Source organism: Bryocella sp., from assembly GCF_058498515.1.
Genome location: NZ_JBMHYI010000041.1, coordinates 1 through 57,671 on the forward strand (window position 1 = coordinate 1; position 57,671 = coordinate 57,671).

Annotated in this window: 32 protein-coding genes and 2 pseudogenes (1 of these 34 running past the window's edge); 19 read left to right on the forward strand and 15 right to left on the reverse strand. The window is 59.8% G+C overall.

Annotation, left to right across the window (positions count from 1 at the left end; translation table 11 throughout):
- A pseudogene (locus tag AC5E6W_RS10580) lies at window positions 1-113 on the forward strand (IS30 family transposase); the annotation flags it as partial.
- A 200-nt stretch (window positions 114-313) separates the two neighbouring features.
- Here AC5E6W_RS10580 and AC5E6W_RS10585 read toward each other — a convergent pair.
- Together AC5E6W_RS10585 and AC5E6W_RS10590 are read right to left on the reverse strand one after the other, a co-directional pair.
- A pseudogene (locus AC5E6W_RS10585) lies at window positions 314-1,759 on the reverse strand (L,D-transpeptidase scaffold domain-containing protein); the annotation flags it as partial.
- Between the two features lie 22 nt (window positions 1,760-1,781).
- Window positions 1,782-2,705, reverse strand: coding sequence for a universal stress protein (locus AC5E6W_RS10590; protein ID WP_491752261.1), 924 nt, complete (start codon window positions 2,703-2,705; stop codon window positions 1,782-1,784).
- A gap of 265 nt (window positions 2,706-2,970) precedes the next feature.
- Here AC5E6W_RS10590 and AC5E6W_RS10595 point away from each other — a divergent pair, with 265 nt between their 5' ends.
- Complete coding sequence (locus AC5E6W_RS10595; protein ID WP_491752262.1) at window positions 2,971-4,722, forward strand: HAD family hydrolase; 1,752 nt, start codon at window positions 2,971-2,973, stop codon at window positions 4,720-4,722.
- Between the two features lie 49 nt (window positions 4,723-4,771).
- On the opposite strand, the gene mgtA is transcribed toward AC5E6W_RS10595, so the two are convergent.
- Window positions 4,772-7,306, reverse strand: coding sequence for a magnesium-translocating P-type ATPase (gene mgtA / locus AC5E6W_RS10600; RefSeq protein WP_491752263.1), 2,535 nt, complete (start codon window positions 7,304-7,306; stop codon window positions 4,772-4,774).
- Window positions 7,307-7,362: 56 nt separating this feature from the next.
- Window positions 7,363-8,250, reverse strand: a complete 888-nt coding sequence (locus AC5E6W_RS10605; protein WP_491752264.1) for a universal stress protein — start codon at window positions 8,248-8,250, stop codon at window positions 7,363-7,365.
- Between the two features lie 381 nt (window positions 8,251-8,631).
- On the opposite strand from AC5E6W_RS10605, the gene AC5E6W_RS10610 reads away from it, so the two are divergent.
- A complete protein-coding gene (locus AC5E6W_RS10610; RefSeq protein WP_491752265.1) occupies window positions 8,632-8,838 on the forward strand; it encodes a hypothetical protein in 207 nt (68 codons plus the stop codon).
- Between the two features lie 56 nt (window positions 8,839-8,894).
- Here the strand turns inward: AC5E6W_RS10610 and AC5E6W_RS10615 are convergent, their stop codons facing one another.
- The 6 genes from AC5E6W_RS10615 to AC5E6W_RS10640 all read right to left on the reverse strand — a co-directional run bounded on the left by AC5E6W_RS10615 (window position 8,895) and on the right by AC5E6W_RS10640 (window position 14,992).
- Window positions 8,895-9,560: a right-handed parallel beta-helix repeat-containing protein gene (locus AC5E6W_RS10615; protein WP_491752266.1), complete on the reverse strand. Its 666-nt coding sequence runs from the start codon at window positions 9,558-9,560 to the stop codon at window positions 8,895-8,897.
- Between the two features lie 47 nt (window positions 9,561-9,607).
- Window positions 9,608-10,048: a hypothetical protein gene (locus tag AC5E6W_RS10620; RefSeq protein WP_491752267.1), complete on the reverse strand. Its 441-nt coding sequence runs from the start codon at window positions 10,046-10,048 to the stop codon at window positions 9,608-9,610.
- Between the two features lie 1,347 nt (window positions 10,049-11,395).
- The gene (locus tag AC5E6W_RS10625) at window positions 11,396-12,094 is read right to left on the reverse strand and encodes a hypothetical protein (protein ID WP_491752268.1); all 699 of its coding nucleotides are present in this window, start codon (window positions 12,092-12,094) and stop codon (window positions 11,396-11,398) included.
- Window positions 12,095-12,594: 500 nt separating this feature from the next.
- Window positions 12,595-13,545 (reverse strand): putative glycoside hydrolase, encoded by a 951-nt coding sequence (locus AC5E6W_RS10630; RefSeq protein ID WP_491752492.1) that lies wholly within the window; start codon window positions 13,543-13,545, stop codon window positions 12,595-12,597.
- A 312-nt stretch (window positions 13,546-13,857) separates the two neighbouring features.
- The gene (locus AC5E6W_RS10635) at window positions 13,858-14,841 is read right to left on the reverse strand and encodes a polysaccharide deacetylase family protein (RefSeq protein ID WP_491752269.1); all 984 of its coding nucleotides are present in this window, start codon (window positions 14,839-14,841) and stop codon (window positions 13,858-13,860) included.
- Window positions 14,792-14,992 (reverse strand): oleate hydratase, encoded by a 201-nt coding sequence (locus AC5E6W_RS10640; RefSeq protein WP_491752270.1) that lies wholly within the window; start codon window positions 14,990-14,992, stop codon window positions 14,792-14,794. The genes AC5E6W_RS10635 and AC5E6W_RS10640 overlap by 50 nt, the downstream gene beginning before the upstream one ends.
- On the opposite strand from AC5E6W_RS10640, the gene AC5E6W_RS10645 reads away from it, so the two are divergent.
- From AC5E6W_RS10645 to AC5E6W_RS10665, 5 genes are all read left to right on the forward strand, one after another.
- Window positions 14,952-17,192, forward strand: coding sequence for a CRTAC1 family protein (locus tag AC5E6W_RS10645; RefSeq protein WP_491752271.1), 2,241 nt, complete (start codon window positions 14,952-14,954; stop codon window positions 17,190-17,192). The two genes, AC5E6W_RS10640 and AC5E6W_RS10645, sit on opposite strands and share 41 nt — an antisense overlap.
- Entirely contained in the window at window positions 17,192-18,913 is a 1,722-nt protein-coding gene (locus AC5E6W_RS10650; protein ID WP_491752272.1) for a CRTAC1 family protein, read from the forward strand. Before AC5E6W_RS10645 ends, AC5E6W_RS10650 begins: the two co-directional genes overlap by 1 nt.
- A gap of 78 nt (window positions 18,914-18,991) precedes the next feature.
- Complete coding sequence (locus AC5E6W_RS10655; RefSeq protein WP_491752273.1) at window positions 18,992-19,408, forward strand: MGMT family protein; 417 nt, start codon at window positions 18,992-18,994, stop codon at window positions 19,406-19,408.
- 150 nt (window positions 19,409-19,558) lie between these two features.
- The gene (locus AC5E6W_RS10660) at window positions 19,559-20,431 is read left to right on the forward strand and encodes a sugar phosphate isomerase/epimerase family protein (protein ID WP_491752274.1); all 873 of its coding nucleotides are present in this window, start codon (window positions 19,559-19,561) and stop codon (window positions 20,429-20,431) included.
- 321 nt (window positions 20,432-20,752) lie between these two features.
- On the forward strand, window positions 20,753-24,082 hold the full coding sequence (locus AC5E6W_RS10665; RefSeq protein ID WP_491752493.1) for an outer membrane beta-barrel protein: 3,330 nt from the start codon (window positions 20,753-20,755) through the stop codon (window positions 24,080-24,082).
- A 39-nt stretch (window positions 24,083-24,121) separates the two neighbouring features.
- On the opposite strand, the gene AC5E6W_RS10670 is transcribed toward AC5E6W_RS10665, so the two are convergent.
- The gene (locus tag AC5E6W_RS10670; protein WP_491752275.1) at window positions 24,122-24,688 is read right to left on the reverse strand and encodes a YceI family protein; all 567 of its coding nucleotides are present in this window, start codon (window positions 24,686-24,688) and stop codon (window positions 24,122-24,124) included.
- Between the two features lie 273 nt (window positions 24,689-24,961).
- Between AC5E6W_RS10670 and AC5E6W_RS10675 the strand changes: the two genes are divergently transcribed.
- The 11 genes from AC5E6W_RS10675 to AC5E6W_RS10725 all read left to right on the forward strand — a co-directional run bounded on the left by AC5E6W_RS10675 (window position 24,962) and on the right by AC5E6W_RS10725 (window position 50,590).
- Window positions 24,962-25,666 (forward strand): response regulator transcription factor, encoded by a 705-nt coding sequence (locus AC5E6W_RS10675; protein ID WP_491752276.1) that lies wholly within the window; start codon window positions 24,962-24,964, stop codon window positions 25,664-25,666.
- Window positions 25,644-27,110, forward strand: coding sequence for an ATP-binding protein (locus AC5E6W_RS10680; protein WP_491752277.1), 1,467 nt, complete (start codon window positions 25,644-25,646; stop codon window positions 27,108-27,110). The genes AC5E6W_RS10675 and AC5E6W_RS10680 overlap by 23 nt, the downstream gene beginning before the upstream one ends.
- Window positions 27,111-27,348: 238 nt before the next feature.
- Complete coding sequence (locus AC5E6W_RS10685; protein ID WP_491752278.1) at window positions 27,349-38,673, forward strand: pectinesterase family protein; 11,325 nt, start codon at window positions 27,349-27,351, stop codon at window positions 38,671-38,673.
- A gap of 1,351 nt (window positions 38,674-40,024) precedes the next feature.
- Window positions 40,025-42,808 (forward strand): TonB-dependent receptor, encoded by a 2,784-nt coding sequence (locus tag AC5E6W_RS10690; RefSeq protein ID WP_491752279.1) that lies wholly within the window; start codon window positions 40,025-40,027, stop codon window positions 42,806-42,808.
- A gap of 138 nt (window positions 42,809-42,946) precedes the next feature.
- Window positions 42,947-44,002, forward strand: a complete 1,056-nt coding sequence (locus AC5E6W_RS10695) for an NAD(P)-dependent alcohol dehydrogenase (RefSeq protein ID WP_491752280.1) — start codon at window positions 42,947-42,949, stop codon at window positions 44,000-44,002.
- 3 nt (window positions 44,003-44,005) lie between these two features.
- Window positions 44,006-45,028, forward strand: coding sequence for an AraC family transcriptional regulator (locus AC5E6W_RS10700; protein WP_491752281.1), 1,023 nt, complete (start codon window positions 44,006-44,008; stop codon window positions 45,026-45,028).
- 30 nt (window positions 45,029-45,058) lie between these two features.
- Window positions 45,059-46,054: an aldo/keto reductase gene (locus AC5E6W_RS10705; RefSeq protein ID WP_491752282.1), complete on the forward strand. Its 996-nt coding sequence runs from the start codon at window positions 45,059-45,061 to the stop codon at window positions 46,052-46,054.
- A gap of 169 nt (window positions 46,055-46,223) precedes the next feature.
- On the forward strand, window positions 46,224-46,877 hold the full coding sequence (locus AC5E6W_RS10710) for a (2Fe-2S)-binding protein (RefSeq protein WP_491752283.1): 654 nt from the start codon (window positions 46,224-46,226) through the stop codon (window positions 46,875-46,877).
- A 12-nt stretch (window positions 46,878-46,889) separates the two neighbouring features.
- Complete coding sequence (locus AC5E6W_RS10715; protein ID WP_491752284.1) at window positions 46,890-47,894, forward strand: FAD binding domain-containing protein; 1,005 nt, start codon at window positions 46,890-46,892, stop codon at window positions 47,892-47,894.
- A gap of 13 nt (window positions 47,895-47,907) precedes the next feature.
- Complete coding sequence (locus tag AC5E6W_RS10720) at window positions 47,908-50,169, forward strand: xanthine dehydrogenase family protein molybdopterin-binding subunit (RefSeq protein WP_491752285.1); 2,262 nt, start codon at window positions 47,908-47,910, stop codon at window positions 50,167-50,169.
- Window positions 50,170-50,194: 25 nt separating this feature from the next.
- Window positions 50,195-50,590, forward strand: coding sequence for a (R)-mandelonitrile lyase (locus AC5E6W_RS10725; RefSeq protein ID WP_491752286.1), 396 nt, complete (start codon window positions 50,195-50,197; stop codon window positions 50,588-50,590).
- 9 nt (window positions 50,591-50,599) lie between these two features.
- Here the strand turns inward: AC5E6W_RS10725 and dinB are convergent, their stop codons facing one another.
- From dinB to hrpB, 4 genes are all read right to left on the reverse strand, one after another.
- The gene (dinB, locus tag AC5E6W_RS10730; RefSeq protein ID WP_491752287.1) at window positions 50,600-51,763 is read right to left on the reverse strand and encodes a DNA polymerase IV; all 1,164 of its coding nucleotides are present in this window, start codon (window positions 51,761-51,763) and stop codon (window positions 50,600-50,602) included.
- Window positions 51,764-51,854: 91 nt separating this feature from the next.
- Window positions 51,855-53,687, reverse strand: coding sequence for a glycoside hydrolase family 35 protein (locus AC5E6W_RS10735; RefSeq protein ID WP_491752288.1), 1,833 nt, complete (start codon window positions 53,685-53,687; stop codon window positions 51,855-51,857).
- 28 nt (window positions 53,688-53,715) lie between these two features.
- Window positions 53,716-56,031, reverse strand: a complete 2,316-nt coding sequence (locus tag AC5E6W_RS10740; RefSeq protein ID WP_491752289.1) for a GH92 family glycosyl hydrolase — start codon at window positions 56,029-56,031, stop codon at window positions 53,716-53,718.
- Window positions 56,032-56,158: 127 nt separating this feature from the next.
- Window positions 56,159-57,671, reverse strand: partial view of an ATP-dependent helicase HrpB gene (gene hrpB, locus AC5E6W_RS10745; RefSeq protein WP_491752290.1) — the 3' portion only. It continues 812 nt past the right edge of the window; only the last 1,513 of its 2,325 coding nucleotides appear in the window; its start codon lies off the right edge, out of view; the stop codon is at window positions 56,159-56,161.

Sequence of the window (57,671 nt, forward strand, 5' to 3'; positions counted from 1 at the left end):
CCAGAAAAACACTCGGCTGGAAAGCCCCAGCAGAACTCTTCCTCCCAGATGGACAATTCGACTTCGTACACTTCTGGGCTAACATCACCAACAACGTTGCACTTGGTTCCTGAATCCGCCCTCCACCATCTTCTGCGGCGAATCCGGTTCCGTAAACAACGAGCACAGGGATTGGGTGTGTCAGAGCTAATGTCATCGTGTGTAGATCGGCAACGCCGGTCTCGATGCGATCCCTCGACCATCCGCCCTCCTTGCGAAGCACCCAGAAAGCCATCGCGATGGGGTCTTCAAGCCGTATGCAGCCATGGCTGAAAGCCCGTCGATCCTGGCTGAAGAGAGACATCTCCGGAGTTCCGTGCATGTAAACGTCATAGCCGTTCGGAAAGACAAACTTGATGGCACCCAGAGCATTCTTCTGTCCAGATACCTGTCGAATTCGAAGTGCGCCGCTCTTGAAGGCGGCGATAGTGATGGATTCTCCTCGGACGATATTGCCGTGATGGTCGACAGCCTCGTAGTCATGTGCGGCAAGGTAGTCGCGAGACCGCTCGATGTGCGGGATCAGCTCTCGATCCTGAATGTCCCGAGGAACGTTCCAGTATGGGTGAAAGATGATCTGCGTCAACCGTGCCTGCAGCACAGGCGTCTTGCGATGCTCGGGGCGCCCGACGATCACCGGCATCGACAGGACGACATTGAGGTGCTCGTCATAGGCTCGTACCCGAAACTCCGGGATATTCACGACGATGGGTGGCTCTTGAAACGAATGAGGAACCCAGCGCCAGCGTTCCAGGGTGAGACTCAGCTGTTCGATGCGTTTGGCTATAGGAACATTGAGCTGCCGCAGCGTGCGCGCATCGACGATGCCAGTTGGCGCAAGACCATGGCGACCTTGAAAGCGTCGTAGCGCACCGTGAAGGAGCGCATCGTCCGCTCGCGTGGATGCATCCGTAGAGGACAGATCACCGAGCTGCTGCAAACGAAGGCGCAGCGCGGAGAGGGATGCCTCGTCTGGAGCGTGGGAAGCCATCTTGGCGGGGACGATAACATCGGATCCCTGATCCGCGAGGGCGAGGTAGCAGCGAAGCGCCCCTTCGGTTCTGAGATAGCCGGGAGCGTTGGGCTCTAATTGTTGAACTGCAAGAGGCACGTCAGGTGCTGTCGCCACAGACTTCCAAACGTCGTCGGCGAGCGTCGCCGTTTCTGGAATGAGTAAATTGTTGGCGCGTTGGCCAGGAACAGCAGTTCTCCCCGCGATCAGGTCGGTGAGGAGCATTGTGACCGCAGACGTGAGGTCGATATCGAACTGGGCGAGATCGTGCGCCGTCTCATTACATTGAATATCAAGCGCGCAAGCTCTGGCCCCCCAGCGAGGTGATCCGTAGTCATCGGGTCGCAGTCCCTTCTCTGCAACGTGATCGAGAAGGTTCATGACTGAGCGGGCCTGGGACGTCGTCTGACCATTGCGAGTCCAGGCCAGAGCGAACCCACAAGGTTCGTAGAATGTTTGCAGTCTGGCAGAGTGCTCCTCTTGAATGAGCCTGGGGAGAAGGGCACTTGCCTGCTGTGAAATTGGATCCAGCGGGACAATTGGAACGGGACAGCTTGATTGACCTGCTGCAGATGCGGATAGAACGCTTAATACCAGCAGCACCAGCGCAAGCTGCCGCAGGACGATCTTCGAATGGCCGAGGGAGTGCACGAGGACGCCCAATCTTCTGGCGCTCCTGGCACCAGCGGTACGAAGGCAAGCCCGCATGGAGAAAACGCGCCTGGCGTAATTACAGATGACGCCGAATGGCGAGTACGGGGCACGGCGCGCGACGGATGATGTGCGAGAGCGTCGACCACGGCGCGTGATCGCGAAGGATCGAACTATCCCCAAATCCCGTTACGATGAGACTCGCTTTGATCGAGGTCGCGACTGCAGGTACAAGATCTGATGCGCTACCGTGCTCGACACGCAGTGTGGCGGCGGTGTAGCTGGAGAGGTCGGAGGGAAGTAGTCGATCAAGTTCGCGTTGAGCCGTTTCATTGACAAGCTCTGGAGCTACCCGATGACTCCGCGTGCCTTCTTCGACCACGTGAAGCATGGTGAGTGGCGAGTGAAACCGTTCCGCCAGGGACGATGCAAACTGTGCTGCGCGTAGCCCCGTAGTCTCGAGATTCGTTGCGAAGAGGATGTTATGGAACGGAGCCTGTGCGACCGCACACGACGGACCTACGATGAGGACTGGACAACGCACACTGCTGAGGATTGACTCTGCCACGGACCCAAGGGCAAGCCGCTCTAGGCCACCGAAGCCGCGGGAGCCAGTGACGACGAGATCGATAGCTTCATCTTCTACCACCTCTTCGATCAAGCCGAGTATCGGGGAATAGGCGACGAGCTGGCTATGAGGGATCGACTGCAACGCAGGCGTAGATCGTATGAGGTCGGCCATATTCGACTGAGCGGCTTCGAGCTCAATACCGATCGGGACTAAAGGAATAGGTTCGAGTCCAGTCCCATAGATGACCTGGGAAGCAGCATGGACGAGAAATATCTTGGAGCCATAACATTCGGCGATCGCAATTGCTTCCTCGAGGGCCCGGCGGGATGCAGCGGAGAAGTCGACTGCCACAAGAATGTGCTCAAAGAGACGCTCTGTGGTTTCGAGATGAATGGAAGCGGGAAAGACGGAGGCGGTGGATGACTTCGACATGGGAGGCTCCTCTTGGTGCAATCGGAACACAAGACCCTGACATTCTTGACAATATGCCCCCGAGATGACGGATACCGTGATGGATGTCACATCCAGCGGGTATGGGGGCGTCCCAAATAAGTTGTGGGCGGCGTTGGTCCGCATATAGCTTATGGCGTGCGAGTTTCCACCCAGCGTCACTGGGCATTGCGTGCGGCAGCCGCTCGCGGTGCAGGTTTCAATGATCTTGGTTTAGATGGCAAGGTGGAGATGAGGGGACGCGACCATGAAGTTTCTAGCGCTGGCTCTCGACTATGACGGAACCATCGCCGCAGGGGAGGTCTTGAATCCCGCTGTTCGTGATGCGATCGCGGACCTTCGCTCTAATAACGTCATCGTGCTCATTGTCACAGGGCGGATCGTCGAGGATCTACGGCGCGTGGCGGGAGATTTGCACTTTGTCGACGGCGTTGTCGGTGAGAATGGAGCCGTCGTCGAATTCTCGGACAGTGGTTATTCCCGGTGCTTTGCTCCAGTCCCACCTCCGGCATTCCTCCGGGCTCTCAGTCAGGAAGGTGTGGTATTCAAGGCCGGAAGAGCGATTGTGGAAGCAAGCGCTGATGAAGCTCCGCGCATCCTCGCCATTGTGCAGCGGCTTGAACTTCCTTTGGTGCTGCATTTCAATCGCGGGCGTCTGATGGTGCTCCCGCAAGCGATCAGTAAGGCCACAGGACTTCGCGAGGCTCTGAAGATCCTGAGGCTTTCGCCGCACAATGCCGTTGCCATTGGGGACGGCGAAAATGATCATGAGCTGCTGCAAGCAGGAGAGATCGGTGTCGCTGTCGAGTGGGGGAGTGAGTTCCTGAAGCAGAATGCAGACTATATCCTTCCTGGCAGTGGGCCCGCGGATGTTGCGACTTATATCCGATCTCTTGGGCTGAGCAAACGCATTCCCCCGCCGGTAAAGCCCCGGCGCACTCTTCTCCTTGGGCACACAGACGCTGGGCAACCAGCAACGATTGCGGTTCGAAGCCAGAACATTCTTATCGCCGGGGATACGAAGTCAGGGAAGTCCTGGGTTGCGGGTCTGCTATGCGAGCAGACAATCCTCTATGGATACTCTCTGCTCATCATCGATCCGGAAGGAGACTATACGTCGTTGGAGGCGTTGCCGGGAGTGATGGTCTGTGGCGGAAAAGACCCGCTTCCGCGTCCACGTGAACTGCTTCGCTCGCTACGCCACGCGGATGTAAGCATCGTGATCGATCTTTCTCACACGCCGTATGTCGAGAAGCTCGAGTACGTGAGAGCTCTTCTTCCTGGCCTTGCCGCGCTTCGCCGGCGCACTGGCCTTCCTCATCGCATCGTCGTCGACGAGGCCCACTATTTCCTTCATGATCAGGATGTGCATGACCTTCTGGATCTGGAACTCGGCTCTTATACCCTCGTTACATATCGCGCATCGCAATTGCACAAGGATCTGCTGGCGAAGGCGGAACTGCTCATCGCGACACGCGAGTCCAATCCCCAGGAGGTTGCTGCGTTGTGTGCGCTATGCGGGCAAAGTGAGCACGACGAGAAGTGGATCCGTCTGCTTGGAGCGCTCCTCACTGGCGAAGCCGTTATGATGCCACGGCAGCTAGGAGACGGTGAGGCGCCTGAGCGCCTGCGCCTCGCCCCTCGGCTCACACCTCATATCCGACATGCGGCCAAGTACGTGGATATTCCCGTCCCCGGCAAAGAGGAATTCATCTTCTGGAGCGGCGATCACTTGTCGGGTGAACGTGCTCGCACCCTGCGCCAATTTACTGCGATTCTCGAGCATCGTGGATTGCAGGAGCTCGATGGGCATCTTCAACGCGGCGACTTCTCCGCCTGGATTGCGAACGTCTTCGGCGACTTCGTCCTGGCGGGAGTTGTGCGTGGCATCGAGCACGACTACCGCGAAGGGGGAGCGCTCGACACGATCCCTCGACTCAGCGACGCGATACGGTCTCGCTATGAGTTTGTAGATCCGATGGGTGACGCTCGTGCGTGATGGTTGGTCTCCACAAGGGGCCGCTCATGCTTGGATACGAGTGCCTCGGTTACTGGAGCGCCGTAGTCTGCGGTTTGGCTGGTATCGGGATGATCCACTGCTTCGCCAGCTCCACGATTACAAGATAGAGGACCGTCGCCCCAACCATAAAGGCGAGATAGCGCGCCGGTAAGGGAGTGAACTCCAGCCGCGGTCCGATTCGGGAGTAGGGAAGCCACAGTCCGATGGCAACAGCCAGGACAATTGTCACCAGAAGAGGAGTGCTCGGCCGGCTTCGGAACGGCGAACGCGAGGTGCGAATCACCAGAAGCACTAAAGTCTGTGTGGCAAGCGATTCTACGAACCAGCCCGTGCGAAATTCGGGCGGGCTCGCACGGAAGACATGCAGCAGAACATAAAACGTGAGGAAGTCAAAGAGCGAACTGATCGGGCCCACGAGGAACATGAAGCGCTGGATGAGTGCAATGTCCCACTTCTGCGGTTTGGAGAAATACTCCGGGTCGACGCGGTCAGTCGGGATCGTGAGCTGGGAGAGATCGTAGAGAAAGTTATTGAGTAGCACCTGCGTAGGAAGCATCGGAAGGAACGGGAGCGCTACCGCGGCGACTCCCATGCTAAGCACGTTGCCGAAGTTGGAACTTGTCCCCATCAGGAGATACTTGATTACGTTACCGAAGGCGCGACGACCCTCGAGGATGCCATCGTGGATTACGGCGAGTCCTGGTTGCAGCAGCACGACGTCCGCTGCGTTCTGCGCGACGTCGACCGCTCCCGGGGCCGCGATGCCTGCGTCCGCAGCATGCAACGCGGGTGCATCATTGATGCCGTCGCCCATGAAGCCCACGACGTGGCCACGGCGGCGGAGCGCGAGCAGGATACGCAGCTTTTGTGGTGGTGAGACACGGGCAAAGACGCTTACCCTCTCGGCAACCTGGGTCAGAGCGGTATCGCTCATATTTTCCAAATCGGCGCCAAGGACGATCTCGCTCACTGACAGCCCGGCGCCTGTGCAGATATGAGCGGCTACGAGCTCGTTGTCCCCTGTGATGATCTTGACGGTGACGCCGTCCCGTTGAAGGCTGCTGATCGTGGCGGCGGCATCCGGCAGGATGGTGTCTGCGAAGGCCAGAAATCCGACCAGGATGAGGTCGCGCTCGTCGGAGACCTCATACCGTGATCGCAACGGCAGATCCCTCGTCGCCACGGCGAGAACGCGATGTCCGGACCTGCTCTGCGCTTCGCAGAAGTCCTTGCTTGCCTGAAGCGCAGCCGCGGTAAACGGTGCGACCGCGTCGCCAAGGCGGACTTCGGCGATCAAGGGGAAGATGCCTTCCGGCGATCCATTGCAGATCAGGAGGGCTCCGCCGTTCCCTGTAACTACCACAGACAGACGGCGTCTCTCAAAGTCGAAGGGGACTTCGTCGAGTTTCGTTGCGGCGCTGGATTGAGTTGTCCGGGCGAGGATGGCAGTGTCGAGAGGGCTACGAAGACCGGCCTGGAGGCGGCTGTTGACCGCGGCCAGTGCGAGCGGAACTGTCGACGGGGTGCCATCGGGCGCGGCGCTGAACTCCAGGGACATGATGCCAGCGGTAAGAGTTCCGGTCTTATCCGAACAGAGTATATCGATGCTCCCCAGATTCTGGATCGCGGGAAGATGCTTGACGACAACGTGCTTGCGCGCCATGGCCAACGCTCCGCGCGACAGCGTGACAGACGTGATCATCGGCAGGAACTCAGGCGTCAGACCCACTGCAAGCGCGACGGCGAAGAGGAGCGATTGCAGCGGTGGTCGATGTAATGCCAGGCTTGCGACCAGCACCAGGAGGACGAGAAGAAAGACAATACGGGCGATCATGTAGGAGAAGCGCCGCAGCCCTGCGTCAAACGCGGTCTCTGGTGGCTTGGCCGCGAGTTTAGCTACGACATCCCCAAATGCAGTACGCACGCCAGTAGCAACGACTACGGCAGTTGCGGTCCCACTCGCGATGGAAGTCCCCAGGAAGACCATGTTCGACGCGTCAGCAGAAGTCGATACAGAGTCGCCAGTGACCATCTTTTCGGTGGCCCCAGACTCGCCGGTGAGCATTGCCTGGAAGACGGCGAGGTCCCGCGAGGCGACGAGACATGCGTCTGCCGGGAGCATGTCGCCTGCTGCGAGCCGGATCAAATCCCCAGGAACCAACTTCGAGCGAGGAATATCGCTCCAGACGCCATCGCGTTCGACAGAGGCCACCGCCGCAATCGTTGCTCTGAGGCGTTTGATGGTGATGCGAGCATGAAATCCCTGCGCAACGTCGATCCCTCCGCCGAGCAGGACGATCGCTGCAATCAGACAAGCGTCAAAGCGCTCCCCGATTGCGAGCGAGATTCCGGCTGCGATCAGTAGAACAATGGAAAGAGGGTTGAACAACACGAGGAATTGTCGGATCCAAGCCGATTCGCCTTCGCCCAACGAAGTCTCGTTCGGTCCGTATTGCCGTAGTCTGGCCGCGGCTTCTTCCGATGTCAGGCCGGCCACCGGGGATTGAACTTTGCCAGTTTCCCCCATCGACATCGAAGAACCTCTTTGAGAGATGCTGGCCATGGCTTTCCAAGAGCCGTTGCTATACCTGACGCCAAGCCCGCTTGCGACTATGCGACCTAGGCAACTGTGAGAACAGGGCAATGAACCTTAGCAAGGAGTGTGCCGAGGACACCACCGCTCGAATTGCTGAGCCAGAAAGCTGGTTTCGGCGCCGCCAAGACAACGAGATCCGCGTTGATCCGAAGGGCCAGATCGAGAAGCTCTTCACCGGTATTACTAGACTCAAGAAAATACTTGGGGTCGCACCATGCGTTCGATTGTTCGGGCAGGAGCGGATCCATCGCGGACCTGAAGTCCTGTTGCCGCTGGAGACGAGTGGTGTGGTCGCCCTGGTCATGCTCATCGAGGTAGCAGCATGTCAACTCGCATCCGCTGTCTTCCGCGAACCTGCGAGCATAGGTTGCGGCTCGGCTGGTGTCCAGGGAGAAGTCTGTTGCGTAGAGGATGTGACCGAAAACGAGCTCGTCTTTTTCCAGCCGAGGGACACACGGGCCTACGGTGAATACAGGGGCCAGCGAATGCCGGATGATCCCGTCCGCGGTTGACCTCAGGACTGCCCGTTCCAATCCTCTTGGCGGCCTTGTTCCGACGATGACAAGGTCCGCAAATCGGGCCTGTGCGAGCCTTGCAATCTCCTTTGCAGGGGAATGTCCTTCCACCATGAGCATCCTCGACTGAACTCCAACTTTGTCGAACGCCTCTTTCATTTGGCTTAGCCGCATCATGCAGTTGTGCTCACGGTCGGCGGGCAAGAAGCCGATGATTGCTTCCTCATAGGAGCTGACAATCGACGGATCGAAAATATGGGTGATCTCAACCGCGGCTCCGAATCCCCTTGCAATTCCTTGCGCGTAACGTTCCGCGCGTAGTGATGATTCGGCGAAGTTCGTAGCGAAAAGAATGGATTGGATCAATAGAGCGGCGGGTTGCTGTGTCAACGGCATGAAGAACCTCCATATCCCGGTAACTTTCGGGGAACGGGAACGAAGTTATGCGAAAGGCCAATCAGCGTTTTCGTTAGGCCGCCTTCGGCGTTTCTCTCCCTGTTAGAGAAGGGGTGCCGCATTCCCGAAAAGCCTGAACTCTGTTGAAAGCGCCACTGTTCACCGTGCTTGCATTGAGCAACGATCCGCAGATCATTGTCTCGATCAGGCGGAATCCGAAGCCGGCTGCTGTCACGAGGATTCGTAATGAGATGGCCAGTCTGATCGACAGCAGGGGAGACCGACGCGGCACATGCCTCGCACAGCCAGAAGTATTCGATATCGTGCCTCCGACGACTGAGAGAGTAGAGGCACCCGCTGCTAAGAGGGAGGGATCCTGAGTTGCACCGAGCCCTGCTCGAAGTAGATGATGTTATTTTGCAAGCCGAAGGAGATATGGTCCGGTTCGAACGTTGTCCTCATGAGTTCGTGTTCAGTGTTGAATGCGAAGATGTTATTCCGCAGCAAATTGTCATTGCCGGAATTTTGATGAAAGCCTGCGCTCTTGCAGCGGTAAACAACATTGTTTTGCACGAGAATGTGGCTTGAGCCCTCGTCCACTTAGATCCCCAGCCTCCATAGGTAAAGGAATTGACATCGTGGATTCAGTTGTTCTGGATTACGGTGCCTGGCTGCACTCCAAGTGTATAGATGCCTCCCATATCGCTTGTCAGGCCTTGACCAATGTCGTAGATGTCGTTGTACGCGATCAGATTTTGGCTGGAGAGACTCGGGCCGTAGCCCCAGGTCCACCCTGTGGAGATGGCTGTCTGGTAAGAGTCTGGGATGTCATTGTGTAGCACCCGGTTGCGCGCGGACTGCATCAGAACGACGCCCATGCGGGCGGCATACACCCGCCCAATGTGCTCAATCACGTTGTCGCTGATGAGGGTTTCGTAACTCTGCTCGGCATCGTCTGGGCGAATGGCTGCCTCGCCGATGCGAATGCCACCGGCACCGAGGTCGGAGAACTTATTCGCAACAATCTCATTGTGCTTCGAACCCCTTCCCAGGTCCACTCCATAACCTCCGAGATGGGCAAAGAGACAGTGGTCGATGTGAATGCCGACGGCACATACTCTTGAGAACGCAGCATCGGCTGCGATCGCACCCTGGCCGTCAAAGAGCCCTGACGGGCCAATGATCCAATCCGTATGCTCGAAGCTCAGCCCACGGAAGGTAATATCGTTCACGAACTTACCGGACTCCGGCATCCCTTTGAGGATAATCAGCCGCTCGAGGCCGGGTGCAATCACCTTCACCTCTTCCATGTTCTGCCCAGGTAACGGAATGTAAGAGAGCTTGTGGGTGGCGCGGTCTAGATGCCATTGCCCCAGTCGATGCAGTGCAGTGGCGACATTTGCGATTTAGTAGCGCGCATCCTTCTCCTGCGCGTAGCCTTCCTTCGGGCCAGGACAACAAGATGGTTCTGTTCATTGACGCTGATGATTGGAGAGCGGAAGTCGTTCCACCCGATGTAGCCGACAAGTTGGGCGTCCTCGAGTCCCGCCCATTGCGATTGGATATCGGTTCCGCGATAGTGCAGTCGAAGCTGCTGGAACCGTGTTCCGGTTCCATCAAAGCGGAAGAAGCCCGTGTCAGGAATGCGAGTCCGTTCGGCGCGCTGGCCATCGGCAAATAAATCGTGGAAGTCTGAGCCGTGTGCGTCTGCAATCCAGGAATCACCGTCGGCCTTGCTCCACGCGGTGATAAGCCAGCACCGCTGATGACCGGATGTTAGCCTTTGGCTGCTTGCCATGCAGTACTGCTATCCTCCGGTTCAAGGACGAGGGTATCGGGAAGGTAATAGGTTCCGTCGTGGACCGTCACAGTGATGGCCCCTATAACTCCCGCGGCACGCTGCGCCCGAGCGGCATGCGCGCTTGAGTGAATGTGGAGATGGGGCCAGTTGGCGAGATCGAAATCTGCTGAGCAGATGCGGTCATGGCCAATAAGGCCGAAAGCATGCAAGACGGGACAGGCAGAAGTTTCCAGGGGCGGAGCGTATCGATTTCTATGACTTTATCGCAACTATGGTTCGGTTGTTGTGGCGGATCGCAATATTTTCTATGAAGGCGCTGTCTGTTTGCCAGTTCTCCTCCTCGATCGGTCTTGAACCCGCCACAGTAAGGAAGCGGGATTCGATGCTGAACCTCATTGCGCCGGCCGACGAGCCCGGGATGAGCTAACAACCCAGTTGTCGAACTGGTCTTTGGCGAAAGCTGGACAAGCGAAATAGGGAGTCAAACACAACGGTCCTTCAACGAAGAAGGACTGTTCGGAGGAGCCAAGTCCGACTGAGGACAATGGGGTTCCTGCGCAAGAGATCGCTGTACTTCGATCGTGCAATGTGGCCTGGAAGCTGCGAATTCAACCGCAGGCTGAGCTAGCAGTCTGCCGGAGCCCGTTACGCTTCATCGAAGCCGACCTTCGCGGCGCGCGCCGAGCGCGGGTCTCCTGCCTCGGACGATTGCTTGGCCCGCTTCCTAAAGTTACTCTTAAGCGCGAGTTCGATCACGAGGGTGCTGAATCCAGAGCGCGAATCTAGAGGTGGCTCTCATGTGGAGAAAAGCGCGGGAGGACAGTCTCCGATTGGATGGGCCAAGAATCCTAGAGGCCCCGTGAATCAAACGGAACGGTGAAGACGGCCGTGTTGTACCGTTTGACGTGCTCCGTTTCGGTCCTGCTCTCTCCGAGGAGCATCGGCAGAGCAGATAAGCTATTGGTTGCCGATCCTTTGAGTTTTACCGATGCACTCCGGTTCTCACGAGTTCGATGCCGTGGAGGTTTACGCCACGTTTTCACGGCGGCAACGCGGGTTCGAATCCATCAGGGACGCCAATAAAACAAAGCATTTAGCTTTTGGTCGCAAGCGTGGCTCGAGCCTACCGCGTTCGTGACATTTGGACCCTGTGCCCGGCGCGCGGAAGCATGACGGACCATGCAGCCCCCTCTTGTATTCAGGCGCGGGACGACGCCGGGGCATGGCTCTGAATCCCCGGATCATAAAGACAGTGGGTATACCCCTATAACGAGCGAGCTGCCGCTATGGCGGAGAGATGCCATTGTCTCAGGGTTTCGTACAAGAGGACGAAAGACCGGCTGGTTAGCGTGGTATCGATGGCTCGGTGTGCCTCGCGTCGTCAGGGGATTCCGTGCGGGGGCAGGCGGTGAGTAATTGTTGGTGCGCGGCTGCCTGCACGTCGTAACGGTGATCTAGGAGTCCGGATGCGACAACGCATCCGATTCCAAGGGGCTGGAGAATGCTGAGCCCGAGCAGGTAGGGCTTGTTCTTCACAAAAGATTCGGTGACGCCGTATAGCTTCCCACTGCGACGGAGGTTGCTGTTGATTTGCGGCAGATTGAACAGTGCGAAACCAACCTCGGGATGACGCTCCGCATATCCGTGGAGACTCGATCCGATCTGTTTTGGTGTCGTGATGCCCGCGTCGAACAGAATGTTGCGATGAATTGCCCCCGGAAAGAGAACGTTCAGCACGGATCGAGCAAAATCCGGACAGTTGGAGAGGAAAAGATTGAAATGGCTGCGGTTGTGATGTTGGTTCAACCAGGCGACCACTTTCTCATCCTGTTCATCGGTTGTCCTCAAACGAATGGCAATGATTTGTCTACGGTACGTTGCTCCAACGAGCTGTTGCCAGCCGTTGGCCGAGGGGTGGCGCGCGAAGGAGTCTTGATGCGTTGTACGGTACGCCTCGCGAAGAGTCTCTAGACCATCTCTCGAGATCTCGTTGGGAATCTCTTCTGGAAGGTCGACCGCATACAGATAGGGGACTGGGTGCATCGCGAGCCATCGTACCTAGCGACGTAGTGATAGCGACTGATGACGACTCCAGACTTCCCAGGGCGGCACTTGCGAACGCTGGCATGGTTGTCCGAGCAGAGGTGATCGAAGTAGAGAGCAACGTGTCCGGTTGCGGTGACGCGCCCAAGGAAGTTGATAGGCTCCTCGATGAGGACGACTACATCAGCGTGTGACTTCGTAGCTCCAAGCAGCGGAATTAGAGCCAGGAGAAGGACGAGCCAAGACAAAGTTCGCTGGCCTGTTGCTTGTGGCGGGCACTCAGCTATCTCGCACGGCTTGGAGCATCCCCGCAGACCTAAGAAGTGCGCCGTGGAGATCTGCATCCTCGACATCCGATCCAAGATATGTACCATCATGAGCGGCATGCCGCTCTCGAGCAGGCCTCTATCTGCTCATTCGCGTTAGAGTGCCGATAGAAGGAATGGCAAAGCGAACCATGGCAGCACAGAGTGCTCATTCGAGTGCATGTGGGATAACCACTATTTTCCATCTGTCCAGACACCTTGATATTGGTTTCTCGCATTCCACAAGGACCAGCCATCAGCGCCCGCGTCCTGCGAGGCTCGGATCTGTGCATCCACTTCAGTGGGACCGAAGGCGCGGTGGCCGGGCAGGTAGTCTCGGAAGGCCTGCAGCCAAGGGCGAAACTTCTTCGGGCTTACGCCTGTTCTTCGAATCGCCTCCTGCAACGTCAGCACGATGGTCTCGTAGATGTCCTGGGTAGAGGCGACGGGATCCCGATGGCCTGGAATGCCATATTGGAAGCCAGAGGGATAGAGCATTGGGCAGACGTAGTCTACGATCTTTGTGATCGGCTCAAGCTGCTGGCCGATGCCTGTGTCGTTGGTGTTCCACGACACATAGCCGAAGACGTCAACGGAAAGGAACACGTTGTAGGGAATCAGCGCCTGATGCGCTTCGCTGAGAAAGCGGGAGATGGCTCGAATGCGATTGGCTTCATCGGTGGCTTCACTCAGGCGCAGCTTATTGGGGGAGTCAGGGAAGCGCACATAGTCGAACTGCACTTCATCGAAGCCTGCCTGGGCGGCTTCGACAGCAATAGCGATGTTGTAGGTGCGCACTTCCGCCTTGAATGGATCCGTCCACGAGAGATGCTCGCGGTCGCGGTACAGAGCCCCGTTCGACAGGTGGACCCCGAGATCGGGCCTTGCTGTGGCGAGCGGATTGTCTTTGAACGTCACAATGCGGGCGATCATATAGATTCCCTGATCGTGACCGGACCTCACGAGATCGGGCAATGAGCTAATGGTGGTGAGTTTGCGCGCGCCGATGCAGGCTGCCAAGGGGAGCCGGCTGGGATAGTCGAGGAGGCCGTGGTCGGTCTTGATGTTGATGACAAGCGCGTTCGCTTTACCCTCACGGATGAGCCGCAGTGCAGGGTCGCGGAGCGCACGGGAAGCGACCCATATTCAGTGAGAAACAGTGCCCTCACGGTGAGCGGGGTCAACGGTAGCTGGCCATGGCGTATGTTTGCTTCAGAAGGGCTATACATCGCTGCGCGGTACCCAGGAGCTCGTAGGAGGATCGTCTGCGCATGCTCTGGTACGGAGAAACTGGCAGCGCTGTCCGGAGAAAGAACGCTGCCGTTTACGGTAACGATGGGGTCCGCAACCGGCGCCTTGTGAACAGAGTCGACAACCGTTATGCGCAGATTCTCGCAGAAAGCGGGCACGGGATTCAACAGACCAAGACCAGTGGCGATGAAGGAGAGGAGTGCGAGTTTAGTTATCGAATTCATGGGACGAACTTTCCCGCGAGTGTGTCGGAGCGTCGCGTAGCAGCGCAGCAAAAGCAGAACCGCGCGCCGAGTTGGATACGGGGATTCGGTGGATCGAAAAGGGAGCATCCCCGACCTGTGCCAACCCTCCCGCAAAGCCGAAGGCAGCCCGGTAGCCATCTTTCTTTGCCAAAGAACTGAGGGTGTCGTCGACGATTCCATAGGGCCATGCGAGAAGGCTCACCTGCGTCCCCAACTCTTTGTCGAGGATTTCGCGAGAGCGGATCAACTGGAAATCGACGAAGGCAGCGTATTCGGTATCGGTGCGATGAGCCCTCTCCTTCCGGAAGTCGGGATGCCAATAGGTGTGTGATTCGATCTCTACCAGACCCGAGGCTTGCATCTGTCGGAGCTGCTCCCAGGTCATATTCGATTTGCTCCTGGATATGGCGGAGGGATAGATGAAGAGGGTCACGGGAATGTGCCGCCGCAGGATGATCGGGAATGCCACGGTAAACACGGAGCGATGCCCGTCGTCGATCGTGATGGCGGCGACGCGGCCTGTCGGTGGCGATCGTTTGCCGAGAACGATGTCGGCCACTTCATTTACGAAAATGAGTTTGTAACCCTCCTGTGTGAGGACGTCGAGTTGTGACTCGAACGCAACTGTGGTCACAGTAGTGGCCGCGGGCATAGCTGGATCGAAGCGATGATAGACGAGCACCGGGATGCCAGGCGCCGCTGGGCCCTGGCCATGAAGCGCAGTTGCGGCTGAAAGCAAGAGGACCAGGACTACCAGGCTGGAAAGGAGGTTCAGGGAGCGCTGTCCAACACGGGCATGCCTGGTGGCGCTGGTCGAGAGCGAGAGATTCTGCCGTGCCGTTTCACTTAAGGTCGTGGAGTTCCTTGAACGCTCGATAGAGGACTTGCGGATCGTTTCACCCCTTGAAGACTGCAGGTAGTTCGCGCTTGAGCCCAAGGAGGACATAGGCCGAATACTCCACGGTGAAGACGACATCATCCGGCTGCTCACAGAACTGGCCCGTGAATGCGAGGTTCTCCCATCCCGCGAGCCTGGTGGGGACCTCCCGCGAAACCGTGACTCGCGCTATGGGGAAGCTCCAGCGGGATGGCATCATCGTGATTCAAGGTGCGACCATCATATCGTCGCAGTCGGAAAGCTGGAACGCCTATCGCTCTGAGAAGGGGAAAGTGGGGAAGATGAGCTCCGCATCCTCGAGGAGTGGTATGCGAAGCAAGGGATCCAGTCCGTGGTGTCGTTCTATGCCAGGTCGGTATCAGGTGCATGGTATCGCGTCGTGGGAGTCAGACCTCGGCGCGCGTGGCGTGCCCAGCCTCGGGTATTGTGGATGCGATGCGGAACGTCGCGATAGACCGCCGCCATATGCTGCGCGACGGCGACGGGAAGCTAACGGAGGATGCCCGGAGATGAGAGACAAGATCTGGACAAGGCGCGGATTCGTCACCTCGCTATCGCAGACCGCGCTGGTGTTGTCGCTGGAGGACGTGCTGAAGCTGGCCGCGCCTGCACAACAGGCGGCTCCGCAGATCGGCGCCCGACCGGAGTACACGGCAAGACCGCGTGGCGCGAAGATGCTGCCTTCACCTGTGACCGGGGCGCCGCTCGGCTTCAGCTTCGTCGATGTCGCGAAGCAGAGTGGGCTGAATGCAAAGACCATCTATGGCGATGAGCATCGAAACCGCTATCTGCTCGAGACCACGGGCTGTGGTGTTGCCTTCTATGACTTCGATCATGATGACTGGATTGACCTGTTTCTAGTCAACGGTACGACGCTGGCAGGTTTCCCCAAGGGACAGGAGCCCATCAGCCGGCTCTTCAAGAACAATCGTGATGGCACGTTCACGGACATCACCGTGAAGAGCGGCATGACGCGCAGCGGATGGGGCCAGGGATGCTGCGTGGGCGACTACGATAACGATGGCCGGGATGACCTCTTCGTCAGCTACTACGGCCAGAACATCCTGTACAAGAATCACGGGGACGGCACGTTTACCGATATGACTGCGAAGGCTGGACTGGCGCAGTCGCGTATGCGATGGAATTCGGGCTGTGCGTTCCTTGACTATGACAAGGATGGTCATCTCGATCTCTTTGTCGCGAACTATATCGACTTCGATATCAAGACGGCTCCGTTGCCTGAAGCTGCGGGTTGCGCCTACAAGGGGATGCAGGTCGCCTGCGGTCCGCCGGGGCTCGATGGTGGAAAAAATATCCTGTATCACAACAATGGGGACGGAACTTTCACGGATGTTAGCCAGAAGGCCGGCATGTGGGACACGATCGGCACGTACGGCTTGAGCGTCACGGTGGCGGATCTGGATAACGATGGCTGGCCTGATATCTATGTCGCAAATGACTCGACGGCCGCGACCTACTATCAGAACCAAAAAGACGGTACGTTTAAGGATGTGGCGGTCGAGTCGGGTATCGCGTACTCGCCCGACGGCAAGCCGCAGGCGGGCATGGGCGTTTCGGTGGGAGATTTCAATCGCGATGGTCTCCTTGACATCGTGAAGACGAACTTCGCCGGCGATACGGACTCTCTGTATATGAATCTTGGTGATGGGACCTTCGAGGACCACACCTATCTCTCCGGTCTCGGCATCAATACACGGTACCTCGGCTGGGGTGTGGGCTTTATCGATGTCGACAACGATGGCTGGCTGGACATCTTCATCTCGAATGGCCACGTATATCCGGAGGTCGATGGTTCGCACCTGGATGCACCCTATGCCGAACATAAGTATCTTTATCGCAATCTGCGCAATGGGCAGTTCGAAGAGGTGACTAACCAAGCTGGGCCGGGCATCACGGCTGCTGTGCCTGCGCGCGGCTGCGCTTTCGGCGACTATAACAACGATGGCGCCATGGATGCCGTCGTGAACTGCGTCAATGCGCCACCGCAATTACTGCGAAACGATGCGAGTATCCAACGCAACTGGATCAAGATTCGTCTCGTCGGAACGAAGTCGAATCGCACGGGCATCGGAGCACGCATCATCGTGACTGCGCAGACCGCTCCGCAGGAGAAGAGCGGTGTGGGCAAGCAGCCGCTGAAGCAGCTTGATGAAGTCCGCAGTGGAGGAAGCTATTACTCGCAGAATGACCTGCGTATGCACTTTGGCCTCGACCAGGCGATGAAGGCGGACCTCGTCGAGATCGTGTGGCCTTCGGGTGCGAGGGACTCGCTAAAAGACCTTCCCGCGAATCACCTCTACGTCATCGAAGAGGGTGGAAAGATCCTGAAGACGTTGGCGATGGGGAGCAATACTTCGAAGGAAGAGAAGAGCTCTTGATGCGGTCGCGGTCCATGATGAAGGGCGTTGTGCTGCTCATGATCCTGGCGGATTTCTCGTCCAGGGCACAACAGCCTTATGCTGTGAGCGCCGAACATCCGACGCCGGCGTGGTTTGTCGATGTCGCGGCCAAGGCCGGCATTACGGTTCGCAACGTGAATGGCGATCCGGAGAACAAGAAGTACATTGTGGAGTCCACGGGCTCGGGGGTCGCGATCCTGGACTATGACCGCGACGGCTGGATGGACATCTTCCTGATCAATGGGCAAGAGCTGCATCCGGAGCGGCAGAAAGGTGAGCCGCCAACCAGCCACCTCTTCCACAACAACCACGATGGTACGTTTACCGACGTGACGGCGAAGGCTGGCCTCGTTTCCACAGCGTGGGGGCAGGGCGCGTGCGTGGGTGACTACGACAATGATGGCTTCGACGACATTTACGTGACGGACTATGGCAAGAACCGGCTCTTCCACAATGAGGGCAACGGCACGTTCAAGGAGGTCGCCGAGACGGCGGGTGTTGCAGGAACGGGGAAGGAGTGGGGCACTGGTTGCGCGTTCGTCGACTATGACCGTGATGGCAAGTTGGATCTTGTGGTCGCAAACTACGTGCACTTCGATTTGTCCAGGACACCGGCGCCGGGTTCCGACGCCGGCTGCACCTGGAAGGGAGCGCCGGTGATGTGTGGGCCGCGGGGACTTGCTCACGCACCCAACCTTCTCTTTCACAACGAAGGCAATGGGAAGTTCAAGGACGTAAGTGTGGCGTCAGGCATCGAGAAGACGGAAGGGCATTACTGCTTCTCTGTCACCACACTGGATTACAACGAAGACGGCTGGCCGGACATATATGTCGCGTGCGATTCCACGCCGTCCATCCTCTACCGGAACAACAAGGACGGCACGTTCACGGATGTGGCTGGAGATGTGGGAGCGGCTTTCAACGAGGATGGCCGCGAGCAGGCAGGGATGGGATCCACCGCTGCGGACTACAACGGCGATGGCCATCTCGATCTCTTCAAGACCAATTTCTCAGATGACACCGCGACGCTTTACAAGGCGAATGGCGATGCAACGTTCACTGACGCTACCAGCGAGGCCGGGCTCGCAATCCATGTCGATGCGCTGGGATGGGGTTCGATGTTTGCGGACGTGGATAACGATGGCCGGCCGGATTTGCTGGTGGCGAATGGTCACGTGTATCCGGAAGTCGACTCGGCCAGGCTCGGCGCGACCTTCAAAGAGCCACGATTTCTCTACTGGAACCAAGGCAATGGCAGGTTCAAGGATCTCTCCAGAAGCTCAGGGCCCGGGCTGACGGAACCCTTGAGCGGGCGTGGGCTGGCGATCGCGGATTTGTGGAACGACGGCCGGCTCTCGGCCGTGGTGAACAACCTGAGCGACCGCCCAATGCTGCTAGTCAATGAGGCGAAGAACACTCATCATTGGCTGGGAGTGAAGCTGGTTGGCACGCAGTCGAACCGGGATGGCATAGGTGCGCGTGTGGTGGCGCATGTGGGCTCCCGCAACCTTGTCGATGAGGTTCGGAGCGGCTCGAGTTACAACAGCTCGAGCGATCTGCGGCTGCACTTCGGCCTGGGCGATGCTACTGACCTCAAGAGCATCGAGGTACGCTGGCCTAATGGCGAGTTGGAAGTGTTCCAAGCTTCCGGAATAGATCGCATCATTGAGTTCGTAGAGGGGAAAGGGAAGAAGCCATGAGAGATTGCTCAATCTGATTCCGGAGCGCTACTGTGAGGCGTCGACTCTGCAGCGGCAACTCGTGGCATCCTGCTGTGTATGAAGAAGAAATCTTCCAGGCCGATTCCATCGATAAAGAGTCGACCCGTGATGGATCCTTCCGCCCGCCGGCGATTGCTTCGCGACGGCGCACGCGCGAATGAGGCTCGCGACCGGGCTTTTCGACAGGTTGTGCTGAGCATTCCGCCGGGAAAGGTGAGTACCTACGGACATATCGCGGCGGCGGCGGGGTATCCGATGTATCACCGGGCGGTGGCTCGTCTGCTGCGCACGGATCCGCCGGATTCGCTTCCGTGGCATCGCGTATTGGGTGCGGGTGGCCAGATCAAGCTGCCAGGGGAGGCGGCAAAAGAGCAGCGCGCGCGGCTGCGGATGGAGGGCGTGCGCTTCCACGGTGATCGCGTTGACATGGAGGCGTGCGAACACGTGTTGAGCAGCTGGGAGGTCCTTGATTGAAAGCCCGGTCGGGCTCTCAATCGATTTTGTTGCAACTTTACACAAAATTCGCTCGAGTTGGCCTTCAGGTCTCGACAGGGCACCCGAGGGCGTGATGATATGGCTGCTGCATCGCGAAGCGCGATGCAGGTCACGTTGAGGAGAGGTCCGATGAAGCATGAGGTTTCGCGCAGAAATATCCTGCGTGGTGGAGTGCTGCTAACCGGTTCGATGATGCTTCCTAAGGTGAACGCGGTGGCCGCGCCGCTGAAGGCCGGCAGTGTGCCGCCGTTTCAGCTGGGGCTGGCGAGCTATACCTTTCGCAACTTCGATCGTTCACAGTTGATCGGGTTCATGAAGCAGCTAGGCCTCACCGCCTTGAACGCCAAGGATGCGAAGAACCATCTGCCGATGGACGCCGCGGCAGAGGCTGCCGCGGTCGCGGATTATAACGCTGCTGGCATCGCGCTGCACGCTGTGGGGACGGTCTCATTCTCAAAGCCAGACGAGGCGGATATTCGATCGAAGTTTGACTATGCCAAGCGTGCTGGGGTGAAGGTCATCGTTGCAGGAGATCCCGACACGAAGTCACTGCCGATCATGGAGCGCTTCGTGAAGGAGTACGACATCCGCATCGCGATCCACAACCACGGTCCGGAAGATGCGAAGTACTTTCCTTCGCCGTTGGACGTGTTGAAGGCCATCAAGGGCATGGACCCGCGCATGGGTTGCTGCATCGACGTGGGGCACTGCGAACGTGCTGGTACCGACCCTGTGGCGGCGATTCATGCGGTGGGACCGCGGTTGTTCAACATGCATGTGAAGGACCTCACGGATTTCAAGTCAAGGGAGAGCCAGGTTGCGGTAGGTGAAGGCAAGATTCCTTTTCGAGCGATCTTTGAGGCCCTTACCGCTACTGGTTATAAGGGGTTCGTTGACCTCGAATACGAGATCCATGGCGACGATCCGATGCCCGGAGTGATCGAGAGCTTCGCCTACATGCGGGGCGTGCTCAACGGCATGGGGTATCAAAAGGCGAGTTGATGTTGGACGGAGCCTTGCGCTGAAATCGGCAGGAGCGGGTGGATGCCTCAACAGGGCAATCCACCCGTTTCTTCGTTTGGGTGGGTCGATCGAGAAACTGCGCACAGCAGGAGGAACTGAATTTGGTTAGCGGCCTGTTCACATCTTCCTCCGATATATAGAGGACAATGAAGGAGAGCCGTTCATCCTTCGCAGTCTTCCGATTGAGAGGTGCCGGTTTCAACAACTCGACTTGGGAGGCTTTGTATGCGCCAAGTCCTTGCAGATGTGTGTTTCCATCGTGAGAGACTGAGGGTGCGCCGGTGGTGCGTCGTTGTAGTGATGCTGGTTGTATCGGGAATGCTCTGGGGCACGAGCGCTTGCGCGCAGGCCACCGGGGCGGTTGCGGGCATCGTTACAGATCCTCAGGGACGTGTGGTTGCGGGAGCTACGGTTGAGCTCACCAATGCAGCCACGGGACAGTTGCGGAGCACGATCAGTGCTTCCAGCGGGGAATACCAATTTCCATTGGTAGCTCCAGGAAGCTACACCGTGCAGGTCGCGGCGAAGGGCTTTAAGAGCGTCGTGGAGAAGAACGTGCCGGTGCTGGTCAACGGCACCTCGCGCGAGGATGCGCAGCTTGCCGTAGGCGCGGCATCCGAGAGTGTCACGATTACGAGCGCGGCGCCGCTGGTAGAGACTTCCAATGCCACTACAGGCATCGTCGTCGGGCAGCAGGATGTCATCGATCTCCCGCTTAACGGACGCAATTTTGCACAGCTGGGTACGCTGATCCCAGGCGTGGTTGCCGCGCCTTCGGGACTCGGCGGAGCGAGCGGTAACGCGACTCCGGGCGGCTTTGGCGATACAACCGGCAGCTTCAACGTCAACGGCCAGCGAAATCAGTCGAACAACTTCCTGCTTGACGGGGCGCAGAACAACGACTCGTTCAACTCGGGCTTCGTCATGCGACCTCCTCCGGACGCGATCCAGGAGTTCAAGATCATGACCCACTCTTATGAGGCGCAGTACGGTCGCAACTCCGGCTCGGTGGTGAACGTTGTGACCAGGGCTGGTACCAACGAGTACCACGGCGCGCTCTGGGACTTCAATCGCGAAGGATCGCTGGCGGCGAAGAACTACTTTACGCCGGTGACCTCACCTAAGCCGGAGTATTTGCAGAACCAGTTTGGCGTCGCCGGCGGCGGCCATATCCTTCGCGATAAGTGGTTCTTCTACGGCTACTACGAGGGGTATCGCGTGAAGGACGCGACGGCCAACACACTTAGCGTACCGGTGCTGAGCGCGGCAGAGCGAGCAGGTAACTTCGCTGAGGTGTTGGATCCTTCCGCTGTTGGAGCCTGCGCGCCTGCGGGCGCGGTTCCGGGGTTGGGCCGTATTTTCGATCCAACGACTGGCGCGCAGTATTGTTACGGCGGCCAGCCCAACGTGATCGACCCAGGCAGTGAGAGCGCTATCAGTTCCTACCTGCTGAGGAATTACATTCGAGCTCCAAATTCGAAGAGCAACCTTTACGTCGAGGATCCGCCCAATATCGACAACCGCGATATATATGGCATTCGTACTGACTACAAGTGGCGTGCACATGCTTTGCTCGGACGCTACCTGTATGCGCACCAGAACTTGTACGGTCCGCTGACGCCTTCGAGCTTTCCCGTCACAGGGAGTCGGCAGATCATGAGCTTGTTTGACGCCATGGGGTCGGACACGTGGGTGCTCAACGCGCACATGATCAACGTCGCCCGCTACGCTCGTCAGTGGGTGGACGGTGTCCCAAATACGACCAGCGGCATCGTTCCTTCGACCGCCGGCTATCAATACCTGCCGACAAATCAGCAGGCGTTGGGTTTGCCCAACGTGACGCTCAACGGCTATTTCACGCACGGCGATCTGCAGCAACCGTTTGCTTCGCGCAAGAACTACGTCGATTCGATCGACGATGACTTCACGTGGGTAAAGGGCCGGCATCAGCTTCAGTTTGGCGGCGAAGTGAGGCGCGATGCGATCGATCTTCTCTATATCAACCGGCCTAATGGAGCCTTCACGTTCACCGGGAACTTCACTGGCAACACTCTCGCGGATTTCTTCCTCGGCTACCCGTATATGTTCCAGCAGGGCTCGGGCGACCCAGCTTTGAATGGATCATCGTGGACGTATGCGGCCTATGCTCAGGACCAGTTTCGTGTAAGTCGCCACTTCACGCTCGATGTTGGCGTTCGCTACGAAGTGAATCTGCCATATACGGAGGCGAATAATCATCTCGCGGCGTTGCATCCTGGGCAGCAGTCCACGGTGCAGCCGACGGCGCCTGCAGGTCTTGTTTACCCGGGCGATGCCGACACGCCGCGCGCGACCTATTACGCGGACACAAACAACATCGCACCGCGCCTCGGGATCATCTTCGATCCCGTGGGTGATGCGAAGACGACCTTCCGCGCGGCGTGGGGCGTCTTCTATGACACCGTGCCGGGGCAGGGAGATTTCTTCCAGAACGGTACCCTCGCTCCGCCATTCCAGCCTCTGCAGGAGATCGATTTCTATCCACGCCCTCTTGCATCGGCCTCAAGCAGCTACTTTTCAAACCCATATGCCGGAGTGCTCGCAGGGCCGGCAGGCTTTCCTTCGGGACTCACCTTTATCGGCTGGAGCCTCCCGCATTCCTTCCAGACGGCGCAGGTGTTTCAGTACAACCTTGGCATTCAGCATCAGGTGACCGACGCGATGGGCTTCGAGATTGCGTATGTGGGATCTCGTGGGAACCATCTGCCGATCTTCATTGAGGTGAACCCAACGCGTGTCGTCGCGGCAACAGCGGGTGCTTCAGCTTATGCGGCGGGTCCGCGCGCGGTCTTCGCGGCGTTTGGTCTCACGAGGCCAACGTTCTCCGCGGCGGGTTCCTGGTATGACTCGCTGCAGGCTAGTTACCAACTGAGGCCGTGGCACCATGCGCATGCGACAGCAGCTTACACGTGGAGCCACTCCATCGACGATCTATCGGGACTGAATGTCGGCAGCGATTCGAGGCCAGTGCTTCCTGTCACTATCGGCGATCAGGCTTCGATTGATGCGGCGATGGCGCGCGAGCGCGGCAACTCGCTCTTCGATGCGCGGCAGCGGTTCGTATTGAGCTTTGGCTATGAGTTTCCGCGGATGAGGAATTCGAGCCTCGTGGAACGGCTGATCGTCGGCGGGTGGCAGATCAATGGGATCTTCCAGGCACAATCGGGCAATCCGTTCACGGCGGTGAACTCGTCGGCAACTGCGCAGTCGCTAACGTTTCGTCCCAACATGAGTTGCAATCCAAACAACGGTCCGCACGGCATAGGCAGTGCGAGCCCGTTTCTGAACAAGGCATGTCTTGCTTTGCCGACAACGGCAAACGGGCTCATCGACAACAGCCAGTCCGGCAATGAGCCACGTAATGTGTTGCTCGGTCCCCGCTGGAACAGCACCGACGCCTCGCTGTTCAAGATCTTCCACGCGGGCGAGACGCAGAGCATAGAGTTTCGCTTCGAGGTCTTCGACCTTTTCAACGAGGCGCACTTTGCACAGCCCAACCCAACGTTCGGCTCGTCGACCTTCGGGACGATTACTTCAACCGTCGGCAGCGATCAACGAATCCTTCAAATGGCATTGAAGTACAGCTTCTGAACAACCTAGTGACCTGATCTATCTGACCACGCTGATCGGCTACTGAAGGGAGCCGATCAGCGTGAGGTCTATCGTTACCTCCTTCGCGACTTTGAAGAACATGATGCTGGGGTCCTTCAGGCCCCACCGCACGTAGGGCACTGCGAAGTTGGTGTGGGCCGTCATCTTGCTGCCTTCGATGTGGATCTGCATGGGGACGGTGAGCGGGTGGGCCACCCCATGCAGCGTAAAGGTGCCGCTGACCTGGATCGTCGAGTCTCCGGAGACTGCCAGGGCGCCGGTGTATGAGGTGGGCGCAAAGGTGATTTCATTGAACTTGCTGGCTTCGAGGACCTCATTGGTCATCCTCTTGTCGCGAAGATCGCTACCTGTCTTGCCACTCCCGGCGTTGACGACGACGCCACCTTCCATGGCACCGGAAGCGAAGTCGAAGGGCACAGAGCCGCTCCGGACGTGGAAGGCGCCTTCCGTGGTGTGTCCAGTACCGGAGAGCTCCATCTTCACCTGGCTGGCATCCGGGTTTATGACGAAGGTCCGGTGCTGGGCGAGTGCAGACGGAATAAGCAGGAAAATGAAGGCTGTGATTCCGAAGGGGGCGGATTTCATGGCGTTCCTTTCTATGTGTCAGGTCGCCTTCGTACTACGGGTAGGACGATGTCTCTAGGCTATCGTTGCTGAGGGGCTGCTGACCCGACGATGAACTTTATGTCATAACGCCGGGGCTGGCTAGATGACAGCAAAAGCGGGCTTCGTGTTGTGCGATAAGCGGAAGTAGGTCGACCAGGAGCACGAGGGCTTGCCAGGTCTGCTGGCGCCGCGTGACTGAGCAAACCGCAGCCGGCAGAGCGCTCGACGGTAGTCGCGTCACGGAACAAATGCGTGCGACTGCACTACTATGGGTTCATGCGGGTCCTGCTGATTGAGGATGAGGCCGAGATACAAGACTTCCTGTCACGATCACTGACGGAAGCCGGGTATGAGCTTGATGTTGCGCCCGATGCCGCGACTGGCGAGAGATTGGCACTCACTCAACCACACGATGCCTTGATCGTCGACCTCGGTCTTCCAGACATGGATGGCATCGCATTGATCCTTCGACTTCGTCATATCGGTGTCACATCGCCAGTGCTCATTCTCTCCGCCCGCCGCTCCGTCGATGATCGCGTGCTCGGGCTTGAGCAGGGCGGCGACGACTACCTTGTTAAGCCGTTCGCGCTGGCCGAGCTTCTTGCGCGCCTGCGCAACCTGCTGCGGCGCAATGTTCAACCGCCAGCGGAGGTGACGCGCCTACGGGTTCGCGATCTTGAGATGGACCTGCTGCGCCGCGATGTGACCCTGGGGGGACAGCCCTTGGAGCTTACGCAGCAGGAGTTCTCTCTGCTGGAATACCTTTGCCGCAACGCTGGTCGCGTGGTCACGCGCTCGATGATTCTCGAAGAAGTGTGGCACATGAAGTTTCAGCCGGAGACCAACGTCGTCGACGTCCACATCTACCGCCTGCGGGGTAAGCTGGACACCCCGGGGCGCGAACCGATGATCAGGACGTTGCGAGGAGTGGGGTATGTCTTCCGGGACAAGGACTGAGCGCTTCCATACTGCGGCATGGCGCATCTCGATGTGGGCGGGCGCGGCCTTCGCTTGTGGGACCTTCCTCGTTTTCATCTGGCTGCATCGCTTCGTCGCTGCCGATATCCAGCGCCGCAGCGATGCCTGGCTGACCGGCGAGGTGCAGGTCCTCAGCGATGTTGCCGAGCAGACACCTCGTGACCGCCGTTACTCCGCAGTAGTCAGCGAGGTTGCGGAACTTGCCAGCCGTGAGGTTCCCAACCGGCTGCGATCGTCAAGCCCATCCAACGATTCGGTGTTCTTTCTGCAGGCCGGCCAGCAAGGGAATCTTCAGCTCTGGGTGGGGTCTGGTGAAGGCGGTATCTTCCTCAACGCGATCCGCTCTGCCCGGTGGCAGCCGAATGTTCCCGCCGACATCGAAGTTCCCGGCAACGGCGTGCCTTTCCGCGTTGCCAGCGTGACGACTGACGACGGTGGGCATATCTATCTCGGGCTATCGGAGCGCGATGAGTTACACGTGTTGCGTAGCCTTCGCATACGCTTCATCGCTATTGGCGCGATCATTGTTGGTTTTGGATTTCTCATTGTTTTCGCAGCGACCCGGCGTATGCTACGGCAGGTCCAGCGCATCACCGCGGCTGCTTCACGCATCGGCCAGTCGGATATTCGTACGCGCGTTCCGGTTTCAGGGCGCCATGACGAGATCGGGTTGCTTTCGAAGACGCTCAACGGCATGCTTGACCGCATTGAAAGTTCGATGCATCAACTTCACACCATCACCGACTCCCTGGCGCATGATCTGCGCAGTCCGTTGACGGCAGTGCGTGGCAAGCTCGAGCTCGCGCTTAGCTCCGAACCTGACACCGAAGCTGGGGAGCAGATCGTGGCCGCGATCGAGGAACTCGACAGGCTCAGCCGGGTTCTGACCACATCTCTTGACGTCGCGGAAGCCGATGCAAACGCCCTCCGCCTTCGCTGTGAACGGATTGAACTGGTAGCCGTGGTCCAGGACCTTGTGGAACTCTACGAGCCGTCGATGGCCGAGCGGGACCTTCACATCGGCGTGCTCCGAGATGCCCCTGTGTATGCGCTGGCGGACTCCGCGCTGTTGCATCGGTTGATCGCGAACCTGCTGGACAACGAGATGAAGCACATTCCCGCAGGCAGCAACGTGACGGTGCAGGTGCGAGAACTTGACGGTCACGCCACGATGATCTGGGAGGACGATGGTCCTGGCTTCGGCGAGGAGGTCCGCTCGCAGCTCTTCGAGGCGCGTGCAAAGGGAACCCGCTCGGCCGGCTATGGCTTGGGACTGGCGTTCGTGCAGGCAGTGACGAGGGCGCAGGGTGGGTTTGTCACTGCGGGCAATCGCGCCGGGGGCGGCGCGCGGCTGGTGATCGCACTTCCACTCGCGCACGCCAACGCACCTGTACCGGGCACGCAGATCGTCGTGTCAGCATAAGCCCAGTGCAGGTCGGTGTGTCCACTCCGTATCGCTGGAGTGGTCCCGGGAGGGACTCCGTGGGCGCTCAGGTCGTTCCGTGGGTGAAATTATTTCAAGGGAAAAGGCACACGAAATGGTCCTGCTGCATCCTTCGATTCTTCAAGATAGCGACTTGACAATTCACATGCACCGCTCCTAGATTTCTCCGGCACCTGTAAGGCAACTTTTCCAACGGGTCAGGCCGCCGGGAGATCCCATGCGCTTTTCGCACTTTTTCGCACGTCTTGTTATCACCGTCCTCTTCGCTTTCGCCACGGGAGGCGTGCTCCTCAGCGCGCAGCAGGCGCCGATCGCACTGCCCAACACGATCACCAGTCTGGCAGGTGGGGCTACGGGTGTCGCGAGCGGCGCTGCGTGCGTTACGGACTCTTCGTTGACGGCACTGGACGCCTTCGGAGATGGCTGTCCCGGAGCCTCGGCGGTCTTCAGCAGCGACCTTCGCGGCGGCGTCGCGGTGGATCCGCTGGGCAACGTGTGGGTGGCGGACAGCAGCAACTCGGCCATCCGCAAGATCGACGCGCGCTCGGGGATCATTACGCTCGCGGCCGGCAAGGGGACGGTCTGCGCGGGGAAGACCGATTCGAACGGCGACGGTTGCCCACAGCTGCAAACCAGCTTCAGCAGCACCCCGCGGGGTATTGCCACGGACCCATGGGGGAACGTGCTCATTGCCGGCTATGGAAGCAGCCTCATCTCGATCCTCTGCAACGCCGTTTCACCGTTGTGCCCGAACACCAATGGAAATCACCAGGTGGGCTACATGTACGCGGTGGCGGGCTGCGTGGCGACCACAGGCTCCGCAGGCACTGGCGGCGCTGGCGCGGACGGCGGTATCGCGCTGCCGACGGGATCGTGCTCCACGTCAGTGGCGGAGCTGAACCAGCCGCGCGGCGTGGCGGCGGACATCTACGGCAACGTCTACATCGCCGACACGGCGAATACACGCTATCGCGTCGTCGTGGGCCCAGCGAGCTGGAACGGTGTCAGCAACCCAATCGCCAGCGTCATCGCCCTGGACTCGACATACAGCTCCGTTACGGCCGCTTCCGCCGCAGGACATATCTACCCCATCCTCGGCGGCTTTACCTCGCCCTCCCTGGGAGCTGCCTGCTACTCCGGGGCAACCGTGAATGCGCTCGATGCGCTGGGTGATGGCTGCCCGTTCTATGTCACGAGCACGAACACCAACAGCTCCTCCACGCAGGGCGTTGCCGTGGATCCCGCGGGCGACGTGGTCTTCGTTCCCGCGAGCGATGTGCGTGTGCGTGTGCTGTACATGGGCGGTACGGCGATGGCCCATCTCATCACGGTGAACAATCCCGGGGTGACGCCGGTGGTTGGTTCCGTGTACTCCATCGCGGGCGGCGGCGCCAGCACAGCGCCCAGCGCTACGCCAATCCTGGGCTCGGTAGCCAAGCTGGACACGAGCATCTTCAAGGTCGCGGTTGCGAGCAATGGCGATATTTACGTTGGTGACAGCACATCGGTGCTCTACCTCGACGGCGCGACCGGCTACATCCGCAAGCTCTTCACCTCAGGTTCTGCCTGCGGCACGGCGCTGGATACGATCGGCGACGGTTGCGCGCCCAGCGCTGCGAACTTTGGCGGTTCGAACGGTCTTGGCATTGCGCTCGACGCCTTCAACAACCTGTACATGGCGGACACAACCAACAGCCGTGTGCGTGAGGTCGCCGCAACCAGCCTGGTGCCGACGGCGATCGGCGGAAGCTACACCCAGTCGCTGCTGCTGCACAACTCGGCGAGTTCTTCGGCGAGCGCGCTGGTCGCGACCTCTGAGATCAGTCTGGGCTCTGCGAGCTGCGGCTCGGTGAACAGCGACAGCACGGTGGAGTGCTCCGTTCCCATCACCTTCGCTCCCACCAAGCCAGGCCCTCGCACTGCGGCGCTGGCTACCAGCGGAGCCGTCGCCGGCACGTTGGCGCTTGCGGGCAAAGGCTCCGGTCCAGCCTTGACGACAGACGTCACCAGTCCGAGCACCAGCGTGTTCGGCTCGACCATTACCGCCGCTGCTGTGGCCATTAGCGGAAGCGGACATGTCTATGCCATCGACTCGACGACCGGCAACTACGTTCAGCTCAATGGCGACGGCAGCGTGACTGTCCTGGCGTCAGGCGCGCCGACAGGCACAGTCTCGCTGGCGGTCGACTCCGCGGAGACGCTCTACGCGGTAGGCAGTAGCAGCACGAACATCAGCACGCTGACCCTTGGCTCCGGTGGAACCTACTCGGCTGGAACGATCTCTTACACCCCAGCCAGCAGCCCCGCCGCGCCGCGTGCGATCACCGTCGATAGCAATCACACGATCTACGTCTATGACGGAACCAACCAGTCCATTTACCGCTTCGTTAATGGCGTCTCGAACGCTGCTCCCGCGGTGATGGGCACCGGGTACAACAGCGTGGTGGGTCTAGCGCTGGATGCTCTCGGCAACCTGTATGTGGCCGATAAGGGCGGTCAAGCGCTCTACCGCATCAGCCCGCTGGGAGTGCAGAGCTCTGTGACCACGGGCATCGCTCCAGCATCGATCGCGACCGATGCGGGCGGTGCGGTGTATGTGCAGGATGCGCTGAGCGGAACGCTCTTCGTGCACTCAACCAATGGTGTACAGACGACGCTGTTGAGTGGTTTGACGACTCCTGTGGCTGTGGCCGTGGAGGCGAACGGCGATGTGGCGAGCGTGGACGCCGCGGTGACAGGCGTGACCGCGATTACGCGCCATTCGGTGAGCTATAACTTCGGCACGAGCACCACAGCTACGCTGACGGGCACCTTGGGCAACGTCGGCAACCTTGCTGCAACCTCTTTTGCGCAGACGGATTCGAGCGACTTCGCGCTCGTCGCCGGCACCAGCAGCGGTTGCAACTTCACGACGACCGCGCTGGGTAAGGGCCAGGCTTGCACTTTAAGCGCAACCTTTACTCCGACGGCCTCCGGCACTGGTGCTGTGACCGATGTGCTCTCGACGAATCCGTCGACGAGCAGCATCGGTTCGCTTACGCTGAACGGCACGAAGACTGGCACCGCCGTGACGACAACGACGACCGTGACCAATCAGACCCCAGGTTCTCCGATCTATGTTCCGACCGGGACCGAGGTGAGCTTCACGGTGACGGTCACGCCTTCGAGCGGAAGCGCCACGGGCAACGTGAATGTTTCCATCGATGGCGGCATGGCTACCGCCTACACGCTGGCGAGTAATGCCGTTACAGTCGCGCTCTCCGGCCTCACCGCGGGCGCGCACACCATTCAGGCTACCTATCCCAGCCAGGCCGGCATCGTGGGCTCCTCGTCGTCGGTGGGGAACTTCTCCATCGCGCAAGCGACAACTTCGCTGACGTGGACCCCCTCCACAACCACAGTGCCGGTGAGCCAGGCGCTCGGCACTGGTGTGCTGAATGCGATCTCGAATGGTGTCCCCGGCGCGTACGTCTACACGGCAACCCCGTCCGGCGGCTCCGCGATGGCTGTCGATGCAGCGACGTATCTTCCCATCGGGACCTACTCGCTCGCGGTGACCTTCACTCCGACGGATGCGACAGACTACAGTGGGTCAACATCGAACGTGTCCAGCCTCACGGTGACGCAGGCTTCGACGACCTCCGCGGTGGGCGCGACGACGAACCTCGTTGCGGCTGACGGCTCGGGCAACTACACGACGTTGAGCGCTGCCGTAGCAGCATTGCCAGCGACGGGAGCGGCGATCTACCTAGCCCCCGGGACCTACAGCGAGCAGGTGAGCATCTCCTATCCCAACGTCTCGCTACGCGGCCTCGGCGGAGATCCGACGAAGGTGATTCTGACTGCAGAAGCAGGCGCCACACCGACAGCTCAGAATGGCGGCAAGACCGGCGATGAAGGGTCCTCCACACTCAACGTGGACAAGGCCACAATCGGCGGCACTACCTATGTGCCGAACAACTTCTACGCTGAGTATTTGACGATCAACAATACCTGGAACACGGACACGAACGTGAACCCGACGGCGCTGGTCTCTTCGGGAGGATCGTGCGTGCCGAACACGTCGAATCTTTCCAACAGCGCGTTGTATAACGCTGGCACACTGTGCTACTCGCAGGCCCTGGCCGTGTGGAGCCGCTCGGACCAGGCTGTCTTCAACAATGTTCGCTTGAATAGTCTGCAGGACACGCTCTATGCCGGCAGCCAGGGATCCAGCGGATCTGCCTATACTGCGGCCCGCCAGTATTTCTGGAAGGGCTACATCTCCGGTGACGTCGATTACATCTTTGGCGATGCGGCGATGGTCTTCGATCAGACGCAGATCTACACGCTTTGGCATGGCGCCTCGGCAACGGGCACAGAGACGATCACGGCACAGAATAAGGCCGTAGCGAGCGGCAGCACAAACGACTACCTCAGCGGCTATGTGTTCAATGGAGCGACGCTGACGTCGCAAAGCACCGGCATGACTAACCTCTACTTCGGCCGGCCCTACGGTCAGTTCTCGACCACCGTACTGCTGAACAGCAAGATCGATCAAGTGAATCCGGTGGGGTGGATCGAGTTTTCCGGAGACACGAATCTGCCGACCTCAACCTATGCGGAATACAACAGCATTCCGTACAGCGACGCCCAGGGCAACACCGGGCAGGGAGTGACGGGAACTCGAGAGACGACTTCGATTGCGCCGCAGGTGTATACGACTGCGGCGCAGGCCGCAAAGTGGGCGCCTGTCGCCTTCCTGAGCCAGATGGCGAATGGGACTTCATGGAATCCGACTTCGGCGCTCGCCGCATATAGCAACACCTTCGCTCCGACGACGGCGATCAGTGTGCAGTCTGGCACCAGCGTGACGCTGCTTTATCGCCCGCAGACTCCGGGCGCAGGTGTGGTGCCGACCGGTACTTACACCATCTACGACAACGGAACTTTACTCACCAGCGGCACGCTGGACGCGTCGGGTTCCGCGTACTACACCACGTCAAGCCTTTCGGTTGGGCCAAATAATCTTACGGTCAGCTATGGCGGGGACAGCAATTTCCTTGGGTCAACGTCCGCGAGCGCGTACACGGTTACGGTCACACCGTCGGCGAAGGCCAATCCTATAGTCGGTGTGTCGGCCACAACAGGTGCGAGCTACGGTCAGTCGGTTGTGGTGAATGTTACGGTGACTGGTTCGGGCGCGACCCCGGGCGGCTCTGTAAATCTTTCAGTCGACGCAGGAACCCCAATCTCGAAGAACCTTTCGAGTGGTACGGTCTCCTTCACACTGACGGGCCTATCGGCAGGCATGCACGGCCTCAGCGCCGTTTATTCCGGTGACACAAACTATAACGGAGCTAACGGCACCGGGAGTGTGTCGCTTGCTAAAGTGGCTCTTCAAGTCACGGCGAACAGCCAGACGGTTGCCTTCGGAACTGCTGCCGCTGCGTATTCCGCGAACTACTCGGGCTTCGTTCCGCCGGATACGTCTACTGTGCTGAGCGGAAGTCCGTCGCTCACGACTACTCCAACGACACCGACGGCGCCCGGGGTATATACGATCACGGCGGCGCAGGGAACATTGAGCGCCACCAACTACAGCTTCGCGTTCGTCAACGGAACGCTCACCATTACGGCTCCGCCTGCGGCCACAGCCGTCGCGACCGGCGATGCACGCACGGTAACCGAGCCGAGCTTCCCGGCGGTATGTACGCAGCTGGTCGCGGACATCGCTGATGTGAATGGCGACATTCCAGCCAGCTTTGACGCTAACAATTCGAATCCTGATGGTGCACGCATTCAGGCTGCGCTCAATGCCTGCACATCGGGACAGGCGGTTGAGCTCTCGGCCGGCAACGCCAACGCCGATGCCTTCCTTACTGGGCCGCTCGTGATGCCGTCCAACGTCACGCTGCTCATCGATCCGGGCGTTACGCTCTACGGTTCCCGCAATGCACAAGACTATGACACCGTTGCCGGAACACACACCTGTGGCACGGTGAACAACAATAGCGCCACCAGTTCGTGCCAGCCGCTCATCCTCATCAACGGTGTCAGCAATGTGGGCATCATGGGCTATGGCAAGATCAATGGCCGCGGCGGCGATGTGGTACTCAACAGCTTCCCATCGAGCTACGCCGGCCAGACTTGGTGGGGACTTGCGACCATCGCCAACAGCGGTGGAAGCCAGCAGAACCCGCGCATGATCCAGATGGGCGGCAACGCGTCGAACATCACGATGTACAAGATCACGCTGATGAATTCGACGATGTTCCATGTCTCCACGACGAGCACGGTCACTGGATTCACCGCGTGGGACGTGAAGATCGTGACACCGACCAGCGCGCGCAATACTGACGGCATCGATCCCGGCAACGTGCATAACTTCACGGTGACGAGGTCCTACATCTCCGATGGGGACGACAACGTAGCGGTCGGGGCATCCGGTTCGAATCCGGCGTCGAATATCTCAATCACGCAAAACCATTTCTATGCCGGCCATGGAGAGTCGATTGGGAGCTACACGAGCGGCGGCGTGAGCAATGTGCTCTTCGATGGCAATATGCTGTCGGGCAACTCGAGCGTCGACTCGAACTCGACGGGCATTCGCATCAAGACCGCCAACGATCGGGGCGGAGTCGTTACGGATATCCAGTACTCCAACTCCTGCTTCCAGAACCACAAGGCGCTGATGCAGTTCACGCCTCTCTACAACACAAATACTGGCACCTTGACTCCGAACTTCAACAACATCCTGCTGCAGAATCTGACCTTCCTTACCGAGGGCACCGTTCAGCTTACGGGGGCGTCGAACAACGGAACAGTCAATCCGCTGACGATCACGTTCGATAACGTCGGCTTCAACACGCTGCAGGCTTCGGACCTGAACAGTACAGCGCCCAGCAATACTGTCGTCACGCTGGGACCGGGGCAGGTATCGTCCAACTTCGTCACCGCGATCAACGCTGATGCCGGCTCGAACGGTGTTGTGGTCGTGGACAACCGGACGGTCAGCAATCTGCTGCCCCCGGCCTGCTACTTCACCTACCTCGCTCCGGAACTCACGGGTCCCAATGGTGTGAACCAAACCATCACGCAAGGGCAGACGGCCACTGCCGTAGTGATCCTGACGCCTACCGTTGCGGCCGCGTCCTATCCTTACCCCACCGGCACCGTCACCCTGACCGACTCCAACGGCGGCGCCGCAACGAGCGTCACGTTGCCTGGTTCGAGCGATACGGTCATGGTTCCGCTGACGGGCCTCACGCCCGGAACGCACACCTTCACGGCCAGTTATGCTGGCGACTCAACTTACGTCCCCACGACAAACGGGCAACCGTATGTATCGTTTGGCTCCTACCAGGTCGTCGTCAATGCAGGTTCGACTTCCAGCACGACGACCACGCTGTCTGGCGTACCGGCGACAACTTCTTTCGGCACGGCGTTTACAGCGACAGCTACTGTCTCTGGCGCATCCAGTGGAAGTGTGGAGTTCGTCGTCAACGGCGTCGTTGCTAGTTCATCGACGATCTTGGGGGGAGCGGCATCGGCTACGTTGAGCCTGCCAGTCGGAACCTACAGCATCGTGGCGCAGTACACGGGCGCTGCGGGGACTTCAGCTTCGACTTCGCCAACGGCCAATGTGACCGTTGGGCCTGCAGCCACAACGACGGCGCTTTCGGCGTCTGCGACAACGACCACCGTAGGAGTCCAGGTAAAGTTCGTCGCCACGGTGAGCTCAGTTGCAGGGACGCCGACTGGCACGGTCACCTTCGCTGCCAGCGTCAATGGTGGCGCGGCCTCCAACGTGGGTTCGGCCACTCTGAACAATGGGGTGGCGAACGCGAGTCTCAATCTTCCACTGGGTTCCGTGACGGTGACGGCAACGTACACCGGCACGACGAACTTCTCCACTTCTTCCTCCTCGTCTGTGTCGGTCACGGTGAATCCGCCGACAGTGTATCCGCTCTCGACCGCACCCATTGCGCTTCCGCTAACGATCAGCACGGTCGCCGGCGGGGCCACCGCAGCGAATGCGAACACGGCATGCACAGGATCTACGGATGCCAACGGCAATGGCTGCCAGGCGACGCAGATGGCGTTCAGCGGCTCGTCGCTCGACCTCCGCAGCGTTGTGGCGGATCCATTTGGAAACCTCTATCTCACCGATGCCAACGCCAGTGAGGTTCGGCGGATCACTCCGGATGGAATCATCTCGCTCTTCGCCGGTTACGTGAGTGGCACGGCGTGCCTGCCGACGGCAAGCACGCCTTGCACTCCGACACTGGTGAAGCTGAATAAGCCGCGCGGTGTCTTTGCCGACCCCTACGGGAATGTCTTCATCGCCGGCTACAGCGACAACAAGGTGTATGAGGTCAAAGCCGCAGATGGCCTGATGTACCTGATCGCGGGAAGCGGTACACGTCCGAGCGATCCTACGCAGACCAACGGAGACGGCGCAGCGGCTACGAGCGCGTTGATCAACCAGCCTCGTGGTGTGGCGGCTGACAGCTACGGCAATATCTACGTGGCCGACACCGCGGATAACAAGATCCGCGAGGTCGATACCTCAGGCAACATCCAGACGGTGGCGGGAACAGGTGTGAGTTCGTCAACGGGCGATGGTGGACTTGCCACCGCTGCGACCGTAAGTAATCCGCAAGGCGTGCTTACTGACCCGAGCGACAACCTGTACATTGCCGATGCTTCGCGCGTGCGCGTGGTATGCGTCACCTGCGTCAGTGGCTCCGGACTCTACAACCTGCTGCAGAAGCTCGGCGTAACCTCGCCGGCTAACGGCTACATCTACACCATCGCGGGCACGGGGTCGGGTACCTACAACTACACGGCTCCCGCGCTGGCCAACACCGTCAACGTGTCTCCGCAGAAGCTGGCGATGGACGCGTCGGGTAACCTCTATATCGCCGACTCAAACGGCGTCGCATGGTTTGTGGACGCGCGTACGGGTTACATCCGTTTGATTGCTGGCAAGGGAACGAGCTGTAACACGAGCACCATTGGCGATGGCTGCCTGGGAACTCAGGCCACCGTCGGAACGGGCACCGGAGGTGGCATCGGTGTGGGCGTGGACTTGCAAGGCCACGTCTACATCGCTGATACGCTGGACGGACGCATCCGCAAGATCTCCACCGATCTCGCGTTTCCAGCAACAGCCACCGGCGCGAGCACCACGCAGGCGGTGAAGCTGCACCTGATCGCAGGCGATACGCTGGGCACCACCAGTCTTCCGCTCTCATCGCCGGACTTCACCTTGAGCTCGGTAACGTGCGCGACCAACACGGACACCACGCAGGACTGTAGCCTGACGGCTACCTTTGCTCCAACGGTTGCGGGCTCGCGGAGCGCAGCGCTGGCTGTTGTGACGGCGGGTTCGTACTCAACAACATTTAGCCTTACGGGAAGTGGGTTGGGCTCAGGTGCAACGCTAGACCCGGCAACGACGACTAAGATTGGCAACGGTCTCACACCATCGCTCGTTGCGGTCGACGGACTTGGCAATTTGTACGTTGCAGATACGGCGAGCAAGAAGCTGCTTCGCTTTGCCGCGGACTCGACGGGCACCTCTGCAACCGGGACGGTACTGGCGTCGATCAACAATCCCACGGCGATCGCTACGGATCAGCGGGGCAACGTGTACGTGGCGGACGCCAGCGGTTCCGTTACGCAGATCTCGGCGACGGGTGTGACTGCGAGCTTTGGTACGTTTACCTCGCCCTCAGCACTCGCCACCGATAGCCTCAACGATCTCTTCGTGGCCGATAGCTCGACTGCGATGGTCTACGAGGTAAGCCCCAACGGGGTAGCGCAGCGTACCCTCATCGGCTCCGGCCTCACGTCTCCCACGGGACTGGCAGTTGTACCTCCGAACGCCCTTTACGTGGCAGACTCAGGCACGATCTATCGCTACACCTATACAGCTGCGCCGACGGCGGTGAGCACCGCGGTGGCGCATCCAGGGGCGATGGCAGTCGACGCCGCAGGGAATCTCCTTGTTTCGGACACGTCCGCGGGAACGATCACTGTGGTTCCCGCGAGCACTAACACCAGCGCCTTCATCGTTGCGACGGGCATCACCTCGACGGCGTTGGCACTCGATGGCAGCGGCAACATCTACACCGCAAACGGTACGGGCAGCGTGCTCGAACTCCTGCGTACGCAGGCAGCTGCGAGCTTCACGGGGACCGCCATCGTTCCGGCAAGCTTCACGCTGCTGTCGACGGGCAATCAGCCGTTGGCAATTACGTCGCTCTCACAGACGGACGCCGCAGACTACACCGTGACAGCTACGGGCTCCAACGACTGCACCGTAGCCAGTGGCGTGCCCAGCGCGGTGGTTGTGGGCGGAGGTTGTGCATTGACCACGACCTACGCTCCCACGACCAACACCAACACCACGGACACCGTCACCTTCAACGGAGCGGCGGGGTTGCAGATGACGCTCACAGGCTCGAATGCTCCACTGCCGACGACCCTGGCTTTGAGTACACCAACGCCAGTAGCCCCAGTGCTGGGCCAATCGGTGAGCCTTACCGCAACGGTCGCGGCAACTGCGGGTTCGCCAGCGGGCAGCGTGGTCTTCACCGTCGATGGCAAGGTGCAATCGCCCATCGCGATCAGTGGAGCCACCGCGACGGTTACATTGACGGGACTCACGGCGGGGAGCCATACCATCGGCGCGAGCTATACGCCGAGCAACAATTTCCTCACCTCGACGGCAACGGCGGTGAGCTTCATCGTCAAGGCGACGCCCGCGATGGCTCTCTCTGTGACTCCTGCGCCAACCTCTGGCAATGAGCTTCAGGGAATATCGCTGACCTTCACCGCAGCGCTCACAGCTTCCAACAACGCTACTGGTACGGTGAGCTTCTTTGACGGCACTACACCGCTCACGAGTGGGGTGGCACTCAACGGAAGCGGTGTGGCAACTTACACCACGTCGACACTCGCTGTGGGCACGCACAGCATCACGGCGCAGTTTGTCGGCGACACTCTCAACCAACCGGCGACGAGCAGTGCCGTCGCGTTCACCACGAAGGCAGCGGTGACAGTTGGCTTAACTACCTCGACGCCGACACTCTACCTCTCAGTGGCTGCTCCAGGCACAGCGTCGGCGACGTTGACCTATGCGCCGAATGCAGGCTACGCGGGCACGCTGCAGTTCACGTGCTCGGGTCTCCCGGCCGGCGTCACCTGTGGCTTCAACCCTGCGTCGCTTACCTTCACACAGTCGAGCAACTCATCGCAGAGCACCACGCTGACCATCACCGTGGCATCGGTGCACGGGATGCTTGAGCGTGTGCCGGGGGGGGCGAGGCCGATCTACTACGCCATACTGCTGCCTGGATTGTTCGGGCTCTGGAGGCTGCGGAAGAGCCAGAAGCTCGCTTCTCGGCTGCTTCTGCTTGCACTGCTCTTTGGTGGCTTCCTCACGGTAAGTGGATGTGGCGGTGGAAATCCGGTGACCAGCTCCACGCTAAACGTGGTCGCAAGCGACGGCACGAACAGCATCACCACGCTGGTGAATCTCACCATTCACTAAATCGACTCCTCCTGCCGCCGTCCTCATCGATTCTGTCGGTCTACTGGCCGAATCATTGGGAACGGCTGCTTCTCTCTTGCCTGCATCCGCTCTCCGTCACACTGCTGCCTAGGCTGCCTTCCTTTGAGGGAAATTACAGCGCGACTTGCGGCTCTGGAGCGCTGATGTTTGAATGGGTTCAGTGCGCAAGCTCATCGCCATGGCGTTGTTGGCCCTCTTCGGGCTGCCCTTCGCGTCGACACTCTTCGCCCTCACGGGCAGGAACGAGGCGAAGCTGCCGGCGTGTTGCCGCCGGAGCGGTGCTCACCATTGCGCCATGCACGATAGTGCAACGTCCGGTTCGAATGACGATGCTGCCTTCCGAGGTCCCGCGCAGAGGTGTCCGTTCGCTCCCTCGGCACCTGTGCGTGCGAGCCACACACCGCTCTTCGGCCTACCGGAAGCGAACGTGATTGTCTCGGATGTTGCCCACCAGCCTGCTGTCGTCGCGCAGGCTGAGGGGAACCGCAGCATCGCGCGCGATCGTGCCCGGCAAAAACGCGGCCCTCCCAGCGCCAGCCTTTCCTAGCTCTTCGCGCCGTCTCACTCAACTCACGAGAGGTCTATCAGCATATTTGCCGATAGATCACGTTGGCTCGCTGCACAAATCAGTATCCCGGCTCGCCCGGGACATGATGTAGATTGCGCTGCATCATGTCGAATTTCGAAGCTGCGATCTGTGAGTGCGCCCTGTCGCCGCGATAGCGGCCTTCCGTTTATGGTTTCCTGAATCTCTCGCTCTCTTGAACTCTTCTCCTCCAATGCGAAACATGCTCTGGCATCGCGCTGTTGCCATGACGATGCTCTGCGCGTTTCTCCTGCCACTGTTCGCGCTTGCGTCGGCATTGGCGCAGTCGGGGGAAACGGCGCTGCCGGCATGCTGTCGCATTCACGGCAAGCATCACTGCACAATGCTGCGTACGAACGGAGTTGGGCAGGACGAGGGACGGAATGCCGTCCACTATACCGCGACTCTGACGGAGCGCTGCCCTTGTTCCAGCGTGACGATTTCGTTCGCTCATACCGCGCCCGTGATAGGTCCGCATGGATCTTCTGCGTGCCTCGGTCCGCGAACGGTCCCCGCATTATCACCTGCGCTGCAACGACAGCGCGTCATCGAGCGGATTGCAGCCAACCCCAAGCGCGGCCCTCCGTACTCCCGTCTCCTCTCCTGAGTTTCGACTAAGGACCGCGGCTCACGGCCGCCGACGATTGGAGCACGATGATGAACCGCCCGGCCCGAACAGGCCTGTATCTTTGCGCAGCCCTGCTGCTATCCTTGCTCCCGCATCTCCTGCGCGCGCAACAAACTTTGACGAACGGCTCCATCACGGGGCGGGTACTCGACAGCACAGGAGCAGTGCTTCCGCGGACGGTCGTGACTGCTCTGCAGCCAAGCACCAACCAGAGCTATAGCGTTCACACCGATCCTCAGGGCCGATTTCGCTTGCTCTATCTCCCGATTGGCCACTACGAAATCACCACGCAGGCGCAGGGTTTTGCGGATGCAAGCCGGGAGGTTGATCTCTCGCCTGGGTCGGCGTTCGATCTCACGCTGCAGCTTTCGGTTGCTGGGACACGCAGCAGCGTTCAGGTTACTGATGAGTCGCCAATCGTCGAGGTGGACCGCAGCCAGGTCGGCGAGACTGTCCAACAGGAGGAGGTCCAGAATCTGCCTTTCGAAGGCCGCAACTACCTCGATATCTCACTGCTGGTTTCTGGTGTGTCCCCAACCAATACTGCCAGCACACAGACGCTCGCCGAGACCTCTGAGGTTGTTGGGCAGGGCTACTCTGTGAACAGCCAACGCAACTTCTCCGACAGCTTCATCGTGGATGGCCTCTCCGGCAACGATGATGCCGCGGGTGTTGCAGGAACAGTGCTTGGCATGGATGTGGTGCGCGAGTTCCAAGTGGTCACCTCGGGGGGGCAGGCCGAGTTTGGCCGCGCACTCGGCGGCTACTTCAACATCGTCACGCGGAGCGGAACAAACGATGTGCATGGGACCGCTTATGGATTCCTCCGCAATCAGCGCATGAACGCCGATAATGCGCTCTCCGGGACGAAGCTTCCGCTGACGCAGGGGCAGTATGGTGCGAGTCTATCGGGGCCAGTCGTGCGCGACCGCAGCTTCCTCTTCGGCAACTTCGAGGAGCAACGCCTGCGCACCAACGGCATCATCACGGTGACGCCAACGAACGCAAGTGCGATCGATGCGAGGCTTGCCGTCTCGGGGTACGCTGCGCCAATGCTTCCCCTCAGTGGTAGTCCGACTTCGACCTATCCGACGACGTTGCATACGGACAACCTGTTCCTTCGCGGTGACCAGCGCGTGAGTGGCAATGACAGGCTCGAGGCGCGCTACAGCTTCTACCAGCTCAGCAGCCTGAACGCGCGCGGTGTTGGCTCGCTCAATGAGGTGTCGAACGGCACCAGTGTCTACGATACGAACCACACCTTGGCTGCGAGCAACGTCGCCACGCTCACGCCGCACATCTACAACGAGACGCGCGGGCAGTTTATCTACGACAACCTGTACGCTCCGCCCAATGACCAGATCGGACCGGCTGTGACGATCTCCGGAATTGCAGTCTTCGGTCGCTCGACTTCATCGCCAACAAGCCGATTGAATTACCTGAGCGAAATGGTGAACAACCTCGTCATTGAGCATGGGGCACATACCTTCAAGGCCGGCGTGGACTTCCTGTACAACGCCGACACGATTACGTTTCCGCAATCGTTGCGCGGGGCCTACACGTTCGCCTCGCTGGCGAGCTTCCTTGCGGGCACCTATAACTCTCAGGGCTTCACACAGAACTTCGGCACGCCCACCGTGCATCAGACGAACCCGAACGTTGGGTTCTATGCGCAGGACGAGTGGAAGCTGTCACAGTCGCTGACGCTCAATACCGGTGTGCGCTACGACCTGGAGTACCTGGAGACCATCACGACGGACAAGAACAACGTCTCGCCGCGCGTCGGCTTCGCGTGGTCGCCCTTCGTGGAACACCGCACCGTCGTGCGCGGCAGCTATGGCCTCTTTTACGATCGAGTGCCGCTACGTCCGCTGGCTAACGCTCTGCTCTCCGCGCACAACACCACGGACTATAGCCAGGCGGCGTTGCTGAGCTATACGTTTTCTCCAGGACAGGTCGGAGCTCCGAGTTTCCCAGCCATTGCGGCGACGCCTCCTGCCGGTGCGCTGGAGAACTTTTCGCTTATGCAACGCAACATCCAAAACCCATACTCGCAGCAGGCGAGCCTTGGCGTGGAGCAACAGATCTCTGCCCGGAGTTCGCTGGAAGTCAGCTATCAGCATCTTCGTGGCGAGCACCTGATCGGTGCGATCAATACGAACATCAATATCGATGGCACGCGGCCGGATGCTACTCGTGGCAACGTGAAGCCGTACAGCTCAGCCTTCGATTCATATTTCGATGGTCTTGAGGTGAGCTTCGTGCAACGGGCTGCTGGATGGGGCTCGGCCCGCGTGTCCTATACATGGTCGCATGCGATTGATAACGTTAGCGAGTTCTTCTTCAGTGCGCCGATCAATAATTTCAACCTGCGCGAAGATCGCAGCCGTGCCGATGACGACCAACGGCATCGCGTGGTCTTCGACGCAGCGCTGAATACATCGGTGAAGCCCGCACACGGCGTGGTCGAAGAGATTACCCACAGATGGAAGCTCGACGGCGTTCTTCAGTACTACTCCGCGCTGCCGTTCAATGTCACCACCGGCTCTACGACGAAGCAGGGAACCACGCAGCGGCCGTGCTTTGGCAGCTATAGCCTCAGCGGTACAAACCCATGTACGGAGGGCCTTGCGGGCGCTGTGATCGGTCGTAATGTGGGGATTGGATTTCCATTCTTCGCGCTGAACGCTCGCTTGAGCCGGACCTTTGCTCTCACGGAGCACCTGCAGATTGAAACGCTGGCGGAAGCCTTCAACTCGCTCAATCATCGCAATGACATGGTCCCGAACAGTACGTGGGGGACAGGAAACTACCCCGCGTCTGCGAACTCGACGTTTGGGCAGGCCACCGCGGTTGGAGATCCCCGCAGCGTGCAATTTGGCGCACGTGTGAATTTCTAAGCATTGCGGTTTTGGATTTCCCGGGCCCGTTGCGGGTTTCATCGCACTGTAACGGGCCTCTTTTTCCTGGCGTGATCTGCAACCAAAATGGCGCGATGCGCATGGCGCGCCACGTGGTTCCGGGACTACTGTTAGGGCATGTACAACGCAAAGGCTTTCGCCGCCAGCACCGCCACTTCGCCCCTTGCCACCACAGCGATCTCCCGTCGTGAGCCTACCGAGCGCGACGTGCAGCTCGAGATCCTCTTCTGCGGCGTCTGCCACTCCGACCTGCATACCGTGCGTGACGAGTGGAACGCAGTCATGCCGACGGTATACCCCTGTGTGCCCGGCCACGAGATCGTGGGCCGCGTCACGGCTGTCGGCTCCAGCGTGACGAAGTTCAAGGTTGGTGACATTGCGGCAGTCGGCTGCCTGGTCGGCTCCGACGGGACCTGCCCCGAATGCAAGGCCGGCCTTGAGCAGTTCTGCAACGGTATGACGCTCACCTATAACGCGCCCGACAAGCACACCGGCGGCGTGACGTATGGCGGCTACTCGGACTCGATCGTCGTCGACGAGCACTTCGTGCTGCACGTGCCCTCGAATCTCGATCTAGCTGGTGCCGCGCCGCTGCTCTGTGCGGGGATCACCACCTACTCGCCGCTGCGTCATTGGGGTGTGACCAAGGGGCAGAAGGTTGGCATTGTTGGTCTCGGCGGCCTCGGTCATATGGGCGTCAAGTTCGCTCACGCACTCGGTGCGCACACCGTCGTCTTCACCACCTCGCCCAGCAAGGTGGAAGATGCGAAGCGCCTTGGTGCTGATGAGGTCATCATTTCTAAAGATGCGAATGAGATGCAGAAGCATGCGGGCAGCTTCGACTTCATCCTCGATGCCGTCTCGGCTGACCATGACATCAATGCGTATATCCATTTGCTGAAGCGCGACGGCAACATGACGCTTGTGGGCGCACCGGAAAAGGCTCTCCAGCTGTTCTCCATGGGCTTGCTTTTCAAACGCCGTAGTGTGTCGGGCTCGCTCATTGGTAGCCTCGCCGAGACCCAGGAGATGCTGAACTTCTGCGGTGAACACAACATCACGGCCGACGTTGAAGTGATCGCGATGCAGCAGATCAATGAAGCATACGAGCGGTTGCTGAAGTCCGACGTCAAGTACCGCTTCTCGATCGATATGGCGTCACTCAAGGGATAGCTGATGGCGATGAATAAGCACTTCCGGGTTGCAGCAATTCTGGCCGACAAGCTGGAGGAGAATGGAGTCCGTCTCCCTGCAGTTTTACGCAGGGCCGGACTCCCTCCGGACCTCTTCGTGTCGCGCCGTGTGTTGATGACGACCTCCGAGCTGTTCTCTTTCTGGCATGCAATTGCAGACGTCAGCGAGGATCCCGGGATCGCGCTGAAGCTCGGCAACGAGTCGCAGCCGCAGCGTTTTCATCCCAGCGGCATTGCTGCGCTGGCAACAGAGAACTTCGGCGCGGCGATCCGGCATATGGGCCGCTACAAGCAGCTCACGTGCCCGGAAGAGATCCTCGAGCAGGTCGAAGATGGGGAGTGGAGCATCCGCTTCCGCTGGACGGAGGCACCTGATGCGGAGCCGACGGCGCTCGTGGAGTATTGTTTTGCCTGGCTGCAGACGCTGGGTCGGCATGGCACGGGGACAAAGCTCTCACCTGTGCGGTTGGAGCTGATTCAGCCACGAGCTCATGGCCGACAGATCGAACGGCACTTTGGTTGTGAGGTGGTGTCGAACGCGCCACGGAATGCCATTGTCTTCCGCGCTGAGGATGCGACGGCGCCGTTCCTGACACGCAACGCTGAGTTGCTGGACCTGCTAGCGCCGCAGCTGGATGAGCAGTTGAGGCAGAACCGGAGCGAAGACGAGGCCGGCGGTTTCGTCCAGCTTGTCCGGGACGCGATCCAGCAGCGTCTTACCGGGCAGCGTCCTTCCATGGACGATGTAGCCCGGGCACTGCACGTGAGCACACGAACGCTGCAACGCAGACTGCAAGAGTCTGGCTCAAGCTTTCAGCGTGTGCTTGATGAAGCGCGGCACCAGTTGGCTCGCTATTACCTGGGTAACTCTGTGCTCGAGCTCAACGAGGCAGCTTACCTGCTCGGCTACGAGGACGCGAACAGCTTCGTACGTGCCTTCCGTGGCTGGGAGGGCGTGCCGCCCGGCCACTGGCGCGAGTCGCAGCGCGCTCGCTCAGCCAACTAACGATCTACTGTTCCACCGAAAGGAATCACGATGCAGAAGCGAACACTGGGTAAGAGCGGGCTGGAGGTTTCGGCCCTTGGACTTGGCTGCATGGGTATGAGCTTCTCCTACGGCGAGCCGAAGGATGAAGCAGAGATGATTGATCTGCTGCACGAGGCCTTCGATTTGGGCATCACCTTCTTCGACACTGCGGAGGTCTATGGTCCGTTCACCAATGAACTTCTGTTAGGCAAGGCCCTCTCGCCGATCAAGGACAAGGTCGTCATTGCGACGAAGTTCGGCTTCAATATTGTCCCGGGCGCGGCGCCTGGATTGAACACGCTCAACAGCCGTCCCGAGAATATCCGGAAGGTGGCCGAGGAATCATTGAAGCGCCTGAACATTGATACGATTGATCTGTTTTACCAGCATCGCGTCGATCCTGACGTGCCGATCGAGGATGTCGCTGGAACGGTGAAGGAGCTCATCGCGGAGGGCAAGGTAAAGCACTTTGGGTTGTCGGAGGCCGCAGCCGACACCATCCGCCGCGCGCATGCTGTACAGCCAGTAACTGCGCTGCAGAGTGAGTATTCGTTGTGGTGGCGTCGTCCGGAGGAGGAGATTTTGCCGCTGCTCGAAGAGCTAGGCATCGGCTTCGTCCCATATAGCCCACTCGGCAAGGGCTTCCTCACCGGAGCGATGAGCACCAGTACCGAGTTTGCAAGCAATGACTTTCGCAGCCGGCTGCCGCGATTCAAAGCGGAGGCCATGCAAGCGAACCAGGCTTTCGTGGATCTCCTGCAGGAGATCGCCAAGGGACACACTGCTACGCCCGCACAGATCGCTCTTGCCTGGTTGCTGGCCCAGAAACCATGGATCGTGCCGATTCCGGGAACGACGAAGCTGTCGCGCCTGAAGGAGAACAGTGGTTCGCTGTCGGTCGTTCTCAGCGCTGGTGAACTCGCGCAGCTGGATGATGCCGCCAAGACGATTCCTGTCGAGGGTGACCGTTATCCTGAGGCACTGGAGAAGATGACCTACCGCTAGAACTCCCCTCGGGCTGGGAGGCGCAGGCTTCCACAACGCTGCCTGCGTCGCTCGGGCCGATTTCGGCATCCAAAGTCGTATCCTTCAGGACGCACGCTCTCGATGGACTAGGATGCGTCCGGAACCGGGTTCCTCTTCGCAGCAAACGAAGCCCTAAGGAGGCCTCGATATGGCGCCTTTAGACGAGAAAGACAATCCACCTTTGACCTCGCTCGAACGCATCAGCCGGCGAGTGTTTCTCACGCGCGCCGGAGCAGCGGGCGTGGCGACCGCGACGGCCGCTGTTGCTGTTCCGTTGGGCGTCGGCGCCCAGCCGGAGAGTACCTCGGCCTCCCCCCTGCCGGACACGGACATCCCAGGCGCGATCCCCGTGTCGCTCAAGGTGAACGGGCAGACGCATCATATGATGGTGGACCCGCGAGCGACGGTGCTTGACACGCTACGCGAGACGCTGTCGTTTACCGGCACAAAGAAGGGCTGCGACCACGGGCAGTGCGGCGCATGCACCGTGCACCTCAACGGCCGCCGCGTGAACAGCTGTCTGCTCTTCGCCTCGATGCACCAGAACGATGAGATCACCACCATCGAGGGCATTGGAACGCCGGACAAGATGCACCCCATGCAGGCAGCCTTCGTGCAAGAGGATGGCTACCAATGTGGGTACTGCACTAGTGGTCAGATTATGTCTGCGGTGGCGCTGTTGAAGGAGCCTGTGGGCAAGGACGACGCTGACGTGCGCGAGGCGATGAGCGGTAACATCTGCCGCTGCGGAGCCTACCCCAACATCGTGGCCGCGGTGCAGGCCGTGCGCCGGATGGCATAGGAGAGGGAACCCATGTATCCATTCACTCTGATCACTCCGGGATCCGTCTCAGACGCCGTGAAGGCTCAGGCGGGCGCGTCGACAGCACAGCAGGGAGCTCCGGTGCGCTTCATCGCCGGGGGCACGAACCTGGTCGACTACATGAAGCTCAATGTAGAGACGCCGCAGCAGCTCGTCGACATCAATCGCCTCACGCTTTCTTCGATCACATCAACCCCGGACGGCGGGGTGAAGATCGGCGCGCTGGCGCGGAACACCGATGTCGCGCAGCACGATCTGATTAAAGCTAGGTACCCGGTGCTCTCCGAAGCGATCCTCAGCGGCGCAACCGTGCAGCTTCGCAATCTCGCATCTACCGGCGGCAACCTGCTGCAAAAGACCCGCTGCGTCTACTATCGCGACACGGCGTTTGCGTGCAACAAGCGCAACCCCGGTTCGGGCTGCCCGGCTATCGAGGGACACAATCGCATGCTCGCCGTTCTTGGAACCAGCGAACACTGCATCGCGACGAATCCCTCGGACCAGAACGTAGCCTTGACCGCTCTTGAGGCGATTGTGCATGTCACTGGACCAAAGGGGGATCGCGCTATCCCCATCGCACAGTTCTACGTGCTGCCCGGATCCACGCCGCAGCGTGAGACGGTTCTTGAGCCTGGTGATTTGGTCACGCATGTCACGATACCCGCATTGCCTGAGGGTGCTACGAGCACCTATTTAAAGCTGCGCGACCGCGCCTCATATGAGTTCGCCCTGGCCTCCGCGGCCATCGCGACCAAGCAGCTTGGCGGCAAGATCGTCTTCGCGAGGATCGCAATGGGTGGCGTCGGCACCGTTCCGTGGCGCAGTCATGAGGCCGAGAAGGCACTGGTTGGTAAGACAGCGACGCGCGAAAACTTCCGCGCCGCGGCTGAAGCTGCACTGCATGGAGCAAAGCCGCAGTCGCAGAACGGCTTCAAGGTGGAACTCGCAAAGCGCTGCGTAACGCACGCACTGACCATGGCGACCAAGCTGGCATAGAGGAGGACGAGCGATGCAGGATCAGGCACAGAAGCCCATCACCGAGAGCCATATCATCGGGGTCTCCACGCCGCGCATCGATGGCCCGTTGAAGACCACGGGAACAGCGATGTACTCCTCCGACCATAACTTCACGGGTCTCGTCTACGCGTGGCCCGTGATCGCGACCATAGCGAACGGCAGCATCACAAGGATCGACACCGCCGCCGCCGAATCCATGCCCGGAGTGCTCGCCATTTACACGCACGCCAACATCGGCCCGCTGTATCGCACGCCGCCCACGCAGGGCTTCTCGATGATCCTCGACGAGAAGCGCCCTCCGCTTGCGGACAATGAGATCCGCTATTACGGGCAGTACGTGGGCGTTGCCGTGGCGAAGACAGTGGAGCAAGCACGTGCTGCCGCGGAAGCGGTCAAAGTCACCTACAACAAGCAGCCCCATAACCTGGAAGAGCAGCTTCTGGATACGAAGATCGCGAAGCCAGCGCGCAAGAAAGTAACTCATCGAGGCGATCAAGAGGCGGCGTTCAAGAGTGCTGCCGTGAAGATCGATGAGGTGTACTCTTCGCCCAACGAGACGCACAATCCCATTGAGCTTCATGCTTCCGTAGCGGTCTTTAAGGATGGCAAGTACACGCTGTACGAGACGTCGCAGGCGGTGGTGAACCATCGCGATGTGCTGGCGGCAATGCTCGGTGTGCCTCCGGAGAACGTGCAGGTCATCACTCGCTTTCTGGGCTCGGGCTTCGGTGGCAAGTTATGGCCATGGCCGCATTCAATGCTGGCGGCGGCGACGTCGCGCAATCTTAATCGTCCGGTCAAGCTTGTAGTCAGCCGATCGATGATGTTCCAGAGTGTTGGACATCGACCTGCGATCGATCAGCAGATCCAACTCGGTGCAGAGCCCAGCGGCAAGCTTGTGGCTCTCGCACATCACTACGTAAACCACACGGCGATGGAGGCCGACTACGACGAAGGTTGCGGCGAAGCCACGGGCTTCCTGTACTCCTGCCCCAACCTTGTCGTCACGGGAGGTCTCGCGAAGCGGAATGTTGGTGTGCCCACGGCGATGCGTGGGCCGGGAGCCGTGCCGGGATTGTATGCGCTCGAGAGCGCGATGGACGAACTCGCGGTCAAGCTGAAGATGGATCCCGTGCAGCTTCGGCTGGTCAACGAGCCCGAGAAGGACGAGAGCAATGGTCTCCCGTTCTCCTCGCGCCACCTCAAGGAGTGCCTTACGGTAGGCGCGGAGAAGTTCGGTTGGTCGAAGCGCAATCCGGTGGTCGGCTCGATGAGGAATGACGAGGGAGCGATTCTCGGCTGGGGCGTTGCGTCATGCGCCTGGGGCGCGATGCGAATCGACTCCGATATGACCGTTGAGCTACTCCAGGACGGGACGGCACGCGTGACGTGCGCCACCCAGGACATCGGCGGCGGTACCTACACGGCCATCGCTCAGATGGTCGCGCATGCGACCGGATTGCCGGTCACTAAGGTAGATGTCGTACTCGGTGATTCGGCGTTGCCTCCTGGGCCGATCAGTGGAGGCTCGTGGACGACTGCTTCCGTAACTCCGGCGGCTCTCGACGCGGCACAGCGTGCCGTGGAGACTCTGCTGATGGCGGCCGCAAACTATCCTGAGTCTCCCTTCCGAGACAAGAAGCCAACGGAGCTTGAGCTTGTTGGAGGACAGGTTCGCCCAAAGGGCGCGACTTCACCGAGCCAGAGCATCGGCGAAGTGCTGTCTGCGGCAAAGGTCAAAGGTGTCAGTGGTACAGGCAAGTCAAAAGGGACATTCGGCGGCGGCAAAGAGGAATACTCCTTCCATAGCTATGGAGCACAGTTCCTCGAAGTAACATGGCAGCCTGAGATAGCACGCTTGCGCGTGAGTCGCGTGGTTACGGTGATCGATGGTGGCCGTATGTTGAATCCACGTGCCGCGCGCAACCAGATTGAGGGCGCGGTAGTGATGGGCGTGGGTATGGGAATGTTGGAGGGCGTGGAGTATGACCGCATGAGCGGAGCGCCGATCAACGCTAGCCTCGCGGATTACATCGTCGCGGTCAACGCCGACTGCCCACAGATCGACGTGACCTTCCTCGACTATCCTGACTACAAATTGAATGCGCTGGGGGCACGTGGCGTGGGCGAGATCGGCCTCGCCGGAGTGGCTCCCGCGATCACCAGTGCGGTCTATCACGCGACGGGAATCCGTGTGCGCCGCATCCCGGTCCGCATTGAGGATCTTATGGGTGCGCCGATGCACCTGGCGTAATGCGACAGCAAGAAGAAGGGAACAAGTGGAAATCAAACGGATAGGATCGCAGCCCTCAGCGCAGGGCAACAGCGATTGGTTTACAGGAACGGTGAGGCTCGATCAGCCCTTTCAGGGGACGGATCCAGCGCGCGTCAGCGGCGCAGTCGTGACCTTTGAGCCCGGCGCACGAACCGCGTGGCACACCCATCCGCTGGGTCAGACCCTCATCGTCACGGCTGGGTGTGGCTGGACGCAACGGGAAGGCGAGGCTGTCCAGGAGATTCATCCCGGTGATGTTGTATGGTTCGCTCCTGGGGAGAGGCACTGGCACGGCGCAGCACCAACCACAGCGATGACCCACATCGCGATCCAGGAGCGGCTGGAGGGGAAGGCTGTGGACTGGATGGAGAAGGTTAGCGACGAGCAGTACACGCGCTGAGATGCTCGGTTACTCCGATGCTTCGTCGCTATCCTCGAAACCCGCAAACAGGGGTGGTTCTTCGTCACTTTGAAAGTTGCTGAGTCCCACGCCGACGAGCCGATAGAGCTGATCTTTTCCCAGTGGCACACGGTTGAACATCGAGATCGCCGCATCTGCCAGTTCCTGGTTGGAGGAGGGTGGCGTCGTGGGCGTCAGGCTGCGTGTCAGCGTTTGAAACTCCTTCGTCTTGAGCTTGAGCACGATGGTACGAGCCCCGCGTGCGTTAGCGCGCGAGGCCGTCCAAACTTTCTCAGCAAGCCGACGTACGGCGTCCTCCGTCGCGCGCAATGGGATGTCGTCCGGGAAGGTGTCCTCGGCCGAGATCTGCTTGCGTACACGGTTCGGAATGACTGGACTATGGTCGATGCCGCGCGCCAGTGCGTGCAGTCGATGACCGTAGCGCCCGAAACGCGCTTCCAAATCCGCCAGCGACATCGCCTGCACGTCACCGACGGTGCGGATTCCCGCAGTAGCAAGATGCTCCTCCGTCACCTTGCCCACACCCGGAATGCGGCCGATGGGAAGGGCGCGCAGGAAGCTCTCTATCTCATGCGGTTGAATGACGAAGAGTCCATCTGGCTTCCGCCAGTCGGATGCGATCTTGGCCAGGAACTTGTTGGGCGCAACGCCGGCGGAGGCATTAAGGTTCAACTCACTGCGGATCTGCTGGCGTATCGTAATCGCGACCCGCGTCGCTGTGGGAAGTCCCGTCTTGTTCTCCGTGACGTCGAGATACGCTTCGTCGAGTGACAGCGGCTCGATGAGGTCGGTGTGCCTACTGAAGATCTCACGAACGGCCAACGACACAGCCTTGTAACGGGTGAAATCGGGAGGGAGGAAGATCGCCTGCGGGCAGAGGCGTTCTGCGCGCACCGCTGGCATCGCGGAGCGCACACCGAACGTGCGCGCCTCATACGAAGCCGCGCAGACGACGGATCGTAAACCGCGCCACGCAACGACTACAGGTCTGCCGCGCAGAGATGGATCGTCACGCTGCTCCACCGAGGCGTAGAAAGCGTCCATATCGACGTGGACGATCTTACGGAGGGGCTTGTCGACAGAGCCCAAAGGTTCGGAATGCGGTGAAAGTTCCACCGCGTCCGCCATGTCGGCGATGGCATGATTGGCCACAGGCGCCGCTCTCCAGGCGGCATCTTCATTGTGGCATATTCGCTTTTACTTCGCTCGACGGAGTGATGAATTTCAATCAGAGGGTAGGACGCTACCGCGCTTCGATAGGATCGTCCACGCGGTGATCGAGCCCCCGCAGTGTGGGCCATCCGGCGGCTTTAAGATCGAGAACAAAAATCTCATTTGTTCCCTGGCGGAGCCAGGGTCCGGGCAGGTATAGAGCCCGCTGCGGTCCCACATCCCAGGCACGCCCGAGCGCATGGCCGTTCACCCACACGAAACCTTTATGGAGGCTGCGCGTGCCAAGCCATGTATCTGTCGTCGCGTTCGCGGTGAAGCTTCCTCGATAGAGGCACACACCTTCACAGGGGGAGTTTGTGAAGGTGTGTGCCTCGGGATGGGTGAGCGGAAGGCTTACCGCGTCCCATCCGTGCAGTGGTTCTCCTGCCAACGTGACGCCGCCCAGGATGCCAACGCGTTCGGTAGGCACCGTCTTGCCGAAGTTCACGCGCCCCGAGTTTTCGACCAGGAGCATGAGCTCAGTTCCGGAAGGAAGATCCACCGTGAGTGTCTCAACGTGGGTTCGGCGATCCAGTTCGCCGAGCAACTTTCCATTAGCAATCACCAGCGCATAGTTGTGCAGCGTGTGCAGGGTAAGATCGCCCCGCATCGCTTTGTTCAGCTTGGTGCGATAGAGCACGTAACCGTAGGCCTGATTGAGGGATTCCATCGTCGGCGGATCTTCGACCTGCGTCGCGACCGGATTCGGCAATTGCGCAAGCAGCGGGGCGCTCTCCGTCAGTGCGAAGGAAGCGATCGTTTGCGTTGGTGGAGATGCAGGAATGGGAGGAAGCTCCCGATGCGTTGCCTTCGCGATGGCCTCGCGGAATGCCATGTACTTCGGAGTGGGATGACCGCTCTCGTCGAGCGCGGCATCGTAGTCGTAGCTGGTCACGTCAGGCTCGTAGCGGTCATGGTCGACATTTGCGCCGTTCATCCAGCCGAAGCTGGTGCCGCCGTGAAACATGTAGATACTCATCGAGTATCCCCGGCTGAGCATGAAGTTGACATCGGCTACTTGCTTCGCAGTGTCGGTGCGAGCGTGCGGCCCACCCCAATGATCGAACCATCCGTCCCAGTACTCGCCGGACATGAATGGACCGTTCGGTCGCAGCTCATGCAGCGTCTTGAAGGCGTGCTCAGCCTCGCCGGGACCGAAGTTGACGACTGCGGGAAGTTCAGGAAGTGAGCCCTTCGGCACTTGCTCGGGGCCATCGGCGGTGTACAGCATGGCCTTCGTGAATCCGCTATCGATCAACTGCTGCTTGATGTCTTCCATGTAGACGTGGTCGTCACCATAGGAACCATACTCGTTCTCGACTTGCACACCGATGATCGGGCCGCCGTTACCGATTTGTAGTGGCGCAAGCTCTTGCCCGAGGCGATGAAACCAGCGTGAGGTCGCTGCTAGAAACTTGGGATCGTGCGAACGTACCGTGATGTTTGGATCCTTCAATAGCCAGGAGGGATAGCCACCCCACTCCCACTCGGCGCAGACGTATGGCCCCGGGCGTAGGAGGACGTACAGCCCTTCCTGCTGGGCTTCGCGGATAAACTCGGCCACATCGTTCTGAGCGCTGAAGTCATAGGTGCCTGGCGAGGTTTCATGTACGTTCCAGAAGACGTATGCGGTAATGGTGTTGAGACCCATTGCACGAGCCATCCGAAAGCGATCGCGCCAGTAGGCACGAGGGATACGTGGGTAGTGCATCTCTCCGGAGAGTATCTGGAATGGTTCGCCATCAAGAGCGAAGTGATCGCCGTCGGCGGCGAAGGTGTGCGATGCCGCTGTGGTGACGGGCGCGGCTTGTGAGATTGCAGATGTCGCACTCGACGCGACCGCGAAGAGGTTTACAGACAGCAACGTCGTACGGAGTGTTCTCGACGAGAGCCTACGCATGAGGCAGCCCCATTGACGGCGGAAGCGATGCGGCGTCGGCGCCGAGTGAGTGGTTAGGCTCCGCACCCATCTGGAAAGCGATGTGTGCACCCTCAGCGATGTCGCTGTGCCTAAACCAGGCGCGCTTCTGATCGACGCCATTCAGCGTCCAGCTTTGCACATACGGGTGCGCAGGGTTCGAACGCTTTGCCTCAAGGATGAGTTGCTTGCCGCCGCCGAGCTCGACGATCGCATGCTCCACCAAGGGTGAACCGATGACATAGATCTGGCTCACCGGAGATACGGGATAGAAGCCGAGCGCCGAGAGCAGGAACCAGGCCGACATCTGACCCACATCTTCATTGCCGGCCATGCCGTCAGGGGCGGCGTGATAGAGGGTGTCCATGATGCTGCGGATACGCTGCTGGGTCTTCCAGGGCTGGCCCGCATACACGTAGAGGTATGCGATGTGGTGCGACGGCTCGTTGCCGTGCGCGTACTGGCCGATCATGCCAGCGATGTCGGGTGGGGCATCGGGCGGCAAAGTCGAGGGCACCGTGAAGAGCAAATCCAGCTTGGTGAGGAAGGGCTCCGCACCCCCAAAGAGCGCAATGAGGCCTGCAGGATCGTGCATCACACCGAAGGTCGTCTGCCAGGCATTCGACTCGGTGTAGTCGCGCCACTCCTTAGAGTGACCCATCTCGATTGGATCGAAGGGCGTAGCGAACTCGCCGTTCGCGAGCTTCGCTTGCATGAAGCGATTCGCGGGGTTAAAGAAGTGCTTATAGTTCTTCGAACGCTCGAGCAGCCGCTGCGCGAGCTCGTGCTGGCCCAGCTTTGCTGCGGTGCATGCAACAGCATAGTCGTTGTAGCAATACTCGAATGTCTTCGATACGGACTCCGGCTCGCGGTCAGCGGGGATATACCCCATCTGCCGGTAGTAGCCGAGGCCGCGATAGTTCTCTTCGTCGGCACGCTCCAACATGCACTCAAAGGCTGCCTGCGTGTCGATCCCTGGTGTACTCTTCACGATGGCTTCGGCCATCACGCTGGCGGAATGATAACCCGTCATCGTGCCCGTCTCCGTGCCTTGGAGCGGCCAAACAGCCATGCCGGCCTCGCTCTGCTGCGCCATGCGCGTGAGCGTGTTCACAAAGTCGGGCAAACGGTCTCGCTGGATCAGCGTGTAAGCCGGATGCGCCGCGCGGAAGGTGTCCCATAGCGAGAACGTCGTGTAGTTGTGGTGGCCTGCAGGCAGACGATGTGTCGTCCGGTCCATACCGCGATACTGTCCGTCCACATCGTCAAACAGCTGCGGTCCGAGCGACATGTGATACAGCGCGGTATAGAAGATCTTCTTCTGAGCGGGGTCCTGTAGCTGGGCTTTAACGCGACCGATCTGCTCCCTCCACTTGCGCCGCGCGGAATCGCGCGTGTGCTCGAAGTTCCAGTCGGGTTGCTCCGTCGCGAGGTTGCGCGCTGCCCCGGCAGGACTGACACCGGAGATGCCTGTGCGGACCAGGATCTGCTCACCCGCGTGAGTGCGATAGTGCAACACTGCTTTGAGATTGTTACCGCGGACAGAGACAATACTGTTCAGGGGCTTGTCGTCGCTGTAGAAGGTGATGCGATCAGGCTTGCGGGAGAACTGCATCGTGAAGAAACACTCGCGATCATGACCCCAAGCCCGCGTGACATGCCCGCCCGAGAGAGTGTCGGTCGCGGGCATGGCAAGTTCAGCCGTGTAGACGCTCGATCCTCCATTGGTGAGGTAACTGTGATGGAGGTCGACGATGAGCCATGCCTCGTCGGTGGCTGGGAACGTGTAGCGATGGAGGCCCGTTCGTTCGGTCGAGGTCAGCTCGACCTTCACCTTAGGATCCTCGAGGAAGACGCTGTAGTAGCCAGGCTCGGCGATCTCCTTCTCATGCGAAAAACGTGAGCGATAGCCAGCATTGGGGTTGTCCTTGGGGCCGGCGGTGAGCTTCACTGGTCCAACCCCGGCCATCACGAGGAAGTCCAACAGATCGCCGCACCCTGTACCGCTGAGGTGCGTATGACTGAAGCCCATGATCGAAGTGTCTTCCACGTAGTAGCCGCCGCACCAGTCCCAACCATCGTCGCCGGTATCCGGGCTCAGTTGCACCGCCGCAAACGGGACGCTGACTCCAGGAAAGCAATGGCCATGGCCGCCAGTGCCGATCCTTACATCCACCCAGCGGAGCGGGTCGTCAGCATCAGGGCCAAGAGGAGCAGACCAGAGCGAGCGGGGAAGCGTGGCCGATGCGCACACGGCGGCCGTCTGCAGAAAATTACGACGAGACATCATGGGGAGCGGTCCTCTTATGCCTGTCGCACTCCTCGAAACAGGTGCTGCACGCAGGCTGGAAATACGGTGCGATGATAACGCTATCATGCTGCTCAGTGCAGCAGCCCAAAACCCTTCGTCTCGACTGTCAGCGCGGATCCTCGGGCCACTTGTGCCGAGGATAGCGGCGCATCAGCTCGCGGCGGACCACCGGGTATAGCCGCTGCCAGAAGCCAGCGAGATCCGTAGTCGTTTGCACGGCGCGCAGGTTGGGCGCGAGCAGGTGCAGCACGACAGCAGTATGCTCCGGGCCGATGCGCGGCGTCTCCGCCATGCCAAAGAAGTCCTGCAGCCGCGACTCTATCCATGGGGGCTTTCCACGTTCATAGTGGACCTTGGTCTGTCGGCCGCCCTGGAGACGTAATGTAGCGGGCGCGAGGTCGTTGAGCCTGTTGCCGGCGTGTTGTTCGAGCAGCGACAGGAGACTGGAGGCTGTGATGTTCTTCAGTTCGAAGAAACTCCGCAGACCATCGCAAAGTTCCCGCAGCGTGTGCTCTACGCTGACCGTCGTGAGTCCTGCAAATTCGACGCGCGCCATTAGCTGATCGAGTGCGTCGGCATCGACGAACCGTGCGATGCCGGCTTCTAGCGCCATATTGCACAGCATGTCCGCTGCTGCCTCGCGATCCACTGGAACACTTCGTGATTCGGAGAGAACCAACTGATCGTAGACGATCGCACTGACCTGCTCAACTCGTTCCCCGGTACGATGCCACGCAAGCTCACTCGTCTCGCGAATCGCGTCCGGAAATAGATCGATCAGCCACTCGGGTTCCACGCGGCTGAAGACACGGACCAGTGGCAATGGCTTCTCCTTGCGGTCTTCCGCATCGAGTGCCAACAGGAACTCGTACTGCGGTGGATCGCCGGCAAGCTCGGTGGAGACTCCGTTCGCAAGCTGTAACTGCTTGCCACTACGCAGGCGAGCTATACGATCCGGGAATCCAGTCAGCAAGCATTGCAGCAGCGCATCGTCGTCATGCTCGGCGTTGCGAGGCGCCTTAGCCAGGCGAAGCAGTTGTTCAAGCTGCTGCTGAAACCGCGGCTCCGTTGGAGGACGATCGACTGCGTGCATGAGGTCTGCGGCATCTGAACGTGTGCTGAGCAACGCCACCGCAACGCAGGCATTGTGCGCGACCTTGCGCTGCTGTCCTTCGAGCATTACGCGCGCCAATCGAGGTTGCAGAGGATATCGCGCAAGGTATGCGGCCTGATCGCCGCTCGCGCCGAGTCGATCCAGAAGCGCTGCAGCCGCGTCCACTGCGGGCTGGGGTGGGTGATCCAACCATGCGAGGTCCTGCATGTGCGTGATGCCGAGGACGCGAAGTGCGAGCGCGATCTGAGCAAGGTCGGCCCGCAGGATCTCCGGTGGATCATGCGGCGGGCGCTGTCGCAAGTCCTCTTCAGGATAGAGCCGCAAGACCACTCCTGGCGCTGTGCGTCCGGCGCGTCCTGCGCGCTGCCGGGCCGAGGCCTGGCTGATGCGTGCAATCTCCAGCGTTGGCAAGCCTGTCCACGGGGAGGTCGTGGCGATGCGCGCAAGTCCTGAGTCGATGACCGTCGTCACCCCGTCGATCGTGATGGAGGACTCCGCTACATTT

Excerpts from the sequence above, each read along its gene's own strand:
- AC5E6W_RS10650 (WP_491752272.1), top strand. The coding sequence starts at position 17,192 with ATGCGGTCGCGGTCCATGATGAAGGGCGTTGTGCTGCTCATGATCCTG.
- AC5E6W_RS10740 (WP_491752289.1), bottom strand. The coding sequence starts at position 56,031 with ATGATGTCTCGTCGTAATTTTCTGCAGACGGCCGCCGTGTGCGCATCG.
- AC5E6W_RS10665 (WP_491752493.1), top strand. The coding sequence starts at position 20,753 with ATGCTGGTTGTATCGGGAATGCTCTGGGGCACGAGCGCTTGCGCGCAG.
- mgtA (WP_491752263.1), bottom strand. The coding sequence starts at position 7,306 with ATGGCCAGCATCTCTCAAAGAGGTTCTTCGATGTCGATGGGGGAAACT.
- AC5E6W_RS10635 (WP_491752269.1), bottom strand. The coding sequence starts at position 14,841 with ATGTCCTCCTTGGGCTCAAGCGCGAACTACCTGCAGTCTTCAAGGGGT.
- AC5E6W_RS10625 (WP_491752268.1), bottom strand. The coding sequence starts at position 12,094 with ATGCACCCAGTCCCCTATCTGTATGCGGTCGACCTTCCAGAAGAGATT.
- AC5E6W_RS10705 (WP_491752282.1), top strand. The coding sequence starts at position 45,059 with ATGCAGAAGCGAACACTGGGTAAGAGCGGGCTGGAGGTTTCGGCCCTT.
- AC5E6W_RS10695 (WP_491752280.1), top strand. The coding sequence starts at position 42,947 with ATGTACAACGCAAAGGCTTTCGCCGCCAGCACCGCCACTTCGCCCCTT.
- AC5E6W_RS10685 (WP_491752278.1), top strand. The coding sequence starts at position 27,349 with ATGCGCTTTTCGCACTTTTTCGCACGTCTTGTTATCACCGTCCTCTTC.
- AC5E6W_RS10710 (WP_491752283.1), top strand. The coding sequence starts at position 46,224 with ATGGCGCCTTTAGACGAGAAAGACAATCCACCTTTGACCTCGCTCGAA.
- AC5E6W_RS10680 (WP_491752277.1), top strand. The coding sequence starts at position 25,644 with ATGTCTTCCGGGACAAGGACTGAGCGCTTCCATACTGCGGCATGGCGC.
- AC5E6W_RS10615 (WP_491752266.1), bottom strand. The coding sequence starts at position 9,560 with ATGGAAGAGGTGAAGGTGATTGCACCCGGCCTCGAGCGGCTGATTATC.
- AC5E6W_RS10655 (WP_491752273.1), top strand. The coding sequence starts at position 18,992 with ATGAAGAAGAAATCTTCCAGGCCGATTCCATCGATAAAGAGTCGACCC.
- AC5E6W_RS10700 (WP_491752281.1), top strand. The coding sequence starts at position 44,006 with ATGGCGATGAATAAGCACTTCCGGGTTGCAGCAATTCTGGCCGACAAG.
- AC5E6W_RS10640 (WP_491752270.1), bottom strand. The coding sequence starts at position 14,992 with ATGATGCCATCCCGCTGGAGCTTCCCCATAGCGCGAGTCACGGTTTCG.
- AC5E6W_RS10660 (WP_491752274.1), top strand. The coding sequence starts at position 19,559 with ATGAAGCATGAGGTTTCGCGCAGAAATATCCTGCGTGGTGGAGTGCTG.
- AC5E6W_RS10715 (WP_491752284.1), top strand. The coding sequence starts at position 46,890 with ATGTATCCATTCACTCTGATCACTCCGGGATCCGTCTCAGACGCCGTG.
- AC5E6W_RS10595 (WP_491752262.1), top strand. The coding sequence starts at position 2,971 with ATGAAGTTTCTAGCGCTGGCTCTCGACTATGACGGAACCATCGCCGCA.
- AC5E6W_RS10605 (WP_491752264.1), bottom strand. The coding sequence starts at position 8,250 with ATGCCGTTGACACAGCAACCCGCCGCTCTATTGATCCAATCCATTCTT.
- AC5E6W_RS10620 (WP_491752267.1), bottom strand. The coding sequence starts at position 10,048 with ATGGCAAGCAGCCAAAGGCTAACATCCGGTCATCAGCGGTGCTGGCTT.
- AC5E6W_RS10590 (WP_491752261.1), bottom strand. The coding sequence starts at position 2,705 with ATGTCGAAGTCATCCACCGCCTCCGTCTTTCCCGCTTCCATTCATCTC.
- AC5E6W_RS10720 (WP_491752285.1), top strand. The coding sequence starts at position 47,908 with ATGCAGGATCAGGCACAGAAGCCCATCACCGAGAGCCATATCATCGGG.
- AC5E6W_RS10670 (WP_491752275.1), bottom strand. The coding sequence starts at position 24,688 with ATGAAATCCGCCCCCTTCGGAATCACAGCCTTCATTTTCCTGCTTATT.